This window comes from Dyella subtropica (assembly GCF_026283965.1).
In the GTDB taxonomy this organism is placed as follows: domain Bacteria; phylum Pseudomonadota; class Gammaproteobacteria; order Xanthomonadales; family Rhodanobacteraceae; genus Dyella_D; species Dyella_D subtropica.
The window spans coordinates 173,015-230,464 of sequence record NZ_JAPDPD010000001.1; the positions used below are offsets into that span (position 1 = coordinate 173,015).

Genomic DNA, 57,450 nt, shown 5'->3' on the forward strand with positions numbered 1-57,450 from the left:
CAGGCCAATCTCTTCATAAAGCAGGTCGGCTGCCTCGGCCAGCCTGTCGTCAGCGCTACCGGAGCCGAACAACCTAGCCAGAAGGGAAAGCGCCACCTCAGCGCGCACGCCGGCTCGGTCGCTACGAAATACCAGCGCCACGGCGTCGCGCCCAGCGTGGCGCACCTGGCGCGCACTTGCCTCGCCGCTGTCGAAGCCCTGCTGGGAGCGTCGCTGGCAGGCGTGCCAACGGCGCGAATCATCGGCCATGACCTCTTCGACAGGCGCCCCCTGGAAAGCAAGCAGTTCGGTCAATGGCAGACCAAGCAGACGGTCACCCGGCAGGCCGCTGCGCCGAACCAGGGCTGGACTCAGCTCAAGAATCCGCCCCCGCGCCGCATCAACGATCAGCCACTCGCTCTCCATTTCGTCGAAAGCAAAACGGTAATCGCCGACCTCGTTCGTCACCGCCGCGGCAGACAGCGGCCCTGTCGGCGCCCCCATCCGCTGCAAGCGATGCCAGCGCGCGATCAATTCGCTCTCGATCTGCGACGCGTACAGCCAATCCGAGACACCCGCGGGAAGCTGTGCCGGCCTCAACGAAGCGTCCCCGGACAACACCGCGATCAGTGGCGCCTCGGCACACGCAGGCAGGCGTCGCAGCTGCTCCACCAAAGCCTGCGCGTCACGCGCATCGCCTTCCAGCACGACAACCACCAAGGCCAGCGCCGGTCGCCCTTCCAGCAAAATTCCCGCGTGAGTCGTGTCCCGCGCGGAATAGACGGACACATGGCCGTCCTTATCCAGTGCGTCGAAAACGGCACGCCGCATGTCGCGCTGCGCCGCTACCACCATGATGCCTGCTTGCATGGGCATAGCCGTTCAGAGCACCCAACGGCCATCGCGCAGGCGCGGCCGTTGCGCCGGCTTGACCAGGCAGCTCATGCGCACGATGACATCGCCAAGACCATCGATCAGCGTCTGGGGTGCGTCGAGCAGGACGACCCTGCGCACATGCCCTGTCGGTGTCCGCGCCAACTGGCGCAACAGGGCGACGTCTGGTGCAGCCAAAGGCTGCGGCAACCTTCGCAGCATATACACGCCGAAATGATTGCTCTGCTGAATAAAACGAAGAACGTTGCCGAGCCGCTGGCTACCCATCGTGTCGGCGTGTTCCTCTCTCAAGTTGCCAAGCCCTTCCTCAGGACTCCACAGATACACCGTCTGCCCGGTACGCCTGACCAGCGCCCGGAACTGGCTGATCAATGCGTCGCCGTCAGCATCCTCCAGGGAGACCAGGCAGCTGCGCGCGCCCAGGATGCGCTCGAGGGTCTCGGCGCCTGGCTGGACGGGGGTGGCGACAATGGAGTTGTTCATTTCGAGCTTAAATTACGCGCTCCCGCGACGTTCGCCTAGCGCTTTGCACAGGGTCGGCGGAATCCCTTGCCTATTTCTTGCGTCAGCGCACAAGCCGCCGTTTCACAGGATTTTATGGGGCTCCAACCGTCTCGCAATCATCGCTACGGGAGGGTATGGTGCGAGGCTTTCCAAGCTGGACCAGACCACCATGTTCGAAGGATTGCGCTTCAACCATTGGAAGACGAACCTGGACGACAGCGGCATCGTCACCCTGTCGCTCGACCGGGCCAACAGCAGCGTCAACGCACTCTCCCGCGAAGTGTTGGACGAACTGGGTCAGATCGTGGAGCGACTGGCGATCGAAAAGCCGGCCGGCGTGCTGATCCACTCCGCCAAACCCGGCGGTTTAGCGGTTGGCGCCGACATCAAGGAATTCGTGGAGTACGCCAAGCAAGGCACGGTGCTGGAGAACATCGAAAACGGCCAGCGCGTATTCGAATCCCTGGCCCGCCTGCCGTGCCCGACCGTGGCTGCCGTGCATGGCGCCTGCATGGGCGGCGGCACCGAGCTGATCCTGGCCTGCCGCCAGCGCATCGCCGCGGATGACGACAAGACCAAGATTGGCCTGCCCGAAGTGATGCTCGGCATCCACCCCGGCTGGGGCGGCACCGCCCGCCTGCCGCGCCTGATCGGTGCGCCGGAGGCTTTGCCCGTGATGCTCACCGGCAAGGCTCTGTCGGCCAAACGGGCACTGGGACTGGGCGTGGTCGACCGCCTGGCGCCGCCCGACGAATTGCTGGCCGAGGCGCGCGCCTTGCTGCGCCGCCCCCATGCGCGCCCGTTCGCCCAGCGCGCCCGCGCCTGGGCCACCAACACCTGGCTGGCACGCCAGATCCTGGCACCGATGGTAATCAAGCAAACCGCTGCCAAGGTACGCAAAGAGCACTACCCCGCACCGTTCGCCCTCATCAATGTATGGCAGCGTGGCGGCTCCAGCATCCAGCAGCGCCTGAAGCTGGAAGCCCGCTCGGTGGCGAAGCTGGCCGAGACCAGCACGGCGCACAACCTGATCCGCATCTTCCTTTTACAGGAGCGCCTCAAAGGGCAAGGCAGCGGTGCGGAACACGGCATCGAGCACGTCCATGTTGTCGGTGCTGGCGTCATGGGTGGCGATATCGCCGCCTGGGCCGCTTTCAAGGGCTTCCAGGTGACCTTGCAGGATCGCGAGATGAAGTTCATCCAGCCGGCACTGGATCGTGCGCGCCAGCTCTATGAAAAGAAACTCAAGACGCCGGAAAAAGCCGAGGCAGTGATGCGTCGCCTGCGCGCCGACGTCGAAGGCAAGGGTGTGGCTTCCGCCGACCTTGCGATCGAGGCGATCTTCGAGAACGCCGAGGCGAAAAGGTCGCTGTATGCCAGCATCGAGCCCCAATTCCAGGCTGACGAACTGCTGGCCACCAATACCTCGAGCATTCCGCTCGATGAATTGCGGCAGGGCTTGAAGGCTCCGCAGCGCTTCCTGGGCCTGCACTTCTTCAACCCTGTAGCGCAGATGCCGCTAGTGGAAGTGGTTCGCCATGATGGGCTAGACCCAGCCGCGGAGAAGCGCGCGCTGGCGTTCTGCAAGGCCCTCGGCAAGCTGCCAGTGGCGGTGAAAGGCACGCCGGGCTTCCTGGTCAACCGCATCCTGATGCCTTACTTGCTTGAGGCCATGCGTCTTTACAGCGAGGGCGTTCCGGGTCCGGTGCTGGACAAGGAAGCGAAGAAGTTCGGCATGCCGATGGGACCGATCGAACTGGCCGACACCGTCGGCCTTGATGTCTGCGCCTCCGTCGGCAAGGAGCTGGCTCCCTTCCTCGGCCTGGAATTGCCGCCAGGCCTGGACGACAAACTCACCGCCGGCAAGCGCGGCAAGAAGGATGGCCAGGGCCTCTATGTATGGCAGGAAGGCAAGCCGCAGAAACCGGAAGTGGATCCGGACTATGTGGTGCCCGCCGACCTGCAGGACCGCATGATCCTTCCGATGGTCAACGAGGCGGTCGCTTGTCTCGCCGATGGTGTGGTGGACGATGCCGACCTGCTCGATGCCGGCGTGATCTTCGGCACGGGTTTCGCGCCTTTCCGCGGCGGTCCGATCCAATACCTGCGCAGTGAAGGCGCAGGCGTGATCAAGGGCAAGCTTGAGCGGCTGGCCCAGCGCTACGGCGAGCGCTTCGCGCCAAAGAACGGCTGGGATCTTCCGGACCTCAGTCAGCCCGATGCCTAAACAAACAGAGGGCGGCGCCTACTGGCGTCGCCCTCTGAGATAAACCGTTCCGGCATGTCGTGGTGACGACGCTGATTACCACATCAGGTCATCAGGCACGCCGTCTTCTCCTACGCCACCGTCATTCGGATCGGCCAGCAACGCGAGCTGATGGGCATCAATGTCCCGCACCTGCTCGGCGAGTGCGCGAGTGACGACGAGGTAGCGTCCGCCCTGCTGCACCACACCCAGATCGCCGGCGTTGAGCGCGGCCAACTGAGTATCGTCCACGTGCACGCGACGAATCTTGCCGCCGTACTCGAAGTGCCGCACCTGCTCCGCATCGGCCTTGTTCAAGGCCTGCCCTTGTAGCAGTTGCTGAATCTTCTGCTTCTGCTCGCGCTTGATACGCGCCTGCTCGGCGGCCGCCTGCTCGGCACGCTTGCGTTCGTTGGCTTCGGTTTGCGCGCGGATGGCATAGGCTTTGGCGAGATCGATTTCGCCACTGCTCTTGCCTTGCTGCGGGTTGCGCTGCCCCTGCGGCTTGTTGTTGCCATGCCGCGGCGCACCGCTATTTTTGTTCGCCGGCTTGCCGCTTTGCGGCGGCGCCTGGCGCTTTTCTTCGCGAACCTGTTTGACAATGCCACTCTTGAGCAGCTGATCGCGCAGGGAATCGGCCATATTCAAAAACCTGTCGTACGGTGGTGTGAATCAATAATGCGGCGGCGGCGGTTCGCTGTGCGGGTCGTGCGACTGCCCGCCCCGTAGCGATGCCAGTTCCTGGCGCAGATCGCGGACCATCTGCTCTAGCGCCAGGATACGCTGCGCTTGTTCGGTCTCAGTGGTAGCCAGCCCGTTCACCGTATCGTCGATGAAGGTGAGCTTGACTTCCAGCTCGGCGAGACGTTGCTCTAACGACGAAGCGGACACGTTACTGCCTCAGACTGCGGCCACGGCCAACGCCGTAGTACGCCAGACCCGCTTCTTCGACCGCAACGGGATCATAAAGGTTACGGCCATCGAAGATTGCCGGGCTGGTCAGCGCGCCGCGGATACGCGCGAAATCGGGGCTTCGAAACGCCTTCCACTCGGTCACGATCGCCAACACATCTGCACCTTCAAGCGCACGGTAAGCGCCTTCGCAGAGCGCGAGGTCCGCACGCTCGCCATAGAGGCGATGCGTCTCTTCACGCGCTTCCGGATCGTACGCACGCACCGATGCACCCGCCTCCCACAGCGCCTCCATCAGACGTCGACTGGAAGCCTCGCGCATATCGTCAGTATTCGGCTTGAAGGCCAGACCCCACAAGGCAATGGTCTTGCCCTTGAGCTGGCCATCGAAATGGCGCGAAATCAACTCGAACAGCTTGGTCTTTTGGTCATGGTTGACCGCCTCGACGGCGCCCAGCAGACGCGCTTCGTAGCCCACGCCACGCGCCGTGCGCTCCAACGCCTGCACATCCTTCGGGAAACATGAGCCGCCATAGCCAGCGCCCGGATAGATGAAGTGGTAGCCAATGCGCGGATCCGAACCGATGCCCTGGCGCACCAACTCCACGTCGGCGCCGACGCGCTCAGCGATGTTGGCGATCTCGTTCATGAAGCTGATCTTCGTCGCCAGCATCGCGTTGGCCGCGTACTTGGTCAGCTCGGCGGAGCGTTCGTCCATCACGACGGTGCGGTCATGATTGCGATTGAACGGTGCATACAGCTTGCGCAGCACATTCACCGCACGCTCGCTGGAGCTGCCGATGACAATGCGATCGGGGCGCAGACAGTCTTCCACCGCATCGCCTTCTTTCAGGAATTCGGGGTTCGACACCACATCGAACTCCACACTTGCACCCCGCACCGCCAGCTCGGCAGCGATCGCTTGGCGTACCCGATCTGCCGTGCCCACCGGCACGGTGGATTTGTTCACCACCACGGCATAGCGGTCCAGATGCTGGCCGATCGTACGGGCCACATTCAATACGTATTTCAAATCGGCACTGCCGTCCTCATCCGGAGGCGTGCCGACGGCGATGAAAATCACTTGCCCGTGCGCGATTGCCGGCGCCGCGTCCGTCGTGAAATCCAACTGGCCGCAGGCGTGGTTGCGCTTGACGATGGGCTCCAGACCCGGCTCGTAGATCGGAATCTCACCGCGTGTCAGGCGATCGACCTTGGCCTCGTCGATATCGACGCAGACCACGTGGTTGCCCATCTCGGCCAGACAGGCGCCGGTGACCAAACCCACATAGCCGGTGCCGAATAGGGTGACTTTCATTGTCGCGGAGATTCCGGGGGAGCAGAGGCCGGTGATTCTAACAGGCAAGGTCTAGCAGGCCAGCCCGCGCCACCCGAGATATGAGGCCTCCAAAAGCAACGGGGCGCGAATCGCTTCGCGCCCCGTTGTTGTTTCCATGAAACGACTGATGCTTACTTCGCGCCGCCGCCCTGCTCGCCAGCCGGCGTCGGGCCGGTCTTGACCAGGGTCACGTCGAAGATGATCGTGGCATTCGGCGGGAAGCCGTTCTGCGGCTGCGCGCCGTAGGCGATGTTCGACGGGATGAACAGCTTGTAGTGGCCACCCACCTGCATCAGCTGCAGACCCTCGCGGAAGCCCGGGATCACGCCGCTGAGCGGAATCGTTGCCGGACCCGGGTTGCCCTCATGCTTGGACGAATCGTCGAACACTTCGCCACTGACGAAGGAACCGACGTAGTTGACCTGCACGGTGTCGTTCGGACCCGGACGAGCACCCGTACCCTGGCTGATCACCTGGTACTGCAGACCCGAGGCCGTAGCCTTCACGCCCGGAGCGGTCTTGTTCTTGGCGATGAAAGCGTCGCCCTCGGTCTTGTTCTTGCCAGCGACCTTCTCGTACTCGGCCTTGGCCTTGGTCTGCAGATTGGCGACGAAGGCGTCACGCACCTGCTTGGCTTCGGCTTCGCTCATGGTCGGCTTCTGACCGGACAGTGCGGACTGGACAGCACGACCTACCGTGGCCGGGTCCACTTCCTCGCGCACGAGCGGGGGCAGCTGGCTGGCCAGGTCCCAACCCACCACGTAGCTGGCCTTGGTCTTATCGACCGCGCCGGCAGCGGGGGCGGCGGCAGGCTTGGCAGCCTGGGCATGCACGCCGGCGGTGAGGCCCAGCGCAACCGCCAGAGCGGCAGCCGTCAGCGTGGGACGCGAAAATTGCTTCATTGTGAAACTCCCTCGTGTTTGGATGTCTCGGTGCTCACCGGACGGGCCTCCCCGATGGAGGCAGTCCCCGCATTGTGCGGCGCCTTCCCGGTCTTAGCAACGAGCGGGGGCTATGACCATCAGTCCGGATAAAGGTTCACGTCGCAAAATGAAGTCGTGGCATTTTGCGAAATACCTAAAAATGCCCCCCACCGGGGCGCCCATCCCTTTCGAGCGTGTCTTTCAGGGCTGCCTGCAATCGGGCATGGACCTGCACCAGCACACGCCACAACAGCCAAGTCAGCAGTACCCCTACCAGCAGCAAAACCAGTGCCACCTCACGTGGCGGCAGGATGGTGGAGGCCAGGGCGGCCACCAACAAGCCGAGCACCCACATCGTCGCCAGCGGGATGATGCGCGCCAGCACGGCCCGGATCCTCACGTTATGGGCCCCACCTACCCGCTCCGGAATACTCAACTCGGCCAGCAGCATGCCTAGCGCGGACGCCTTGCGGTAGGCCGCCACGATCATCGGCAGCGACAGCAATGCCGCGACGGACCAGGCCAGGGTGCGCGCCACCTGCGGGTGATCAGCGAACCTATCCCAGTGGAAGAAGCCACGGCGGTACAGGTAGGCCATGACCAGGAACACCGCCACGACCAGCATCATGTTGATGATCACGTGCCAGACCAGCCGCCGGATCATCTTCATCACCATCGCCCCCTGCCCGCCCAGGCTGAGGTTGCCCATCCAATCGGTATAGGCCGTGAACATGCCGGTGATGCCGGTGGGCAATCGCCGTGCCAACACACCCGCCAGCGGGTCGGCGCCGCGGATGAGGTAAGGCGTAAGAAACGTTGTGATCGCCGACACTGCCACCGCCACCGGATACAGGAAGCTGCTGGTCACCTTCAGACTCAGCCCCAGCGAAGCGATCACGAAGGAGAACTCGCCGATCTGCGCCAGACCCATGCCGACTTGCAGCGATGTGCGCCCATCATTGCCAGCCACGAACGTGCCGAAGCTGCAGGTAATCACCTTGCCCAGCACCACCACAATGGTCACCACGGTGATCGGCAAGGCGTACTGCGTCAGCAGCGCGGGATCGATCAGCATGCCGATCGCCACGAAGAACACCGCGCTGAACATGTCGCGCACTGGCCCGATGATGCGCTCGACCCGAGCGACACTGTCGGATTCGCCCACGATCGCGCCGATCAGGAACGCACCCAATGCGATGCTGTACCCCATCTCGGTTACCAACAGGCAGAAGCCAAAACACAGGCCCAGCACCGCGACTAGCAACACATCGTCGCGACTGACCCGTGCGATGTAGTCGACCACACGCGGTATCAGCAGCAGCCCCACCACCAACGACACCGCCAAGAACAATGTCAGCCGGCCGATCGCCTCCATCGCCTGCCCTGCCGCGAGATCGCCCGTGCTGGCAATACCTGTGAGCAAGGCCATCAACACAATGGCCAGCACGTCCTCGATGATCAGGATGCCGAACATCAGCTGGGCGAAACGTTCGCGCTTGAGGCTTAGATCATCCAGCGCCTTCATGATGATCGTGGTCGAGGACATCGACAGCATCGCGCCAAGGAACAGCGCATCCATCGAACTCCACCCGAAAAAGCGTCCGATTTCGTAGCCGATCCACAGCATCAGCACGATTTCGCACAAGGCCGCCACCAGCGCCGCGCCTCCCACTTCGCGCAGCTTTTTCAGGCTGAATTCCAGGCCGAGGGCAAACAGCAGCAGGATCATTCCCAGCTCGGAAAGCGTGCGAATCGTACCTTCATCGTGGATGAACACCACGGGAAACGTATAGGGCCCCACCAGCACGCCGGCGATGATGTAACCCAGCACCACCGGCTGCCGAAGCCGCTGAAATATCACCGTCGTCAGGCCTGCGACCAGCATGACCGCGGCGAGGTCCTGGATGAACTGCAAAGCGTGCATGAAGGCTTCCGTTGCGGCCCCATGCAAGACTAGCAGCCGCCCGCCCATGCCGAAGTCGCGACTGCAGCCCTTATTTCGTCATCGGACGTAAACTTTTTTTGAAAAATTTTTCTCGGACGCTTGACGAAATCCCGGACGCTATTTATTCTTTCGGGCTCCACAGCAGTACAGCAGTGGGGCCATAGCTCAGCTGGGAGAGCGCCTGCATGGCATGCAGGAGGTCGGCGGTTCGATCCCGCCTGGCTCCACCAAACTTAAATGTCCCCATCGTCTAGAGGCCTAGGACATCACCCTTTCACGGTGGCGACCGGGGTTCGAATCCCCGTGGGGACGCCAAGTTTAGTCGCTTGGCAGCTGTTGGAGTACAAAACGCGGAGCGGTAGTTCAGTCGGTTAGAATGCTGGCCTGTCACGCCGGAGGTCGCGGGTTCGAGTCCCGTCCGCTCCGCCATTAATACGAGAAGCCCGCCTAGCGCGGGTTTTTTGTTGCCCATGATTTGACGCGTGCACTTCGCTGTAGAAACGCACCCTGTGCGCGAACACGCCCCAATGTAAATCTCTGAGCCTTCGCCCACAGGATGGGCTCCTACAGCGACTCACCGTTATGCAGCGATGCCGAGGAGTGCTTCGATGCTGGCTCCAGCGTCCCGATGGAATGCCCCTGCTCCGCCAGATACTCCAGCCATCGCGATAGAAACCCATTCATGCGCAACCGATGCTGCAACACCGTGTTCGCTGGCGGAAATGGCCCCAGCACCTGCCACAGATGTCGGCCCGGATGGCAATGCAGCGCCTCGGCCACGTGGGCGTCGGTGTACATGCGCAGCTGCGCCGAGGGCGACGGATGCCCGGTATGCGCATCCACGAAATCGTAGGTGAGCTCCAGCTCCAACGTGTACGGATGACGCTCCTGCACCTGCAATCGCACATCCAGCCCATCGTCCACGCTCGAAACATAGAACCCCGGCGCCAGTTGCTGTGGTGCGAACAGGCGCACCAACCGGTGGTAGTTCTCCGCATACAACCCCATCAGGAAGCCGAAGCGGCCTGGCAGCAATGCGTTGCGACTGTCCAGCACGGCACTCATTAGTGGCGGAAACTCCTCTGGCGACTCAGAACATGGTCCGCTCGATACCGAAGCGGTCGAATATCTTGCTGGCGATTTCCTCGATCGACACGTGCGTGGTGTTGAGGTTGGGTATGCCCTCACGACGCATCAGCTTGTCGGCCTGCGCCAGCTCCCACCGGCACTGCTGCAACGTGGCATAGCGACTGCCGGCCCGCCGCTGCTCACGAATCTGCGCCAACCGCTGCGGGTCGATGGTGAGACCGAACAGGCGGTCGCGATAGGGCCGCAGGCGCGCCGGCAGCTCCAGCTTGTCGAGGTCGTCGTCGGTCAGGGGGTAATTGGCGGCGCTAACACCGTAATGCAAGGCCATGTAAAGGCAAGTTGGCGTCTTGCCCGAGCGCGATACGCCAACCAGGATCAGATCGGCCTGGGCGTAGTCCACGTCGATGCCGTCGTCATGCGACAACGCATAGTTGGTCGCATTGATGCGCGCCTCGTACTTATCGAAATCGACCAGGCCGTGCGAACGATTCACCGCACCGGACCGCTTGGCCCCCAACTCATCTTCCAGTGGCCCGATGAACGGCGCGAACACATCCAACATCAGCGCCCCGCTCGCGGCCACGATCTCGCACAAATCCCGCGAGGCCATGGTGTTGACCACGATCGGTCGCTCACCGCTCTGTGCATAGCGGGTCTTGATGCGCAGCGCTGCCGCCTCGGCCTTGTGGGCGTCGTCGATGAAAGGGAGGCGGTGTTTGTCGAACTGGACGCCTTCGAACTGGGCGAGGATGCTGTTGCCGATCGTTTCCGCGGTAATACCAGTGGAGTCGGAGATGTAGAAAACGGTTCGCCGCATACCTGTTCCAGATGCCCTGATGAATACCGGGCCTCACCTTAGCGCATGCATGAAGGCCTGTCTTTGCCTGCCCCTAACCTAACTGGTAGGCAATTGGCGCGCGATTGGGAGCCAATGGTCTTCTTGTGCTGCGCACCATCGGCATCGGACAATACCAGTTCTTTGCGGCCGGCTTTTGACAAGCCAGCCCCTCCTACCGCATCACCCTTTAGAGCTCTTGAGGAGACTCCCTTGAACGATCTGGTGCTTTGGCTCGACTCGCTGCGCATGACTGACCTGGGCAAGGTCGGCGGCAAGAATGCGTCGCTTGGCGAGATGATCGGCAACCTGGCCAAGCTCGGAGTCTCCGTGCCCGGCGGCTTCGCCACCACCGCCGACGCGTTCCAGCAGTATCTGGACAAGAGCGGCGTCGCCCAGCGCATCCAGGCGCGCCTGGCTGATTTGAATGTGGATGATGTGGACGCGCTGACCACCGCCGGCAAGGAAATCCGCGAGTGGGTCACCGAGACCCCGCTGCCGACCGAGCTGGACCAGGCCATCCGCGACGCCTACATCAAACTATGCAAAGACGCCGGGGCCGAGAACATCGCCGTCGCCGTACGCTCCTCCGCCACTGCCGAGGACCTGCCGGACGCTTCGTTCGCCGGCCAGCAGGAAACCTTCCTCAACGTGGTTGGCATCGACGACGTGCTGCACAAGGTGAAGGAAGTCTTCGCTTCGCTGTACAACGACCGCGCCATTGCCTATCGCGTGCACCAGGGCTTCAAGCACGAGGATGTGTTCCTGTCCGCCGGCGTACAGCTGATGGTGCGTTCGGACGTGGGCGCCTCCGGCGTGCTGTTCACGCTCGACACCGAATCCGGCTTCCGCGATGTGGTGTTCGTCACCGGTTCCTACGGCCTCGGCGAGATGGTCGTGCAGGGTGCGGTGAATCCCGATGAGTTCTACGTGTTCAAGCCCACGCTCAAGCAGGGCAAGCCGGCGGTGCTCCGCCGCAATCTGGGCGCCAAGCAGTTGCGCATGGTTTATTCCAGCACCCCCGGCGAGCGCGTAAAAACCGAGGACACCCCGGCTGAACTGCGCAACCGTTTCTGCATCAACGATGCCGATGTGGAAGAACTGTCCCGTCAGGCGCTGATCATCGAGCAGCACTACGGTCGCCCGATGGACGTCGAGTGGGCGAAGGACGGCAACACCGGCAAGCTCTACATCGTGCAAGCACGCCCCGAGACGGTGAAGTCGCGCGCCCACGCCACCCAGCTGGAGCGCTTCCACCTCAACGAGAAGGGTCCGGTGCTGGCCGAAGGCCGCGCCATCGGCCAGAAGATCGGCGCCGGCAAGGCGCGCGTGATCCGCTCGCTGGCCGACATGAACAAGGTGCAGCCCGGCGACGTGCTGATCGCCGACATGACCGATCCCGACTGGGAGCCGGTGATGAAGCGCGCCTCGGCGATCGTCACCAATCGCGGTGGCCGCACCTGCCACGCCGCGATCATCGCGCGTGAGCTGGGCGTGCCCGCCGTGGTGGGCACCGGCAACGCGCTGGACAAAATTCCGGACGGCACCGACGTCACCGTGTCCTGCGCGGAAGGTGACACCGGCACCATCTACCAGGGCGTGCTGAAGTTCGACCGCGTCACCGCGGATCTGGGCGACATGCCCGAAGCGCCGCTGAAGATCATGATGAATGTAGCCAACCCCGAGCGCGCGTTCGATTTCGGCATGCTGCCGAATGCCGGCATCGGCCTTGCTCGCCTGGAAATGATCATCGCCAGCCACATCGGCGTGCATCCCAAGGCACTGCTGGAATACAGCAAGCAAGACGCCGAGACCAAGGCCAAGATCGACGAGCGCATTGCCGGCTACGCCGACCCGGTGAGCTTCTATGTCGATCGCCTGGCCGAAGGCATCGCCACCATCGCCGCCTCGGTGTATCCGAAGCCCGTCATCGTGCGCCTGTCCGACTTCAAGTCGAACGAGTACGCCAACCTGCTTGGCGGCTCGCGCTACGAGCCGCATGAAGAGAACCCGATGATCGGCTATCGCGGCGCCAGCCGTTATGTCGACGCCGGCTTCGCCGAGTCGTTCGCGCTGGAGTGCCGGGCCGTCAAGCACGTGCGCGAAGTGATGGGCCTCAGCAACGTGTGGGTGATGATTCCGTTCGTGCGCACCCTGGATGAAGGCCGCAAGGTCATTGAAGTGCTGGGCAAGAACGGCCTCAAGCAGCGCGAGCACGATCTCAAGGTCATCATGATGTGCGAGGTGCCTTCCAACGCCTTGCTCGCCGCCGAATTCCTGGACATCTTCGACGGCTTCTCCATCGGCTCCAACGACCTCACCCAGCTCACCCTGGGCCTGGACCGCGACTCCAGCATCGTCGCCAACTTGTTCGACGAGCGCGACCCGGCGGTGAAGAAGCTGCTGGCCATGGCCATCCAGACCGCCCGTGAGAAGGGCAAGTACATCGGCATCTGCGGTCAGGGCCCATCCGACCACCCGGATCTGGCCGAGTGGCTGATGGACCAGGGCATCGAGTCGGTGTCGCTGAACCCGGATACCGTGGTCGATACCTGGCTGCGTCTGGCGAAGAAGAAAGCGGCCTAAGCCATCCGAGAGAGCACAACGAAGGGCGGTGGCAACACCGCCCTTTTTCTTTGCCCCACCCACAGTGGAACTTGCCTCGACCGGCAAAGTCCGTAGTGATCGAGCCGGGCATGGATCTCCCTGCCCGCCGTGCCGAGGGTAAGGGCGATGCGCGCATTTCAGAGCTCCCTGTTGAGGAACAAAGGTTTCATCACCTTCATGCTCTGCATGCTGGTGTTCCGCAGTGCCGTCGCGGACTGGAATGTGGTGCCTACAGGTTCGATGCAGCCGACTATCCGCATAGGTGATCGCATCGTGGTGGACAAGGTGGCTTATGACGTGCGGCTACCTTCTACCCATGTCTCACTGATGCATCTGGCTGACCCGCAACGCGGGGACATCGTGGTGCTTGATTCGCAGGCAGCGGATGAGCGACTGGTCAAGCGCGTCATTGGTGTGCCCGGCGATATCGTGGCTCTGCGCAACAACCGGCTCTCCGTGAACGGACGGGATGCCAACTATCGGCCGACCAGCGTGAGCGGCATTCGCGACGATGTGGCCGACCCAGCCGACTATGCGGTGGAGAGTTATGACGGCATGCGTCATTTGATTCGGCTGTCGGAGTTTCGGCCCAGTGCAGGGCGTGACTTTGGGCCGGTGGTGGTTCCTGCAGGGAAATACTTGTTGCTGGGTGATAACCGGGATAACAGTGCGGATTCACGGTATTTCGGGTTCTTTCCGAGGAACGAAATCACCGGGAGGGCGACGCGAGTGGCGGTGTCGTTGGATCCGGGGGATCACTATTTACCTAGGGCTGGGCGGTATGGGGTGAGGTTGGATTGAGGGCCAGGCGGGCCCCACGCCTTCGATGGAAGCGCGTGTTACGTGAAGGGTGGGATTGTTCGGCCCATCCCTGGGCCTCACCCTTCCGCGCGGCGCGCTCCAGGGCCAGCCTGCGGCTGTCCTTGTCGCTCCCGGCGAATTTGTCGAACCTAGTGGGTTCGTCCACACCACCCTCTCCGCCAGATACGCAAAACGCCCCACTAGGGGGCGTTTTGCGTATCTGGCGGAGAGGGTGGGATTCGAACCCACGGTACGCTTACACGTACGCCTGATTTCGAGTCAGGTACATTCGACCACTCTGCCACCTCTCCAAAGGGGTCACACGGTGGTCCGCGCGAGCCGGCAATCATACGCGGGGTGGTTCGTCGTGACAACTCCCTGGACATGGGGCATGCTGGGCTTACACGTTTCTCTCAGCAGCTCATGATCGAATTCGGACACGGTACCCACGTCGGCCTGCGCCGTACGCGCAATGAAGACACCTATTACGCCGACGCGGGGCTGGGCCTGTTCCTGGTCGCCGACGGCATGGGCGGGCACCAGCATGGCGAGGTGGCCTCGGCCTTGGTCCGTGACGCGGTGGCGGATTTGGTGACGCGCGGGCATAGCCTGATTGATGCGGTGCGCGGTGCGGATGAGCGGCTGATGGCACAGGCCAAGGGCTGCCAGGATGCCTTGCCTATGGGCACGACGATCGCGGCGCTGCGGCTGAGTACGAATAGCTATGAGGTGGCCTGGGTTGGCGATAGTCGCATCTACCTGTGGCAGAACGGGCTGAAGCAAATCAGCCACGATCACTCGTTGGTGCAGGAGCTGGTTGCGGCGGGCGCGCTGGATCCGGCGCGGGCTGCACGCCATCCGCAGCGCAATGTGATTACCCAGGCGCTGGGCATTACCGCCCTCGACCAATTGCACATCGGCATGGCGCGCGGCGAGCTGGAGCCGGGCATGTGTTTCCTGCTGTGCAGTGACGGACTCACGGAGGAAGTGAGCGATGCGGGCATCGCACGCATCGTGGAACGTCGCGATCTGGCCGTGCAGGAATGCGTCGATCATCTGTTGCTCGCCGCGCTCGATGGCGGCGGCAGCGATAACGTGACGGCAATTTTGGCCCGCGCTAACTGACACGGGCCGTCGCGACGCTTAAGGATGCTCTGATCTATTCCGCGCACCCGTCACCGCCCTGTATGCGCGCAGCGGTTTGTCGCAGCGGCGAAGGCAGACTGGCTGTCTGTCGAGACGCTGGGGCGAAGCGCTGCGCGCATACAGGGCGGCCCCCACGTGTTGAATTCAATGATGGGGTGACGTCCAGAAGGCCCGCAGGCTGCGCCGCGCGGCTTGAACAGACGGCCACCACGCAACACACCCTGCGGGCCTTCTGGACGTCATGCCGGGTACGTGGAATAGATCAGAGCATCCTTAATGCCTCGTGTTTTCTTCCTTGCGCCAAACGCTGGCGCCGCCGGCGCTCTTATCTAGCGCATCAAGACGACGTTCGTGCGCCATCAGCTCATTCGCGTCGGCACGCAGCACGCGTGGACGTCGATCCAGCACAACCGGCATGACCACCTTGGCGGCACCCTGCTCCGGCGAGCTTTCGAAACCCAGGTCCAGCACCACCTGGCCCGAGGTCATCGCCAGGTAGACCTCGGCCAGCAGCTGAGCGTCGATCAAACCGCCGTGCAGGTCGCGCGCCGAGTTGTCCACGCCAAGGCGTTTGCATAGCGCGTCCAGGCTGTTGCGCTGCCCGGGATACCGTTCTCGCGCCATCACCAGCGTATCGAGCACACTGCAGTGATCGGCGATGCGCCCGTAATGCTCACCGGCGCGCGCGAGCTCGGCATCGAGGAAGCCCACGTCGAAGGCGGCGTTGTGGATGATCAGCTCGGCTCCGTCGATGAAAGCGAGAAACTCTTCCACGACGTCGTTGAAATGCGGCTTGTCGAGCAGGAACTCGTCTTCGATGCCAGTGACCTGCTTCGCCCCCTCATCGATCAGACGATCCGGATTGAGGTAGGTCTGGTAATGCCTGCCGGTCGGCCGCCGCTCGAACATCTCGACACAGGCGATTTCGATCAGGCGATGGCCCTGGCGCACCTCCAGACCCGTGGTTTCGGTATCGAGGACGATCTGCCTCATCGTCTGCTCCTGTACTGCTCGGCCTGCTCACGTGCGGCTTCATCGACGCGCTCGTTTTCGGCATGGCCATTGTGGCCCTTCACCCACTGCCAGCTCAGCTGGTGAGGAGCGGTGGCCTCTGAAAGACGCTGCCACAGATCCTGATTCTTCACCGGTTTCTTGTCGGCGGTTTTCCAGCCGTTGGCGCGCCATTTGGGCACCCACTGCTCGATGCCTTGCATGACGTATTTCGAGTCGGTGGTGAGGGTGACCTTGCATGGACGCGTTAGCGCTTCGAGTGCGGCAATGGCGGCCATCAACTCCATGCGGTTGTTGGTGGTGTCCGGTTCGCCACCGGCCAGCATGCGCTCCGTGCCCTTGGCACGCAGCAGCGCGGCCCAGCCGCCCGGCCCGGGATTGCCGAGGCATGCGCCATCGGTAAAAGCTTGTACGTCAGTCATCGTTGCCTGCAGTTATTCATTGTCACAGCATCAAGAGGAGGCATTACGCCTCGCTCCCGGTGCCAGGTTTACATTTACCGGTGCTGGCACCAGCTTGGGCTTCAGTCGTGTCGGTATCGCCATGCGCCGACGCTTGCGAGCGATAAGCACATAACCACCGCCGAGGGCGCTGATGCCCCGGGTATGCGCACCGCCATTCGGCCATACATGGCCGACGCGATGAATGCGTTCGACGTCCAGCTCGCCGGCGCGCACCCATCGTTCCAGCGTCAGCGGCGACTTCAGCGCCGGCATCGAACCGCCACGGGTATACCAATACAGCCAGGGCAACCACCCGCTCAAGGGGTGCATGCCGGTGAGCGCGAGCACACCGCCGGGGGCCAGCACACGACAGGCTTCCTGCAGTAACGCCTGCGGCGCGGGCGCCACTTCCACAGCATGCCGTAACAGCACCAGGCCGAAAGCATCGTCGACAAAAGGCAACGCCTCGTCTGACCGTGCGCGAATGTCGCCGTGATAGCGGTTGGCGACCAGGCGCATGCGCGCCCAATTGCCCAGCAACGGCAATACCGGAGGATGGTCATGCGACAGCGCGGACACCAGCAGCGCATGCGTACCCGCGCAGCGCTGGAGGTCCGGCAGCAAGGCAGCCGCTTCCTCAGCCAACAGGTGGCGAAGATGCGCGCTGGCGTAGATGTCTTTGTCGCGCTGCGGCATGCGTGGGCGGCCCAACAGTCAAGACGAGAGTGTAATAGCTGGCACCCGCAATAGCGCCGTGGCTCTCATGGTTGGGTCCAACCAGGACACAAGACTGAACGCGTAACCGGCCTGTTAACACCTCGCTAACGAGTCAGCTTCACTGCCGCTTTATAGTCCCACGCCTCGCGCAAGCCGGAAGCCTGCGCCAGTCGATACGAATCCGCAGAGGAGTACCCCTTGCACGTCGTACCGTTACCGGCGCTTGCCGACAACTATATCTGGCTGCTGCACGACGACGATGGCAACGCGATCGTGGTCGATCCCGGCGAAGCGGCACCGGTCGAAGCTGCGCTATCCGAACGGAAGCTACGGCTTCGGGCCATCCTGCTCACTCACCACCACAACGATCACATCGGTGGCGTGGGCGCCTTGCTGGCTCGTCATCCTGCGGCGGTTTACGCGCCGCGTGACGAGCGCATCGACTACGTTGCCCAGCGCGTGGGAGACGGCGACGAAGTATCGATCGATGGGCTACGTGCGCGCTTTCGGGTGATCGAGATTCCCGGCCACACGCTCAGCCACATTGCCTACGTTGGCGAAGGTGTACTGCTCTGCGGAGACACGCTTTTCAGCATGGGCTGTGGCCGCCTGTTCGAAGGCACGCCACAGCAAATGCTGACCTCACTGGATCGGCTCGCATCTCTGCCAGGCAACACCAAAGTCTGCTGTGGGCATGAATACACGGCCGCCAATGGCCGCTTCGCGCTGACTATCGAGCCGCACAACCCCGCGCTTGCCGAGCGCATCGAGCAGGTACAGACGCTACGCGACCAGCAGCAACCCAGCCTGCCCGTGACGCTGGCCACCGAACTGGCCTCCAACCCCTTCCTGCGTGTCGATACCGACGAAGTCACGGAGTGGTGCCGTCGTCATGGTGCGGCGACCGATCGCGTTACACGCTTTGCCACCCTTCGCGCTGCCAAGGACGTATTCCGCGGATGAAACGCCCTTCCCTTCGCCCCCTGCCTATCGTGCTCTCCACGCTACTGGCCGCTTGCGCCAGTGCGCCATCCCAGCTGCCTCGAACGTCGGCATCGGCAGGTAATCTCAAGCCGCCACATCCGACGATCAGTGATGTGACACACAATGTCGGCGGCGCGGCCACCCCGCTGGAGACGTCCAACGTCTGGGAGCAACTGCGTAGCAGTTTCGCTATGGCCGATTGCGATGCCGACCCAGCGATTCTCGACTGGGCGAGACGCTACACGCAAAGCCCGCAGCGCTTTGAGGCGCAGATGCGTGAAGTGATGCCTCGCCTGATTTATGTCCAACAGATCGCAGCGAAACATGGTGTGGCCGGCGAGTTCGCGTTGCTGCCGTGGGTGGAAAGCCGTTATCGGCCGATGCCTGGCAGCAAAGGCAGTCCCGCCGGGATGTGGCAAATCATGCAGGCGACCGCCAACGCACTAGGCATGCGCGTCGACAAAAACTACGACGGACGTCTGGATGTCCCTGCCGCCACCGACGCCATGATGGCTCTGTTGAAGCGCTATCACGACGACCTGGGGGACTGGCGATTGGCGGACTACGCCTACAACGCCGGCGAGTTTGCCATTCGCAGATTGATCGACCAGCACGGCGCACCCGCTGCCGAACCGATCATTCCGAAAATGCCTGTCAAGCGCATCACGCGAGAACATCTGACCAAGCTGCTGGCCATTTCCTGCGTCGTGCGCGAGCCGGGCCGCTTCAAGGTCAACTTGCCGCTGCTCCCCGCGGAACAGCACCTGGTTTCGGTAGACGTCGACCAATCGATGCCCATCGCGCAGGCCGCCAATCATGCCGGCATGTCGGTCGATGAGCTGAAGGACCTCAACGCAGGATTCCGCAACGGCTTTATCGATAAGCGCGCAGCTTCCTATCTGTTGATGCCACGTAACCACGCCGAGCAATTCCGCAACGCGCCACTGCAAACCGGTAACGACACGGCCAGCACCTACGCCGCGGGTCTATCACCGCTCATGGAGAACGGCGACGGCCCATCGCCTGTGGCGGGCGACGATTCCGCACCGTCCCCGGGCAACAAGACGCACACCGTCAAGTCAGGCGAAACGCTTTGGATTATCGCCCGCCGCTATTCGCTCAACGTGGACCAGCTCAAGCGCTGGAACCACCTGCAGGATGCGAAGCTGCGCCTTGGCCAGATATTGAAGATCAGCGCGCCGGGTTGATTGGGCACTACCTCTTGTGGGCGCGAATAGCCGAATCATGCGTCTTCCGCGCCTGCTAAACTCGTGCGGCTGCACCGATACGGCGCGCCGCCGCCCTGGGAGGACACATGGGATTTCTGCACGGCAAGCGCGCCCTGATCGTCGGCATCGCCAGCCAACGCTCCATCGCCTGGGGCATCGCCAATGCAATGCATCGTGAAGGCGCGCAACTCGCCTTCACCTACCAGAACGATCGACTGAAAGACCGTGTCGATGAAGCCGCCAACGCCTTCGGCTCCAATATCGTGCTGCCCTGCGATGTCGCGGAGGATGCCCAGATCGACCGCATGTTCAGCGAATTGGGCAAGCACTGGGACGGCTTCGACATCCTCGTTCACTCGGTCGGCTTTGCGCCACGCGAAGCACTGCAGGGCCAATACCTGGACAACCTGACGCGCGAAAGCTTCGCCATCGCGCATGATATTTCCAGCTATAGCCTTGCCGCCCTGGCCAAGGCCGCGCGCCCGCTAATGGCTGGCCGCGGCGGCGCCATCCTTACGCTCACCTATCTGGGCGCGGAGCGTGCGTTGTCGAACTACAACGTGATGGGCCTGGCCAAGGCGAGCCTGGAAGCGAACGTGCGCTACCTGGCTTTCAACCTGGGCCCGGAAGGCACCCGCGTCAATGCCATCTCCGCAGGCCCCATCAAGACGCTAGCTGCGGCCGGCATCTCAAACTTTCGCAAGATGCTGGACCATGTGGATGAAAATGCGCCGCTGCGCCGTAGCGTCACCATCGACGAAGTGGGTAATGTCGGGGCCTTCCTTTGCTCAGACTTGGCCTCGGGCGTAACCGGCGAGATCACCTACGTGGATGCCGGCTACAACATTCTGGGCATGACCGGCATCTAACCTCGGTCGCTTGTTGCAAGTAAAAAGGGAGGCCATGGGCCGCCCTTTTCGTGAGACCGAACACGTAAGAGCTATCGACGCTCTTACATACGGTCCTTGGCGATCTTGATTTCAGTCTTCGCCTTCAGCGCGTCGATGAATTCCTGCGTCGCCGTGCCACCATAAGCCCGCACCATCTGCTGACGCAGCCCGTCGCGCAGCTCTGCGGGTAGCTTGGAAAGGTCGGCGTCCTGCACCTTGTCCACGGCGAGCAGTGCGTAGGAGCCATCCTGTTCTAACACACTGGCGAACTGCGACTTGCCTGCCGCCGGATGCGGCAGGGTGAAAGCTTCGCTGATCAGTTCCGGTGCGATCTCGCGCTGACTGCGAGTAACTTCGTTGGAGCTCCTCATAGGAGCGCCTGTCGACGCTGCCACCGCAGCCATGTCCTCACCCTTCTGTAGACGGGCCAACAGAGCGTCGGCCTTCGCCTTGGCTGCCGCTGCCACGCGCTCGTCGAGAATCTTCTGGCGCACCACGTCGCGTACTTCGGCCAGCGGACGGACCGCTGCCGGCACGTGCTTGTCGACATGGATAATCGCGGAATGATCCGGCCCCAGCTCGATCAGGCTGGAGTTATTGCCCTGGGCCAGCACGTCATCTCCAAACGCTGCCTGCACCAATTTGGGATTCGCGGCGACGCCGGCACCGCCCTGACGCGAGAACAGTTCCGTGCTCTTAATCGGTAGACCCAGCGCCTGTGCGGCAGGCTCAAGCGACGATGGGTTTTGGTAGGCACTGTCGGTGAGCTTGCCGGCCAGCTCGTTGAATTTGCGATCGCGATCGCCGCTCAGGGCATCTTTCGCCAGCTGCGCGCGCACTTCTTCGAACGGCTTGGCCTGTCCGCTGCGCACATCGCGCAGCCACAACACGTGATAGCCCTCATCCGATAGCACCGGCTTGGATATCTGTCCCTTCTGCAAGGAGAACAGCGCATCGTCGAAAGCCGCGTTCGCCACACCTTTTTCCAGCCAGCCCAGGTCGCCGCCCGAGCGCTTGGAGCCCAGGTCGTCCGAAGACTGCTCGGCCAGCTTCGCGAAGCCATCCGGCTTCGCCTGGGCAGCGATCTGCTCAGCCTTGGCGAGCGCAGCCTTCTGCTGCTCTGGCGTGGCGTTCTTGGGCACGTTGATCAAGATATGCGAAACCAGGCGCTGCTCCGGCTGCACGAAGCGCTGCTTCTGTTCGTCATAGCGCTTCTTGAGATCCTCGTCGCTGGGTTGCACATCCAACTTGAGGTCGTCGCCTTTCACCTCGATGTATTTCACCGAGACCTGCTCGGGGTTCATGAAATCGGCCTGATGCGACTTGTAGTAAGCGTCGATCTGCGCATCGTCGACATTGCTGTCGGTCAGCGCCGGGCGCGGCACGCTGAAATAGCGCAGGTCACGGCGCTGCATGCTGAGATTGAGGTATCGATCCAGGTCGGCGTCGGTGATGATCGTGCTCGCGCTGATCGCCCCCGGAATCTGAGCGATGCCCAGCTCGTTGCGTAGCTCGGCCTCAAACTGGTTCGAGGTCTTGCCCTGGCCGGCCAGCCAGGCGCGATACATGGCCGGATCGAATTTGCCGTTGACCTGCACGCCCGGGATACCGGCGATGGTGTCGCGCAATGCCAGGTCGGATACGCGCATGCCGAGGTCCGTCGACGCCTGCGTGAGCAGTTGCTGGTCGATCATCGCGTCCAGCACGCGCTGCTTGGTCTCGGGCTTCTCGAACACGCTGGGATCGAAGCGATCGCCCTGCTCTGCGCTCATCTGCTGGCGCAGCTGGTTCAGACGGTTCTGGAAGTCCTGCTGGGTGATCTCATGCTTGCCGACCTTCGCTACGAACGTCTCGACGTGCGACATGAAGTACGACTCGATGCCGAAGAACGAAATAGCAAAGACGCAGATGCCCAGAATGACAATGGACGGCCATCCGTGAAGCTTGGTACGTAGTGTCTGCAACATGAAAATCTTCCCGATGAGGGTTGATCGACGCGCGGTTGCGCGGTGCATAAATGACAAGGGCGCCACACGGGCGCCCTTGCGAACTGTGGCGGAGCGGACGGGACTCGAACCCGCGACCTCCGGCGTGACAGGCCAGCATTCTAACCGACTGAACTACCGCTCCGCATTTTTCTGGTGGGTGCTGTAGGGATCGAACCTACGACCCTCGCCTTGTAAGGGCGACGCTCTACCGCTGAGCTAAGCACCCAAAACCAAGCGTAGAGCCGCTTAGTTTAGGGCATCCTTCAAGGTCTTGCCAGCCTTAAAAGCCGGAACCTTCGAAGCCTTGATCTTGATCGTCTCGTTGGTGCGCGGATTGCGGCCGGTACGAGCAGCGCGCTTGCGCACGGTGAAGGTGCCAAAGCCCACCACCGACACATCGTCACCCTTCTTCAGCGCCTTCTGCACGGTCTCGAAGAAAGCCTCGAGCGCGCGGCCAGCGTCAGCCTTGGTGAGTTCGGCCTTCTCGGCAATGGCATTGATCAGATCGGTTTTATTCATTGAGACACTCCCTTAAACGATTATGCGGCCCGCGTGGTCAGTCTGGGACGAGACGACGCCGACTTGGATGATTGGCTACCGATAGGCGGCGCCCCGCGACCCCGCATCGCTGCGCTTCCAACATCGCGCGAGGATTGCGGTGCCGCCTTTATACCAGTGCCCTATGGGGTCCGCAATACAAGCAATACCAAGGCTTTCAGGGTATTCGAAGGTTTCGAAACAGCACTTGCGTTACGCGATATGAAGCACTACGCAGCGCGTGCTTGGATACGATCCAAATGAAAAAAGTGGCATGCCGACACGGCATGCCACCCTTGATTGGACCCGCTTGATTAGAGCCGCCTCGAGATCGAATCAGTGAGGCCGCGCGGGGGCCTCGTCGGACGACTCTTCCTCGATCGGAGCATCAACGCCCTTCGTCGCCTCACCCTCCTTCACCTGCAAGGGCTGCAGCGGACGCTCGAGTGCAATGTCCAGCACCTCATCGATCCAGCGCACCGGGTGAATGTCCAGCGAACCGGTGATATTGGCCGGGATGTCCGCCAAATCCTTCTTGTTGTCTTCCGGGATGATCACCGTGGTGATGCCGCCACGATGCGCCGCGAGCAGCTTCTCCTTGAGACCACCGATCGGCAGCACGCGACCGCGCAACGTTATCTCGCCGGTCATCGCCACCTCGGATCGCACTGGCACCTTGGTCAGAGCCGACACCAGCGCCGTACACATGGCGATGCCTGCACTTGGGCCATCTTTCGGCGTGGCACCTTCCGGCACATGGACATGCAGGTCGAGCTTCTGGTGGAAGTCGGGGTCGATACCTAGACGTTCGGCACGGGCACGGACCACCGACAGTGCAGCCTGGATCGACTCCTTCATCACATCGCCCAGCTGACCGGTGTTCACCAGTCGCCCCTTGCCCGCCACCACCGAGGCCTCGATGCTGAGCAAGTCGCCGCCGACCTGGGTCCAAGCCAGACCGGTCACCAGGCCCACTTCATTCTGAAGCTCTTTACGTCCGAAATCGAAGCGGCGAACCCCAAGGTAATGCTCGAGGTTGGACGAATCGATCTTGGCATGCAGGGGCGAAGACTTGATCTTGGATTTGGCCGTCTTTACGGCCGAAGCCTTGGCCTTGCTTTTCTTCACCTCGCCGAGGGTCAGCTCCTTCACTACCTTGCGGCAGATCTTGGACAACTCACGCTCCAGATTGCGCACGCCGGATTCGCGCGTGTAATAGCGCACGATGTCGCGTACGGCATCCTCTGACACACTCAACTCTTCCGGCTTCAGGCCATTGGCCTTGAGCTGCTTGGACAGCAGGTATTTCTGCGCGATCGCCAGCTTCTCATCCTCGGTGTAACCCGGGATGCGAATGACCTCCATGCGATCCAGCAGCGGACCTGGAATGTTGAGCGAGTTGGCGGTGGCGATCCACATCACCTCGGACAGGTCAAAATCGACCTCCAGGTAGTGATCGTTGAACGCGTGATTCTGTTCGGGGTCCAGCACTTCCAGCAGCGCTGAAGACGGATCGCCACGGAAATCCATCGACATCTTGTCGATCTCGTCCAGCACGAACAGCGGGTTCTTGGTCCCGATCTTGTTCATGTTCTGCACGATCCGGCCTGGCATCGAACCAATATAGGTGCGGCGATGGCCACGAATCTCGGCCTCGTCCCGCACACCGCCCAGGCTCATGCGCACAAATTTGCGGTTGGTCGTCTTGGCGATCGACTGCCCCAGCGAGGTCTTGCCCACGCCAGGCGGACCAACCAAGCAAAGGATGGGACCCTTCATGGTGTTCACGCGTTGCTGCACGGCCAGGTATTCAAGGATGCGCTCCTTGACCTTTTCCAGGCCGAAATGATCGGCATCGAGCACTTCCTGGGCCATCTGCAGATCCTTGCGGACCTTGCTGCGCTTCTTCCAGGGCACGCCCACCAGCCAGTCAAGGTAGTTGCGCACCACCGTGGCTTCGGCCGACATCGGCGACATCTGGCGCAGCTTGCTGAATTCCTGGCGTGCCTTGGCGAGCACGGCCTTGGGCATCCCGGCCGATTCGATCTTCTTCTGCAGCTCCTCGATTTCGTTCGGCCCCTCCTCGCCCTCGCCGAGCTCCTTTTGGATGGCCTTCATCTGCTCGTTGAGGTAGTACTCGCGCTGACTCTTTTCCATCTGCGACTTCACGCGGCCGCGGATGCGCTTTTCCACCTGCTGCAGATCCATCTCGCCGTCGACCAGGCCGATCAGCAATTCAAGACGCTGCCCCACATCGGCCGTTTCCAGCACTTTCTGCTTATCGGCCATGCGCACGGAAAGGTGCGCGGCGATGGAATCTGCCACACGGGATGGGTCGTCGATGCCAGACAGGGTGGCGAGCACCTCCGGCGGCAACTTGCGGCTCTGCTTCACCAGCTGCTCGAACAGCGAGATCAGCGTGCGCGAGACCACATCGAGCTCTCGTTCCTTGGTGCTGTACACGGGCTCGATGATGCGGGACGTGGCCATTAGCATGCCGCCGTCTTCCTGGTACTTCTCCACGGAAACGCGCGCCTGCCCTTCCACCAGCACCTTCACCGTGCCATCGGGGAGTTTCAGCAGTTGCAATACGCCCGCCAGCGTGCCGATTTCATGCAGATCGGCCACCGCGGGATCGTCGATATCCGGACTTTTCTGCGCCACCAGCAGAATCTGGCGCTCGCCTTCCATGGCGCGCTCAAGCGCGCGCATCGACTTGTCACGGCCAACGAAGAGCGGGATGACCATGTGGGGATAAACCACCACGTCGCGCAGCGGAAGTACCGGCAGGGCTTCCAGCACGGCGCCCGTGGCAACGGGAAGGGGGGCATTTTTTGCCATCTAAAAGGTCCCTCGGGGGAGTAATGCGACTACGCCCCGACACTGCGCCGGAGGCATCTTTCCGTCAAGTGGAGGTTGTCGACCGCCCAGTCAAGCCCAGGCGGGGCAACGAAAAGAAAAACGGCCCCGACGAATACGCCGGAGCCGTTCCATTCACGCGGGAGATAGGATCAAGCGGCGTCGCCGCCCTCGCCCGCCACGCGTTGCTGCAGATTGCCGCGGTAGATCAGGTAGGGCTCGGCCTGGCCATTGATCACTGCGTCATCCACGACCACCTTGCTCACGTGCTCCAGCGAGGGTAGCTCGTACATGGTGTCCAGCAACACCTGCTCGAGGATGGTGCGCAGGCCGCGGGCGCCGGTCTTGCGCTTGAGCGCCTTGCGGGCAATCGCCTGCAGGGCCTCCGGGCGGAATTCCAACTCCACGCCTTCCATCTCGAACAGCTTCTTGAACTGCTTGGTGACGGCATTCCTCGGCTCGGTGAGGATCTTCACCAAGGCGGGCTCGTCCAGCTCGTCCAGGGTGGCGACCACCGGCAAACGGCCGACAAACTCCGGAATCAGGCCAAAGCGCACCAGATCCGCCGGCTCCACCTCCGCCAGCACCTTGCCCAGATTCTCCGTACGCTCCTTACTGCGAACTTCAGCCGAGAAGCCAATGCCCGTGGTCTCGGAGCGCTGTTGGATCACCTTCTCCAGGCCGGCAAATGCGCCACCGCAGATGAACAAGATGTTCTTGGTGTCGACCTGCAGGAATTCCTGCTGCGGATGCTTGCGACCGCCCTGCGGCGGCACCGAGGCCAGTGTGCCCTCGATCAACTTCAGCAGTGCCTGCTGCACGCCTTCGCCGGACACGTCGCGGGTGATCGACGGGTTCTCGCTCTTGCGCGAGATCTTGTCGATTTCGTCGATGTAGACGATGCCCGACTGCGCCTTGTCGACGTCGTAGTCACACTTCTGCAGCAGCTTCTGGATGATGTTCTCGACATCCTCGCCCACGTAACCGGCTTCGGTCAGCGTGGTGGCATCGGCAATGGTGAACGGCACATTGAGCAAGCGCGCCAGCGTTTCGGCCAGCAACGTCTTGCCCGAACCGGTCGGGCCGATCAGGAGGATATTGGACTTGCCCAGCTCGACGTCGTCGCTCTTCTGGCGAGACTCCATGCGCTTGTAGTGGTTGTACACCGCCACGGCCAGCGCTTTCTTGGCGCGGGTCTGGCCGACCACGTACTGGTCGAGCGTCTCCATGATCTCGCGCGGCTTGGGCAGTTGGCTGCGCCCGGAGGCGGCCTTCTCTTCCAGCTCTTCGCGGATGATGTCGTTGCAAAGCTCTACGCATTCGTCGCAGATGAACACGGACGGACCCGCGATCAGCTTGCGCACTTCGTGCTGGCTCTTGCCGCAGAAGGAGCAGTAGAGAATCTTGCCGCTGTCGTTGGAACGGCCCTGCCGCTCGTCAGTCATGCTTTAACCCTGCTGTAAATCGGTTGCGAGTCGAGAATAGCACAGGGTTCCGCGTCCGATTCCAGACGCAGAACCCGGCTTTCAAGCTCTATAACGGCCGCAAATCAGGCCGACTTGACCGTCTCGCCGGCGCGCCGGTCGAGGACCGAGTCGATCAGACCGTACTCGCGGGCGGCCTCGGCACTCATAAAACGGTCGCGTTCCATGTCCCGCTCGATCTTGTCCAGCGGTTGGCCGGTATGTTGCACATAGATGTCGTTCAGGCGGCGACGCAGGTACAGAATTTCCTGCGCCTGGATCTCGATGTCGGTCGCCTGACCACGGGCACCGCCCGACGGCTGATGGATCATCACGCGCGAATTGGGCAGCGAGTACCGCTTGCCCTTGGCGCCAGCCATCAGCAACAACGAGGCCGCACTGCAGGCCTGGCCGATGCACATGGTGCTGACGTCGGGCTTGACGAACTGCATGGTGTCGTAGATCGCCAGCCCGGCGGTGACGGCACCGCCAGGGCTGTTGATGTACAGATGGATGTCCTTGTCCGGATTCTCGGATTCAAGGAACAGCATCTGCGCGACCAGCAGGTTGGCAACCTGATCGTTGACCTCGCCGACGAGGAAGATCACACGCTCCTTCAGCAGGCGCGAGTAGATGTCGTACGAGCGCTCGCCGCGAGCGGTCTGCTCGACAACGATGGGTACCAGGTTGAGGTTCTGGATTGGATCCATGGCCATGCTTGTCGCTCTCCGGTTGATGGGCCTGATCTTATAGGGCTCAGGCGCTGACCGGGCGCATCACGTCGTCGAAGCTCAGGTTCTCGTCGGTGGTCTTGGCGTGTTCCGCCACCCACACGGCCACCTGGTCTTCCATCACGCGGTTCTGCAGCCCGGACATCAGTTGGGGGTCGCCGTTGTAGAGTTCAATGACCTTTTCCGGCTCCTCGTAGGTCGAGGCGATCGCCGCTAGCTGTTCGGCGACGCGGGTGCGGTCCAGCTTCAACTCCTGCTTGCGGGCGATCTCACCCATCAGCAGGCCGGCAATGACGCGCTTGCGGGCGACCGGCGTAGCCGCTTCGATCAGCTGCGGCGGCGGCTGCTGGCCACGCGGCACGCTGCCGGCGGCGAGGTTCTGGGCCTCCGACTGCACCATCACATTCGGCACGTCCAGCGACGGATGGGCGTCGGCCAGCTTCTCGGCCACTTCGGACTTCAGACGCGCCATCAGCGTGGCCTTCAATTCGCGCTCGAGGTTGGCGCGCACTTCCTTGCGGAAGTTTTCCAGGTTGCCGTCGGTGATGCCGAACAGCTTGGCGAACTCGCCGTCGACGGCGGGGAGCTTAGGCTCCTGCACCTTCACGATCTTGAAGCTGACCTTGGCGTTCTGGCCGGCCAGCTTGTCGTTGCGGAAATCCGCCGGGAAGACGATCTCGCTTTCGAAGGTCTCGTCGGTCTTGCGACCCGTCAGCGCCTCGTCCAGCGCCTTGAACAGAGTGCCCGAGCCCAGCACGCTACCGGCGCGCTCCAGACCTTCGGTCGGGAAGCGGTAATCACCGGCTTCGGCCGAGTACTCGAACATCACAAAGTCGCCCTCAGCGGAAGCGCGCTCCACCGGGTCGAAGCTACGGCGCTGGGCGCGCAGGGTCTCGATCATCTTTTCGATATCGGCGTCGGTCACTTCCGCCACCGGGCGCTTGATATCCAACGCGGCCACGTCGACGTCCGGGAACTCCGGCATGATCTCGAAGGTAGCGGTATAGGTGATTTCGCCGTTTTCCGGACGACCGGTGGTATCCACTGCCGGATTGGCGATCGGGCGCAGCTTCTCCTGCTCCACCGCCTCGCGCAGCGTGGTGCCGATGAGGTCGGACAACACCTCGCCACGGACCTGCGCGCCAAAACGCTGCTGGATCACCGTGGTGGGCACCTTGCCCGGACGGAAGCCTTTCAGGCGCACCGTGCGGCCCATTTCCGCGATACGCGCAGTCACCTGCGTCTCGAAGCGCTCTGCGGGGAATTTCACCGTGAGCTTGCGCTCGAGCTTGCCGACGTTTTCAACCGAAACCTGCATGACGTCTCCTGGAGTACCTGAAAGTGCGCCCGTCACAGGCGCTCGGCGGCCCCCGGCCGCCTGCAAAAACAAAGGGATGGTGCGAAAGGCGGGACTCGAACCCGCACGGGATTAACCGCCAGAACCTAAATCTGGTGCGTCTACCAATTCCGCCACTTTCGCATCAGCGCAACCGTGAGGAGATGCCCACAAGCCACGGATTTCAAAGAAGATTGTCGCGAACAAAAAGCCCGCAAGCCACTCCCGCCCCGTATCCGAGCACCTCGCCCTAAGTCGATGATTCCCTTACACGAAAGCGGGCCATTTTACGGTTGCGCATGGCGGCAACACAAGGGAATCCGCGGAGCGCACCGCCGTCAAGCGAAGACATTGAATGTAGAGTGTTTCCGAGCGGCGGCAATCTAAAGCTCACGCAAAACGCGAAACCCGACACGGCCGCTACGCACGCCACCCTCTGCCCCCTGGCGATAGGCGGAACGCACCTGCTCCGGCGAACTGCCCCAGGAACCGCCGCGCACGACGCGCACCGAACAACCCGGATTGACCCAGGCACTGCCATCCAGCGGCGCGCGAATGTAGTTGTCGTGCCAGCAGTCCTGGACCCAAGCGGACACATTGCCGTTGATGTCGTACAAACCATACGGATTCGCCTCGAAGCTCATCACCGGCGCCGGCCCCCAATAACCGTCCCGATAATTGGCGAACGCGTTGCTCCAGCGCCGCCCGCTCTGCGAGCGGTCCCCGCTGCCGGTGAGGTTCTCCACCTTGCGGGTCGGCGTGCCATTGCCCCACCAGTAGCGGGTGGTCGTGCCCCCGCGCAAGGCGTATTCGAACTCCGCCTCGCTGGGCAGGCGATAACGCTTGCCGGTGCGCTGACTGAGCCAGTCGGCATAAGCCTTGGCGTCGTTCCACGACACGTTGACCACCGGTAGTTTGTCTTCGCTCGTCGAGCGGCCGGCGTAATCGCTCTGCCAACTGGCTTCAGGATCGTCGCGCATGGCGCCACTGCGCTCGTCGTAGACGCTGGCGCCGCCCAGTTTGATCGAATCTGGCTGATAACCGCTGGCGCGAACGAAGTCGCGAAACTGCCCGATGGTGATATCGGCGCGCGACATGGCAAATCCCTTGGCGATCGTCACCTGATGCTGCGGCATCTCAGCGTCGTTGCGCCCCGGCTCGTCGTCGGGCGCGCCCATGGTAAAGCTGCCCGTAGGGATCACCACCATGGCCGGCGTCTGCCCCGGCAGATCAACGTAACGGTCGTTGAAGACCTGGCCGGGCTTATAGCTCGAATAAAGCCTCGCGTTGGTCAGGCGCTCCTGAAAATCGCTGAGGCCCGGAACATCCTCGCTGATGTCCTTGGCCTGCCCCGCCAACTGTTGAGCCAACGCCAGATTGCCCGCATCGAGCGCAGAGCGCGCCTGCGCCAATACGCCCGTGGCTTTTTGATGACGGATGCCATCGACACGGCCCTGCACGTCCTGCAACGGCTGCGAGCCCGGGAGAATGGTGCCGGCCTCCGTCAACGCGTCGCTCGCACCCTTGAAATCATTCTGCGCCACGGCGGCCAACGCGCGATCAAGCACCGCGCGCTGCACCTGGGAAATGCCCTGACCAGCTATCGCGTTATCGGCGTCAAGTTGCTGCACCTGCCGATACAACTCCAGCGCATTCCCGCCCTTGGGTTGATCGACCTTGCCTTGCTGCAGCAGGTTTGCCGCCTTGGCCAGCATCGGACGCACCTGGGCCAGTGTTTTCATCTTGGTTTCCAGCTGAGCTACTTCCTCCTGGCTACCGGGCAGGGGCTTGAGTTCATTGAGCAACTCCATGGCCGCATCGGCATCGCCCACAGCAATGTCCTGGCCAATCTCGGCCACCAGTCGCGCACGCACCTCATACATGCCTTGCGCAGCGCGTCGGCTATCCGGCTTCAGTTGGAGCGCCTCGGTGTAGAGCGCAGCCGCACCCTCCTTATCGCCTACGAGTTGGCCGCCGCGCAGCGCCTTGCCGGCTCGATCAAGCAGTGCTTCCACTTCAGGCGTATCAGCGCTCAGTTGCTCAGGCAGATGCGTATTCTTGTTGCCGGTGCGGGCCACGATCACATCGGTCGGCGCCAACGTAAGCGGCGGACCCGCGTCGACCTCGGCTTGCGAGGAAAGCGGTGCCGGTAGGCGCGCGCCACTCGATGCGGCCGACACCGGCCCCAGATTCATACCGCGCTGGGTAGACACCCGGGTCGGATCGACATGAAACACGCGCGGAAAGAAGTGATAGACCAGCGCCATGCTGAGCACGATCACGCCAACCGCCCCGCCCATGGTGCGCTGACGTCGTACGGTTTCCTTGCTTGGCATGGTTGGGCGTCCTTGGGCGGCCTGCTATGGTGCTCCGCTAAACATAGGCACAAACCCCTGACAGGACAATGAGCGACATCACCTGACAGGCATCCCAAGGAAGCTTGAATGCAACTCCCCCCCACACCGGCGGCGGACTGGATCACCAGCCGCGATGCACTCGAGCAGTGGCTCACTGCACTGCCCGCCGATGCTGCGCTCGATCTCGATACCGAGTTCATGCGCCGAAACACCTTCTATCCACAACTGGCCCTACTCCAACTCGGCTGGCACGAGCGCTACGCGCTGGTCGATCCACTCGCGTTCGAAATTGGCGACGCCTTGCGCCCGCTGCTCGGCCAGAGCGACGCCATCACCGTGATGCATAGCGCCAGCGAAGATCTCGAAGCGCTCGCCCCCCTGCTGCCGGGCGGCCCGCGCCAGCTGTTCGACACGCAGATCGCCGCCGCTTTCGTCGGCATGGGCCTGGGCATCAGCTATCGCGCCCTGGTTGCCGAACTGGTCGGTACCGAACTCGACAAGGGCGAAACCCGCTCTGATTGGATGCAGCGTCCACTCACCGACTCCCAGCGCGCCTACGCCACCCTGGACGTGGTCTACCTCAAGCCAGTGCATGAGCAACTGACCGAGCGCCTGATCCAACGCGACCGCACCGCATGGCATGCGGAAGACTGCGAACGCCTCAAGCGACGCTCCTGCTTCCGCGAAGGCGATCCGCAACCGCAGGAAGGCTTCCGCGGCGCCGCCGACTGGCAACCAGCACAACAAGCACGGCTGCGCCGCATCCTGCTATGGCGCGACCGCGCCGCCCGCCAACTCGACAAGCCGCGACCATGGTTGCTGGAAGACGCCCTGGTGATGAACCTGGCCCAGCAACCACCGCTCAGCGCATCGGATCTGGAGCAGCGAAGCCGCGGTCAGCGCGCCCTGCGCTCGCCACAGCGTGCCGAACTACTCGATCTGCTTGCCACGCCGATCACCGACGATGACATCGCCGCCACCACCGCCATCCCCGGCATGCCACAGGGCGACGCCAAGAAAGCCCTGGCCGCCATGAAAGATCAGGTGGACGCGCTCGCTATCGAACTCGACCTGCCACCCGGCCTGCTATGCCCGCGCAAAGTGCTGGAGGAATACGTCGTCACCCAGCGCTGGCCCGAATTCCTCGAAGGCTGGCGTCGCGAGCCACTGCATGGGCGCCTCAACCGACTGTTGCCGGGCTGATTCACGACATAGCCAGGGGCTTGGCGGATACCGGACCCCGCTGCTAACATTCTCCGCTCGCGTGGGGCGGTAGCTCAGCTGGGAGAGCGCTGCGTTCGCAATGCAGAGGTCGGGAGTTCGATCCTCCTCCGCTCCACCACTTCATCCAGCCAAAACAGCGCTTCGTGCCTCACGAAGCGCTGTTTTGCTTTTGGGGGATGCTCTCTTCCCTTCGCTCATTTCGCAGCGAATATCCACTCAACGACCTCCCGCCGGACAGCCCTGATCAGGCGCCAGCAAACACCCAGCGACAATAACCCCGAGCCGCCTAGACATCGCCACGGCGCTGTAACCTGCCCCCCGCACCCTGCAGGCATTCCCGTCGAGGACTGCCTGCGTGCGTTCCACCTCCCTGTCTTCCAGCCATCGTCCGCATCCGATGATGGTCAATCTGCTGGCTGGCAGTGCCGCCTTCCTGGCCTATGCGTCGATGTATGCGTTCCGCAAGCCGTTCACCGCGGCGGCGTTCGAGGGTATGCATTTTGCGGGCGTGGATTACAAAGTCTGGCTGGTGATCGCCCAGGTGCTGGGTTACATGCTCAGCAAGGTACGCGGCATCACCTGGATCGCGGAAATGCAGCGTCACAGCCGTGCCCGCGCGCTGGCGGGATTGATCGGCTTCGCTTGGCTCGCGCTGTTTGGCTTTGCCGTGTTACCGGCGCCGTGGAACATCGCCTGCCTGTTCCTCAACGGCTTGCCGCTCGGCATGGTCTGGGGCGTGATCTTCGGTTACCTGGAAGGACGCCGCGGCACCGAGATGATGGCGGCCTTCATGTGCGCCAGCTTCATCGTCGGCTCGGGCGTGGTGAAGTCGGTCGGCATGTGGCTGATGGTGAGCCATGGCGTGAGCGAGTTCTGGATGCCGTTCGCCACCGGCATGCTATTCATCCCGCTGCTGTGCCTGGCGGTATGGATGCTGGAACGCCTGCCCGCACCCGACGCCGCGGATATCGCCGAACGCCATACCCGCGTGCCTATGGATGCCAACACTCGCCGCGCCTTTCTTGCCCGCTTTCTTCCCGGCGTGGCGTTGATCGTGATCGCCTATGTGTCACTCACCATGGCACGCGATTTTCGCGACAACTTCGCCGCTGAAATCTGGGCGGACCTGGGACGCGGCGGCAATGCCTCGGTGTTCACCGCCACCGAAGTACCGATTGCGATCGCGGTGCTGCTGATCACCGCCTGCACCATGCTCGTGCGCGACAACTTCAAAGCGCTGATGCTCAACCACCTGCTGATCTTCACCGGCTTCGCCACCGCCTTACTGGCGACCTGGCTCTACCATCGCGGCCTGCTGCAGCCGCTGGGCTGGATCGGCGGCAGCGGCTTCGGTCTTTACCTGGCCTATGTGCCGTACAACTCCACGTTCTTCGAGCGCATGCTGGCCACCTTCCGCGTCACCGGCAATGTGGGCTTTGTGATGTATATCGCCGATGCCAGTGGCTACATGGGCAGCGTCGCTGTGATTCTCGCCAAGCAGTTCGGCGGCATGCATTTGTCCTGGGCGACGTTCTATGCAGATACCGTGGTGACGCTCTCCAGCCTCGGCATGCTCGTTACGCTGACCTCGGCCATGTACTTCCGCGCCAAAGCCCGACGCGCCCGTATGCCCATGGGTCTGCCCACACCGGCCTAAAGTATCCATTCCTTGTAGGAGCCCACCCTGTGGGCGACAGCCCTGCGTTAGCAGGGCCATTGCTGAACAGAGCGCGGCCCTTCCGGGCCGTTTCACTCGGGCCATCCATGGCCCTCACCCTACGGGCGGCTAGCGCCGTGCAAACCGGCAGTCCTGCCGGTTTGTCGCGCACAGGGTGCGCTCCTACGGTGAAGGCTCGTGCAAGCCTTGGCTATGATGCAGCTCCCCCAGTCAGGAGTGTGCCGTGCCCCGTCTCTCCGCTCTCTGCTGTGCTCTATTCGGCCTGATGGCCGTTGCTCCAGCCATGGCAAGTGATTCGCCCGCCGGCATTCATCACCTCAATCCGGCGGGCCTGTCCAAACCGACGGGCTATACCCACGTCGTCGAAGTACCGAACACTGGCCGCACCCTGTATCTCTCCGGACAGATCGCTCTGGATGCCCAGGGAAAACTGATAGGCGCCGGCGATTTCGCCAAACAGGCGGATCAAGTTTTCGCGAATATCAAGACGGCGCTGGAAGCGTCAGGCGCCAGCTTCGACAACGTAGTGAAGTTGAATATGTACGTCACCGACATGTCGCAACTACAGGCCTTGCGCACAGCCCGCGACAAATACATCAACACGCGGCACCCGCCGGCGAGCACGCTGGTGGAGGTGAGCAAGCTCGCCAGGGAAGGTTTGCTGCTGGAAATCGAAGCTGTGGCGGTAGTGCCGCAGTAGCAGCGCCTCAAAGAACCTCTCTTTGCTCGTCCATGACGAGCTCGGTGCCACTGGCAACACCACTTCAATGGCGTTGCCGGATCGCATCCAGCAATGTAGCGCCGGCCTCCGCGAGGCTGCCGTCGTTGCGGATCACCAGCGCGTTCGGTGGCACCTGATAAGCGTCGCTGCGTACGAGGCGTGCGGCGATATCCGCCTCGCTTTCGCGTCCGCGTGCGGCAAGACGCTTGGCCATACACTCCTGACTGGCCGTAATCAGCACCGGCTGCATATCCGGAAAGCGCTCGCATGCCTGCTCGTAAATACCGCGCGAACCATTGACCAGCACATCGGCGCCGCGCGCCATCCACTGCTCGACCTCGCGCCCAATACCGTAGTGCAGCCCGTGCGCCTGCCAGGTCAACACGAACAAGCCTCGCTCGGCGCGCAACTGGAACTCAGCCTCGCTCAGCGCCACGTGGTTCTCGCCTCCCGCATGCGCCGGCCGTGTGATGTAGCGATGCGCGCACAACACGCCATGTGAGATGCCGTGCTCGCGCACCCAGCTCAACACGCTGTCCTTGCCAGCACCCGAGGGGCCCATCACGTAGTACAGCCGACCGATGCTCATGCCACCGGCTCCGTGCGCAGCGATATCCGTTCGACCACAGTGAACGGCGCCCCTGGCGCAGCCTCCTGGCAGATGGCCAGGGCATCCATCTTGGCAGGCCCCAGCTTCGCGACGAGTGGTGCCAGCCAGTCGCGCATGCTGCGCTCTTCAGCTGCCGTGGCGGGCGCGGAAAGCGTCATATGAAAGCGGTAGCGGTCAAGCACGTAGGGATATCCGTAGCGATGGAGCAACGTCAGTTCGGCGGCATCGAGCCCCTTGGCGCGACGCTGGAGCGCTCCGTCCGGCAAGGGCGCACATAGCGATTCCAAGGCGTGCAGACAGGCGGCGGCGAGCGCATCCACCGCGGCGCTGTCGCTATGCGGGCGCAAGGCAAGGAAGCCAGCCAGTCGATCGAGTTGCAGCGGCAGCGCAAAGGCATTCATGGTGCTGGCGATGTTGAAAACGGCCGCGCGCAGATCCGCATAGACCACACCAGCCGACAGCGCAAACGGCGCGCGCATCGTGGCGTGCCAGCCGTAACGGCGGACATCGGAGAGCAGTTCGTCCATACGCCTGGGCGAAATCGCCGGAACGGCCTCGGCCGCCCCTGTCAGCCAGCTATCGCCAAAACGCCCCAGCTCGCTGTCTTCGGCCGGGCAGTAGTAAATCGCGTAGCGCATCACTCGTCCGCCATCAGCACCAGTTGCACCCAGTCGCCGGAGAAACTCGACACACCGTACTGCACCGGCATGCCGCGCGTATCGGCATTGATCGACAGCACATGCAGCACTGGCCGATTCGGCGGCTGCTTCATCAGGCGCGCCGTTTCCGCATCGGGTAGGCGCGCCGAGACGCGGGTGTGCTTGCGCACGTAGTCGCTCACACCGAACTCGGCCAGCGTGCGCGTGACGGACAGCATGCGCCGGTACACCGACGGCAGACCCGGAAAGCGCGCCGCCGGAAAATAAGCGGAGCTGCGTTCGACGACATGCCCATCCGCATGGCTCAAGGTATCGATGCGGAAGACATGCTCGTGCCGCCCCAACCCCAAGGCTTCCGCCACGGGCGCAGGCGCCACTTCGCGCGCATCGCCGAGGAATTCGATATCGGCCTCGATGTTGAGGTTGCGCATGTTCTGAGTGAATCGCGTGCGGCGACTGATCGCATAATCCAGCGTGTGCTCCTGCACAAAGGTGCCGCGCCCCTGTTCCGTGCGCACCAGGTTGCGCTGTTCCAGCGCCGCGATGGCACGACGCACGGTGTGGCGGTTCACATCGAATCGCTCCGCCAGCTCCTGCGCGGAGGGCAGCTGCTCGCCCTGGCGCACGCGCCCCTTGAGGATGTCATCGGCGAGGATCTCGCCGATCTGGCTCCACAACGCCACACCTCGCCCTCGTTCGACCTCACCCATACCACTCGCCTCGCTTGTCTATTCACCGTCACGGCAGCGGCACGTTGGCCTGCTGGAATGTTTCGCAACGAAGCCAGCCGTGCTGCGCTCCGCCCTGTCTAGATAACTAGACATTTGTGACAAACCCGGGAATAGACATGGACACCTCTCCACACCTGGCGCGCCCGCAATGGATGTCGTTGCTGGCACAAGCCGAACCGGCCGAACTGGCCGCCGCCATGGCGCCGCTCGCGCCGCCCGCCGATGCGACTTGGCTGCGTCCGCCGCAAACCGGCCTGTACATGCTGCGCGGCCGCATTGGCGGCACCGGCCCACAATTCAATCTGGGCGAAGTCAGCGTCACCCGCTGCAGCGTGCAGATCGACGGCCGCATCGGCCATGCCTGGGTACGCGGCGGCGACACGCGGCACGCTGAGCTGGCGGCCTGCGCCGACGCATGGCTGCAGGACAGCGACAAGCACACCCAGCTGAGTGCGCAGGTACTGGAGCCTTTGCGCCAGTCGCTGCAGGCCCGTCGCGAAGCGGCCAGCCGCAAGGCCGCGGCGAGTAAGGTGGAATTCTTCACCGTGGTGCGAGGCGAATGATGCTTGCCGCTTTCGACCACCCCGTTTTCGACAGCCAGCGCAACTTCCGCGAACTGCTGCAGGCCATGGCGCGCCCGGCCATGCCGCGCACCTTGCCCGTGCTGCCGCCCGCCCCCGCGCCGGCCACGCCCGCTGCCATGGCCGTGCTGCTGACGCTTTGCGATACGAGCACCACCGTGTGGTTGCAGCAGCCCCATGACGCACTGGCGCAGCATCTGCGCTTCCATACCGGCGCGCGTCTGGTACAGGAACCGGCCGAAGCCGACTTCGCACTCATCAGCGACCCACAAACGATGCCACCGCTGACCGCGTTTGCCCTGGGCGATTCGCGCTATCCGGATCGGTCGGCCAGCCTGGTGCTGCAAGTGGAGGGCTTCCATCCCGGCACCGGCTACCGCTTCGCCGGCCCCGGCATCCGCGACACCGAGCGTGTGCGCATCGACGGTCTGCCGGAGCGCTTCTGGACGGAACGCGCCGCGCTGGCGCCGCGGTTTCCGCTGGGCATCGATCTGTACTTCGTCGCCGCGCAGAACGTTCTCGCGCTGCCGCGCACGACCCGCAAGCTGGAGGATTGAATGTACGTTGCCGTGAAAGGCGGCGAGCGGGCCATCGCCCGTTCGCTGGAACTGCTCGCCGAAGCGCGCCGTGGCGACACCGCCGTGCCGGAACTGGAACTGGTGCAGATTCGCCAGCAACTGCGCCTGGGCGTAGCGCGGGTGATGCAGGAAGGTTCGCTGTATGACGAAGAGCTGGCGGCGCTGGCGATCCGCCAGGCCGCGGGCGACCTGCAGGAAGCGATCTTCCTGCTGCGCGCCTACCGCACCACCCTGCCGCGCTTCGGTTACACCGAGCCGCTGACGACTCAGGCGATGCGTGTGCGTCGCCGCGTCTCCGGCACGTTCAAGGACATCCCAGGCGGGCAAGTGCTAGGCCCCACTTATGACTACACGCAGCGCCTGCTGGAGTTCGGTCCCTCCATACAAAACGAAACCGTGGAAGCCGACGAACCTCTTGCTGCTTCGATGCCCCGCGTCCTCGACCTGCTCGACGCCGAGGCACTAATCGAACGCATCGATCCCGGCAGCGATCCGGAGCCCACCGACCTCACCCGCGATCCGCTGATGTTCCCCGCCGACCGCGCCACACGCCTGCAAAATCTCGCGCGCGGCGACGAAGGCTTCCTGCTCGGCATGGCCTATTCCACTCAGCGCGGCTACGCGGAGAGCCATCCGTTCGCGGGCGAGATCCGCATGGGCGAGGTCGATGTGCTGATCTGCCCGGAAGAACTGGGCTTCACCATCGAGATCGGCGAAATCACCCTCACCGAGTGCCAGATGATCAACCAGTTCCATGGCGGCAACGGCGTGCCGCCGCAGTTCACGCGCGGCTATGGCCTGACCATGGGCGAAGGCGAACGCAAGGCGATGGCGATGGCCCTGGTCGATCGGTCGCTGCGTTGCGACGAGCTGGGCGAAGCCGCCTACGCCCCGGCACAGAACCAGGAGTTCGTGCTGTCGCATTCGGACAACGTGGAGGCCTCCGGCTTCGTGCAGCACCTGAAGCTGCCGCACTACGTGGATTTCCAGGCCGAGCTGTCACTGCTGCGCACGCTCAGTGCCCAGCAACGGAAAGCCAGCGCCGGGCAGGAGGCCTTGTCGTGAGCAGCACCTACAACAGCAACGCCTATAACTTCGGCTTCCTCGACGAAAACACCAAGCGCATGCTGCGCCGCGCCCTACTGAAAGCCGTGGCGATCCCCGGCTACCAGGTGCCGTTCGGCAGCCGCGAAATGCCCTTGCCCTACGGCTGGGGCACCGGCGGCATCCAGGTTACCGCCGCCCTGCTGGGTCCGAACGACGTGCTCAAAGTGATCGACCAGGGCGCCGACGACACCACCAATGCCGTCAACATCCGCCGCTTCTTTGGCCGCGTGGCCGGGGTGGCGACCACCGAACGCACCGCCGACGCCAGCGTCATCCAGACCCGCCATCGCATTCCTGAAACACCGCTACGGGAAGATCAACTGCTGGTGTTCCAGGTGCCCGAGCCCGAACCGCTGCGCACGCTGGAACCTCGCGAGGCGGAGACGCGGACGATGCATGCGCTCGCCGACTATGGATTGATGCACGTGAAGTTGTACGAAGACATTGCCCAATACGGCCACATCGCCACCAGTTACGACTACCCCGTGATGGTGGACGGCCGCTTTCTCACCTCGCCCTCACCTATTCCGAAGTTCGACAACCCCAAGCTCGACCGCTCACCCGCACTGATGCTGTTCGGCGCTGGCCGCGAGAAGCGCCTGTACGCCATCCCGCCGTATACGCGCGTGGAAAGCCTGGCCTTCGACGATCACCCGTTCGAGATCCAGCGCTGGGAACACCGTTGCGCCATCTGCAACGCAGGCGACAGCTACCTCGATGAAGTCGTGGTGGACGATCGCGGCACGCGCATGTTCGTCTGCTCCGACACCGACTATTGCAGCCAGCGCAGCGATAACGCGGCGACCGAGGAGGCCGCATGAGCGCCCTGCTGCAAGTGCGTGGACTGAGCCATCACTACGGCCGGCGCATCGGCTGCGAAAACGTGAGCTTCGATCTGCATCCCGGCGAGCTGCTATGCATCGTGGGTGAATCCGGCTCAGGCAAATCCACGCTGCTCAATACCGTGGCGGCACAGCTCACACCGACGGCCGGCGCCGTCCACTATCACCAGAAAAACGGCGACTGGCTCGATCTCGGCGCGCTGAGCGAAGCCGATCGGCGCCGCCTGGCGCGCGAGGAATGGGGTTTCGTCACGCAGAACCCGCGCGACGGTCTGCGCCTGAATGTCAGCGCCGGTGCCAACGTGGCGGAGCGGCTGATGGCCCTGGGCCAACGCGACTATGGCCGCCTACGCGACATCGCGCGCGGCTGGCTGGAGCGGGTGGAGATCGACCCTGCCCGCATCGACGACGCGCCGACCGGTTTCTCCGGCGGCATGCAGCAACGCCTGCAGATCGCCCGCACGCTGGTGACGCAGCCGCGCCTGGTCTTTATGGACGAGCCCACCGCCGGCCTCGACGTCTCCGTGCAGGCGCGCATCCTGGACCTGCTGCGTCGGCTGGTGAACGAGCTGGGACTGGCCGCGATCATGGTCACCCACGATCTCGCCGTGGCGCGGCTGCTCGCCGCACGCACCATCGTGATGCAGGGCGGGCATGTGGTGGAAAGCGGCCTGACCGACCAGATCCTCGACGACCCACAGCACGCCTACACCCAACTACTCGTTTCCTCGGTGCTCACCACATGACCGCTGCCATCGCCTCACCGGCCATGCTCGAACTCCGCGGGCTGGCCAAGTCCTTCGAACTCCACCAGCAACGCGATACGCGGCTGGACGTACTCGACGACATCGACCTCACCTTGCATGCCGGCGAATGCGTCGTGCTGTCCGGCCCCTCCGGCGCCGGCAAGAGCACGCTGCTGCGGGTGATCTACGCCAACTACCGCACCAGCCGCGGTGCGGTGCGCGTGCGCCACGACGGCAACTGGCTCGATTTGGCCGAGGCCACGCCGCATCAGGTGCTGGACGTGCGCCGACGCACCCTCGGCTACGTCAGCCAGTTCCTGCGTGTGATTCCCCGCGTGCCGGCGCTGGATATCGTGGCCGAACCGCTGATCGGTGCAGGTGTTTCCGTCGAAGATGCCCGACAACAAGCGAGCGCGCTGTTGCACCGCCTTAATGTGCCGGAGCGACTGTGGCCACTGCCGCCGGGCACGTTCTCCGGCGGCGAGCAGCAGCGCGTGAATATCGCGCGCGGATTGATCGTGCCGCGCCCCCTGCTATTGCTTGACGAACCCACCGCCTCGCTCGACGCCGGGAATCGTCAGGTGGTTGCCCAATTGCTGGAGGAAGCTCGCAACGCGGGTTCCGCCGTGCTCGGCATTTTCCACGACGAAGACATGCGCGACCGCGTTGCCACCCGTCTTTTCCCGATGCGCCCGATGGCGCTGGCCTGATCCTTACTTGATTGACGAACCCATGAACGACCTCGTCCTTACCAACGCCAACATCGTGCTCGACGACCGCGTGCTGCACGGCACCCTGATCGCCCGCAACGGTTTCATCCGCCTCATCGACGAAGGCTCGACCCAAGCCCCGGGCGCCATCGATTGCGACGGCGATTACGTCGTCCCCGGCCTGATCGAGCTGCACACCGATAACCTGGAAAAACACCTGATGCCGCGTGCCGGCGTGCTGTGGCCTTCGCTGCCGGCCGTGCTCACACATGACGCACAAGTGGTCGCCGCTGGCATCACGACGGTGTTCGATGCGTTGTCGGTCGGCGATCTCGAAGAAGAAAGCGTGCGCATCGAAACCCTGCGCAGCACCTACGATGCAATCCTCGCCGGCCAGGACAGCGGCGCGCTGCGTGCCGATCACTGGATCCATCTGCGTTGCGAACTGGCCTACCCGCGCCTGATCGAAACGCTGGAACCGCTGATGCGCCACAGCAGCGTGCGCCTTTTGTCGCTGATGGATCACACCCCGGGCCAGCGCCAGTACCGCGACATCCAGCAATACCGCAAGTACTACAGCAAGAACCACACGAGCTGGACCGAAGACGAATTCGCCAACATGATCAAGCAGCGGGCCGAGCAGCAGGCGACCTATAGCGCACGCCACGAACAGGCCGTGCTCGACATGGCTAAGGGGCAGAACATGGTGCTCGCCAGCCACGACGACACCGACACCGCCCAGGTCGAACACGCACACCGCATCGGCGTCAGCATCTCGGAATTCCCCACCACGCAAGAAGCGGCCGACGCCGCCCGCAAGCTCGGCCTTACCACGGTGATGGGCGCGCCCAACGTGGTGCGCGGCGGGTCTCACTCCGGCAACATCGCCGCGCTGGCACTAGCCGCTTCCGATCGCCTCGACATGCTCTCCTCCGACTACGTGCCGGCCAGCCTGCTGCACGGCGCCTTCCTGCTGCACAGCCAAGCCGGCTGGTCGATGCCACGGGCGATGGCTACGGTGTCCTCCAATCCCGCACGCGCGCTTGGCTTCAAGGATCGCGGACAGCTCAAGGTCGGGCTGCGCGCCGACCTGGTGCGCATGGGTTCGGTGAATGGATTGCCGATTGTGCGGAATGTATGGGTTGGTGGTAATCGGTCGTTCTGAGGGTTGGTGGTATCGGTCGGCTGTATTTCGGGCCAAGAGCCTGTTCAAAATCTCTACGCAGGCATATATGCAGCGGTGCTGAGGGATTTGTTCTGTGTTCGCAGCAATCGATGCGTTATCGCGACCTGGCCGCTTATGCAGCGGGCATTCCGAACGCCTGCCGGCGCCCGGGTCACTTTCTCTTTGCTGACCCACGCACCCGCAGGAGCGGGTGCGAACAGCGCAGCTGGCCCGAAGGGCGGAGGGCATGGATGCCCGGAGTAAAGAGAAAGTAACCAAAGAGAAAGGGTCTGAGAGCGTGCGGCGCGCTTCGTAGCCAGGCCTCTTCCAGTGCCAGACGTTGGAAGCGCGGCGTTACCAAGAGGCTCGCCCTCTCGAAATCTCCCGCGCAAGACGGAGAGAGACGAAAGCTAAGCAAGGCGACACATCGGAAAACCATCCCGACGCCTGACACTGGAAAACGTGCAGCTACAGAGCCCACCGCCTGCTCTGAGGCCATTTCTCTTGGGTTACTTTCTCTTTGGGCCAGCAAAGAGAAAGTGACCCGACTCGCGGCAGCGAGGCGGAACGCCCGCTGCGTAGGCGGCCAGGTCGCGATAACCCAACATCAAAGCAAGAAACCAAAGGCCTACCTCCGCGCGCAGAGGGCGAGCCCCGTTCAATACAGAACCAGAGATTTTGAACAGGCTCTTAGCAAGTAAAAAAAGCCGGCAGCGAGGCTGCCGGCTTTCACTCTTCAGGTTGCTCCAATCCTTGTCGTTGCATGCGGATGGTGCGGCGGGTTCAGCGTCAATGCTTACTTGCGTATCCAGGCACTCTGCCAGGCATGGCCTACACCCGGTTCAAAGGCGTTGGCGCTGGAACTCCACTGCTTGCAGAAGCCCGACTCCGGGAAAGGCCTGCACTCGTAAACCTTGCCGTCCTTCGGCTGCAGCACCTTGGTGCCGGCGGTGTACTGACCGAGACCGGCCGGGAACACATGGTCGTAGTCGCCGCCGCCGGCGGGTTGCTCCACGATGAAGCGGTGCGCGGCCTGTGCCTTGGACTCGCCGTCGACGGTGGCGACCGCGGCGATGTCGTACGTGCCGGGGGCTGCGTCTTTCAGCGCGATCATGAAGTGCGGGCTGCTGTCGCCCTGTGCGCCTTCTTTGTAAGCGACTGGCGTGCCCTTGGCGTCGAACACCGTAGCGTTGATGGTGTAGCTCTCGTTGCCTTCAGCGATGGCGTTGAAGTGCAGGTTCACCTGGCCGTCGGCAATCGTGTAGCTGTCCTGCAGGCCGGTCAGGCGCAGCGTGGTGGGCATATCAGCGATGTGCTTGACCACTTCCACGCGAGTCACCTTGCTATCAGGGCGCACGTAGAAGTTGTTCTGGCCGTAGTTGGGCACCACTCGGCCCTCATCGTTGAGCACACCGGTGCTGAATCGAAGTGCATTGCTCATCCGGTTGAGCTGGGTGGCCAGCGCGTGTGGCCAAACGTTGGCCTGACCCAGTTCCTCGCTGTCGATCGTGAGCATGGTGCCCGGAGGCGTCTGGTCGCCCTGATTGGTGAACACGCGCACACCGACCTTATCGCCAGGAAGCAGCGGTTCCGGATGCATCGAACCGATGATGTTCCACTCCGGCGGGGTGCCGTTATCGATGTCGACGTCGATCACCTGGTAGAACGTCGCCGGCGTATCAGCCACCTTCCAGGTAGCCAGAATGACGTGGTAGCCGCTGTGATCGGCAGGAATGGTCACCTGGCGATCGGTCGAAGGGCCGGGCATTACGTTGCCGCCGTCGAAGTGGGCAATCGGCGTCAGTTCGAAGGAGTCGCGTGACAGGGGTTCGTTCGGGTTCCAACCGTTCTTGGTGATGTAGAACTCCTGGTAGGCAACCGGGTGTCGCGCCGTGTAAGTCCAAGTGAAGGTGTGTTGACCGGGAGCGATGCGGTTCTTGTGCCAGCGCGTAGCGGTCTGCTCGTTGATGCCCCCGTAGCTGCCGCCATTGCCGCCCGATGCGATCCAACCGTTAGCCGGGCCGCACTGGACGAAACTGCCGCTGCAGGCGGCCCCTGTACTCGGGTAGTGATAGGAGGAGTTCTGCGGGTGATACTCGATGCTCTGCGGCTCATACTGGTAGCTGCCGCAGTTGGTGTTCACGTTACCGCCGATGGCGGAGCACAGCACGGCGCGCGACTTCGGTGAGCTGATGTAGCCATGGGCTTCAGCTTTATTCGTGGGAAGCAGCGTCAGCGCAGCCGTCGAAGCAGCCAGCAAACCGAGCAGCAGGAATTTTTCGCGCCGCGCTCCGGCGACATATGAATCAATACGGGTTTTCATGTTTCCTCCAAGGTCGATGGTGAGTTTTCGAAACGCCGTGTGAAGTCGGCGAAATCCGCCCATGCTGTTTCGAACGCAACAAAGCGGTTGAGGCGCAGACCCGATACGTCGTTTAGCCACGTCGAAATACCGCTCAAAGAGATCGCCGTGCTGATCTGCTGGGGAAATCTTTGCTCAAGCAGCGCGCTACGGCGTGCAATCTAAATAAAACCTATAAAGTGTCCTGCCGGGATCACGAGCAAAGACCTCTCCCGAAACGCTTTCTCAAGTACTCACCCCTCCCCTGCGAGTCCCACGGGGACTTCCTTCGGTCGCAAGGAGGGAGCCCATAGCCCGCGTAGCTGAGATTTGACGCTCATCAGGTGCCGTCATGGGGTCAGGGCCTTCCGGTCTAGACAACCGCCCCTGCATGTCGCCTCCGCGAAGGCATCGCGCAATCACCGCTAAACGACCATGCAACCCGCGTCGGCTGGAATGCGATGCGTCGTCGACGCGTGCCTGCCTGCCGCAGACGCCAACCAACCATCCATCTTTAAGGCCCGATATGAAGCTGCCCCGTACTTCGCTTTGCCTTGCGCTGCTCGCTACCTTTCCGCTGCTTGTACACGCCACCGACGACACCAGCCTGTCTGCCGCCGCCGATGCCAGCGCGCCGGCCGCGAAGGATGCCAAGGTGCTGGAGACGATCTCGGTGGTCGGCCAGAACGCCACGCGCCAGGTGCAGCAGATCGATAAGACCCAGATCGACCAGGCCGTTCCGGGCACCAGCCCGATCCAGATGCTGCAGACCATGCCGGGCGTGCATTTCGTCTCCAACGATCCGTTCGGTACGGACGAGTGGTCCTCGCGCATCAGCCTGCGTGGCTTCAACCACACGCAGCTGGGCTACACGCTGGACGGCATCCCGATGGGCAATACCGATTACCACTCGGGTGACGGCCTCAGCGTGACGCGCGCATGGATCAGCGAAAACCTCTCCGAGCTGGAACTCTCGCAGGGCTCCGGCGCGCTGGGTACCGCCTCCACCAGCAACCTCGGCGGCACCGTGCAGCTGTACACCGACAACCCGAGCACCACGCCCGGCGTGCGCGTCAACGCCACCGGCGGTTCCTACGGCTTCAAGCGCGGCTACATCCGCGCCGATACCGGCAGCCTTGGCGGCTTCAGCGGCTATATCTCCGGTATGTATGTCGATGCGCCGAAATGGAAAGGCGACGACAGCCAGACCCAGAAGCAGCTCAATACGAAAGCCATGTACGAATGGACTGGCGGTCGCGTCACCGGCCTGCTCGACGTGGTGCGCCGTATCGAGCAGCCCTACCTCGACTTGTCGAAAGATACGCTCAAGCGCTGCGGCTACAACTTCGACTACCTCGCACCGGACTGGCAGCGCGCGGTGGATATCGCCAACGGCAAGTACAGCGGCTGCGTGCAGACGGCGGACGATACCTACTACAACGGCAATGGCATCCGTAACGACGAGATCGTGTCGGTGAAGGGCGAGTTCTTCCTCAACGACCGCCTTACGTTGAACCTGCAGCCGTACTACCACCATGATCTGGGCCAGGGCCACTGGTTCGCACCGGTCTCCGACCTGCCCTACACGCCCGCACCGGGTGATGCGCCGATCGCGCTGCGCCTGTCGCACTATCTGATGACGCGCGGCGGCATGGTCAATTCCATGTCCTACGACCTGGGCAGCCATCACCTCGAAGGCGGCTTTTGGTTCGAGGACAGCCAGTACACCATCGCGCGCAGCTTCCAACCGAACCCGTTGTCCGGCCCGATCGACCAGGACCGCACCTACGACACGTACTACCACGCCAAATTCCGCCAGCGCTTCAAGACGCTGACCCGCCAGTGGTACCTGCAGGACAGCTGGTCGCTGATGAACGATGCGCTGCGCATCGACTACGGCTTCAAGGGCCACAACGTCACCACCAATGCCGTTGCCCTGCTGCCGGGCCGCGCCAGCGGTGCACTGAAAGCCGAGAGCGATTTTCTGCCGCAGATCGGCGCCAACTACGAACTCGGCAATGGCTGGGAAACCTTTGCTTCGTTCTCGATGAACCAGAACGCATTCGAGCCGGGCGCCAACGGCGCGTGGTCGACCAACCAGGCGACCTTCGACAGCCTGCGCAACACCTTGCACCCGGAGCGTTCCAGCAACAGCGAACTGGGTGTGCGCTACGTCGACCACACCATCCAGTCCTCGCTGGCGCTGTACAACATCGACTTCAAGAACCGCCTGCTGGTGATCGTGCCTTGCGCCGGCGTGGTGAGCTGCCCCAACCAGATCGCCAACGTGGGCAAGGTCAACTCCAAGGGTGCCGAGTTCACCTTCGTGTGGCAGCCGACCGATTCGCTGCGCTGGTTCAACTCGGCCACTTATAACGACGCCAAGTACAAGGACAACTACGTCGACAACGGCGCGCTGATTCCGGCCAAGGGCAAGACCGTGGTGGATTCGCCCAAGCAGATGTTCGCCAGCGAGCTGTCATATAAGTTTGGCCAGATCTTGTCAGGCAACCTTCGGGCCACGCTCGGCACCAAGTACACCGGCGCCCGCTACTACACCTTCGTCAACGACCAACGCATCGCCGGCTTCTGGCTGTGGGACGCGGGCCTGTCGTGGGAGCGCAAGAATGTCGGCTTCGCCAAGAACCTCAAGGTGTCGTTGAACGTGAGCAATCTGTTCAACAAGAAATACATCGCCACCATCGACAGCAACGGCTTCACCACCAGCGACCCGACCGGCACGTTCCAGTCGCTGCTGACGGGTTCGCCACGACAGGGCTTCCTGTCAGTCGACATGGCGTTCTGATGGATGCGAGACCTGGCCGGCCTATCGCCGGCCAGGTCTTGTAGGAGCACACCCTGTGCGCGACAAACCGGCAGGACTGCCGGTTTGCACGGCGTTAGCCGCCCGAAGGGTGAGGGCCATGGATGGCCCGAGTGAATGGTGCCGACAGGCGCCCTACACTGGCGCAAAAAAAGCCCAGGCGCGGCATGCCTTGGTAGTGACGCGAAGAGGCGGCGCGTATGCTACGAACGGATCGTCTCGCCAGGGCAGATCTCCCGCATCTATGCAATGCGGAGACCGATTGAGCTTCCACAGCTAGCGTTTGGCGGCCTCGCCAATTTCCGCGATTGGCAATGCGTAAGCGATCAACGAATCGCCCATCTTGGTGCCCGACGAGCCATGCCCGCCCGCCATGATCACCACGTACTGGCGGCCGGTTTTGTCGGAGATATAGCTCATCGGTGTGGCTTGCCCTCCCGCCGGCAAACGCGACTCCCATAGCTTCTTGCCCGTGCGCACGTCGTAGGCGCGCAGGTAGTCGTCGAGCGTGGCGCCCATGAAAGCCACACCGCCGCCGGTCGTCATCAGTCCGCCAAGGCTGGGCACACCCAGCGGCAGTGAAATCGACAACGCTGCGTTGACAACTACCGCGCCGTTCTTGTGCATCCACACCTTCTTCATGGTTTTCAGATCGACCGCGGCCACGTAGCCCCACGGCGGCGCCTGACACGGCATACCGAGCGGCGACAGCAGCGGCGTCGACTCGACCGCGACCGGCGTGCCTGTCATCGGTTGCAAACCATGCTCGCTGCTGGCGCCACCTTTGTTGACGTTCTTGGCGTCATCCTGGCTACGGGTGTACAGCTCCGACACAAATGCCATGTAGCTGGGATTGCCAATGATCAGGTGCCGCGCTGGATCGATCGCCACGCCGCCCCAGTCGAACACGCCGTCATTGCCGGGGTACACCAGCGAGCCTTGCTCGGACGGCGGCGTGGAGATGCCGTCGTAGCGCAGCCGTTTGAACTTGATGCGGCACATCAGCTGGTCATAGGGATTGGTGCCCCACAGGTCGCTCTCGCGCAGGGAACGTTCCGGCTTGAAGCTGAGTTCCGAGAACGGCTGCGTCGGCGACGTGGGCTCGCCTTCGGCCGCGCCTTGCGGTACCGGCTGCTCCGGCGCCGGCACGATCAGCTTGCCGTCGCGACGATCGAGCACAAAGATGTCGCCGCGCTTGGCCGCAGCCACCAGCGCCGGCGTCTTGCCGTTCGGCGTGTCGATATCGACCAGGCTGGGCTGGCCGCCGATACCCATGTCCCACCGATCGTGGTGCACGGTCTGGTAAACCCAGCGCAATTTACCGGTGGCAACGTCGAGCGCAACGATGGCGCTGTTGAAGCGATCGCCTTCGGGATGGCGATAGCGGCCGCGCCTGTCCGGCGCCTGGTTACCCATCGGGATATAGACCAGCCCCAGCTTCTCGTCGACGCTGGACACGCTCGAGGCATGGGGCGAGTTGAGCTTGTACGTTTGCCCCGATGGCTGCGGCGCGGTTTCGTCGGGGTTGGCCGCATCCCAGTTCCACAAGAGCTGCCCGGTGGTGATGTCGTAGCCGCGGATCACGCCGGGCGGTTCGCCGTTGGAATCGTTGTCGGTGACACTAGCCGAGACGATCAACACGTTGCGCGTCACCACCGGCGGCGACGTCGAATGGAGGAAGCCGCGCTGGGCCGTCGACATCCCTTGGTACAGGCCGATGACACCGTGGTCGCCAAAATCCGTACAGGGCTGGCCGTTGTCGGCGTTGATCGCGACAAGGGTGGCATCGGCCGTCGGTGCGAAGATGCGGCGTGGGCAGCTGTCGAAATGAATCGCTTCAGCCGCCACGGCGCCCTTCGGTGTCGGCTTGGCCGGTTCAGGCACGGCGTTCGCCGCCGAACCATCGCCGGCAGCCTGTGCCGCGTAAGCGCCGGAATCATGATAGGCCACGCCGCGACAAATCATGTGCTGATAGGTCTTGGCATCGCGATGGATCTTGGGATCGAAACGCCACAGCTCTTTGCCGGTATCCGGATCGAGCGCGATCACAATGTGGTGCGGTGTGCAGAGGTACAGCATGCCGTTCGCCTTCAACGGCGTGACCTCATTGGCGATCTCGGTCGGATCGCCGGGCCCTTTCAGATCGCCAGTATGGAAGGTCCAGGCCATCTGCAATTGCGCGACATTGGCCGGCGTGATCTGCGTGGCCGGCGCATAACGATCGCCGTAGCCGGAACGCCCGTACGCGATCCAATCGTTCGGCGACGTGCCGGCGCCATCGGCCGGCTCGGCCGCCGTCATGCTGGCCGCAGGTACCTCGCCAGCCAGCGTGTAGTAGTCGGTGAAACAGGCCACCACGCCCACGACGACCGTGACGCCAACCGCCACCCACAGCGGCAACCTGCGATCCGCCCAGCGCAACGCTGGCCGCGACTCCACCGTCAGCCATCGCGATACCCAGGGCAGCAACAGCCACACACCGAGAGCAAACCAAAGTGCGATACGCGGCACCAGCTGCCACCCGTCGAAACGCACCTCGAACAGAGACCACAACACCGTCCCCAGCAACACCAGCGCATACAACCCAAGCGCAAGTCGGCGCTGCCGCCAGGTCAGCCAACCAGTGAAGGTTACAGCCAGACCCACCACCAGGTAATAAGGCGAACCACCAAGCCACAGTAACCAGGCACCGCCGACGGCGAGGGCCGAGCCAAGAAGGACGAATAATCCAGCGGTGATCCTGAGCAATACAGCCGGCCGCGACGTCGTGGTCATAGCTCCCTCGTTGAATGCACGCCATGCGTAACCCAGCGCTATGCATGGTTGTCGAGAGATTGTCGGCGTTTCGTGACGCCTGCCGCCATGCGCATAGTCCGAAACGGCCGCGGGCCGGCATAGCCGGCCCGCGGAAACCTGCGAATGGTGCCCCCGATACGATTCGAACGTACGACCTTCCCCTTAGGAGGGGGACGCTCTATCCAACTGAGCTACGGGGGCGGATCGCCTCATGCACCGATGCGGCACAAACAACGAGGCCGCGAAAGTATAGGCGATGCACCGTGGCGACGCGAAACCCAAGTCCCCGCACGTGCCACTCATGACACCGGCGTCACCTTGGTGTGCTGGGAATACCACGCATGCCAATGCCCCTGGCGGTAATAGAAAACATCCACCGAGGTTTCCTGCGCCCCGTGATGGGTTACCACAGCCGTATCGCCCTTGAGACTGATAGTCGACGTCGGCGGCAGCGGACTGATCGGCGTATTCGGATGCTCGGCAGCGAAGCGACTCGCCGCAGCGATGATCTCCCCCTTCGGACGAGACACTCCATTCGTGCTCACCGAAACGTAGGCCGGGTCGAGCAAGTCGTCCAGCGCCTTGGCATCACCCGTAACGAACGCCCTACTCCAGATATTCTCCACATCGCGCACCCCCACCTCACTCGGCCCGCTTCCCGCAGCACTCGCCGCCAGCGACCACACACAACACACGCCCACGACCCACCCGGCAAAGACAACACGTTTCATCACCCACCCCATGGCTCGACTGCCCGGACGACGATCACGGCAGCGAACGCTCCGGACCGGCCGCATAAAACGACCCAGGGGATGGATCGAAGTTCAGCGTATAGGGCGGAAGTACTGGGATGCCCCCGGTCAGCGCGCAGTGCTTTTACTCCTGATCTCCGGGGCCCCGGTGCGGCGGTGAGGGCTGGACGATCAGGCCCCGAAGGGCGCGCAGGCGCCGCGTTCGTGCGAGCACCCGCCCCCTTCAACCCTCTCCCTGGATGGGAGAGAGAGCAAAGGCGGGGAGCAGGCGCTTACGGGCCCTCCTGCTAGAATTCCCCTCTTTCATCCATTAGCGCCACACGGCGCCAAGGCTCAGGAGCACGCATGTCCCACGATATCCTCAAGGCGCTCGGTCTCGGCAACGACCACTCGGGCTCGTATCTCGGCCAGGGCGAATGGTCCAAGACCACCGATGCCGGCGCATTGCAGCCGGTGAACCCGGCCACCGGCGAGGTGATCGGCACCGTGCATGCCTCCAGCGCCGCCGACTACGAAACCATCGTCAAGCGCGCCCAGGAAGCCTTCAAAGTGTGGCGCGTCACCCCCGCCCCGCAGCGCGGCGAAGCCGTGCGCCTGTGCGGCGAAGCGCTGCGCAAGCATAAGGACGCCCTGGGTTCGCTGGTCGCGCTGGAGATGGGCAAGATCAAGCCCGAAGGTGACGGCGAAGTGCAGGAGATGATCGACATCGCCGACTTCGCGGTGGGCCAGAGCCGCATGCTTTATGGCTACACCATGCACTCGGAGCGCCCGGGCCATCGCATGTATGAGCAGTACCAGCCGCTGGGCCTGGTCGGCATCATCAGCGCGTTCAACTTCCCGGTGGCGGTGTGGGCGTGGAATGCCTTCCTGGCCACCATCTGCGGCGATATCTGCATCTGGAAGCCGTCGCCGAAGACGCCGCTGTCGGCTATCGCGACCCTGAAGATCTGCAACCAGGCGCTGAAGGACGGTGGCTTCCCGGATCTGTTCTTCCTGTTCAACGACGCCGGCACCGACCTGTCGCAGGCCTTCGTCGACGACAAGCGCATTCCGCTGATCAGCTTCACCGGCTCCACCAAGGTCGGCCGCATGGTCGGCGAGCGTGTGGCGCAGCGCATGGGCCGCTCGCTGCTGGAACTGGGCGGCAACAACGCCATCGTGGTGGACGAGACGGCGGACCTGAAGCTGGCGATCCCGGCCATCGTGTTCGGTGCCGTCGGTACGGCCGGCCAGCGCTGCACCACCACGCGCCGCCTGTTTGTGCACGAGGCGATTGCCGCCGAGGTCACCGACAAGCTGATCACCGCGTACAAGCAGGTGGAAGGCAAGATCGGCGATCCGACCCTGGCCACCACGCTGATGGGCCCGCTCAACAGCAAAGAGGCTGTGAATGCCTATCTGGCCGCGGTTGACAAGGCCAAGGCCAGCGGCGGCACGGTGCGCACCGGCGGTGCGGCGCTCAACGACCGCAAGGGCCATTTCGTGTTGCCCACCATCGTCACCGGCCTGAAGAACGGTGATGAGGTGGTGCAGACCGAAACCTTCGCGCCGATTCTCTACGTCATGACGTTCAAGACGCTCGATGAAGCCATCGAGCTGCAGAACGCGGTGCCCCAGGGCCTGTCCTCGGCCATCTTCACGCAGAATCTAAAGTCGGCGGAGCAGTATCTGTCGTCAGCCGGTTCGGACTGTGGCATCGCCAACGTCAATATCGGCACCTCGGGCGCCGAGATCGGCGGTGCGTTTGGTGGCGAGAAGGAAACCGGCGGTGGTCGCGAATCAGGCTCGGATGCGTGGAAGGTCTATATGCGTCGCCAGACCAACACCATCAATTATTCGAACGCCCTGCCGCTGGCGCAGGGCATCAAGTTCGACCTGTAAGTGCATCACGGGGCGCCTGGTCTTCAAGACCGGGCGCCCCAAGTGGTCCCCTACCGATAACCGGCTACTCCGTGATGCACGCCAAGCTAACTGTGCGTCGACGGCCGCCCATCGCTGACGGGATGAATGCCATGAACGATCTGCAAGCTACTGAGCGTTTCAGCAACCGCGTCGAGGACTATGTCCGCTACCGGCCTGACTACCCGCATGCGTTGCTGCGATGGCTGCAAAGCGAGCACGGCGTGACCCCGCGCTGGCTGGTCGCCGACATTGGCGCAGGCACCGGCATCTCCAGCAAATTGTTTCTGGATGCGGACTACCACGTGATCGCGGTGGAGCCGAATGTCGCGATGCGCACCGCCGCCGAACACTGGCTGGGCCGCGACAAGAACTTCCGTTCGCTCGCTGGCCGCGCCGATGCCACCGGCCTCGCCGCGCACAGCGTGGATCTGATCTCGGTGGCGCAGGCCTTTCACTGGTTCGACGAGGAAACCACGCGCCGCGAATTCCATCGCATCCTGCGACCTCAAGGGCTCGTCGCGGTCTACTGGAACAGCCGCCGGCTCACCGGCACGCGGTTCCTGGAAGGCTACGAGGCCCTTCTGAAGAACTACGGCACCGACTACACCAGCGTGGCCGAGCGCTATGCCGACGAGCTGCGCATGCGCCAGTGGTTCGGCGAAGGCTATCGCGGGACCGCCAGCTTCGAGCATCGGCAGTTGCTGGATTTCGACGGCCTGCGCGGCCGCCTGATGTCCTCGTCCTATGCGCCCGTCGCCGGCGATCCCATGCATCAGCCGATGTTGCAGGCGCTGCGCGAACTGTTCGACGCCTGCACCGAACACGGCAAGGTAAGTCTTGACTACGACACCCGCGTTTACGTGGGCCATCCGGGCTAAAAATGTACAAATACATCCGACCCTTAATGTTCGCGCTCGACGCGGAAACGGCGCACCGCGCGACCATGTACGGCCTGGACGTAGCTCATCGCAGCAACTTCCTGCACCTGGCCGCCAAGCCGCCGGCCGAGTTACCGACCACAGCCTTCGGCATCCGCTTTCCCAATCCGGTCGGCCTGGCCGCCGGCTTGGACAAAAACGCTGATCACCTCGATGCGCTGGGCGCGCTCGGCTTCGGCTTCGTCGAAGTCGGCACCACCACGCCGCGCCCGCAACCCGGCAACGACAAGCCGCGCATGTTCCGCCTGCCGAATCATGAAGCGGTGATCAATCGACTGGGCTTCAACAATGCCGGCGTCGATGCCTTGGTGCGCAACGTGCAGCAATCCAGCTATCGCGGCGTACTCGGCATCAACATCGGCAAGAACAAGGACACACCGAACGAGAAAGCGGTGGACGATTACCTATTCTGCCTGGAGCGCGTCTATCCGCACGCCAGCTACATCACGGTGAACATCTCCTCGCCCAACACGCAGGGGCTGCGCGACCTGCAGGAAGAAGCCACCTTGCGCCGCTTTATCGAAACCTTGCGCGAAGCGCAGGAGCGAATCGGTTCGCAAAGCGGTGCGCGCAAACCGATGCTGCTGAAAATCGCGCCCGACCTCACCGAAACCGAACTCGACGCCATCGCCGAAGTGCTGCTGGCCGCCAAAGTGGACGGCGTGATCTGCACCAACACCACCATCGACCACGCTGCCGTGGCGAGCGATCCACACGGCAACGAAACCGGCGGCCTTTCCGGCAAGCCGCTATTCGTACGTTCCACCGCTGTATTGCGCGGCATGCGCAAACGCCTGGGCGATCACCTGGGCATCGTCGGCGTGGGCGGCATCCTCGATGGCAGCGATGCCGCCGATAAGATCGAAGCGGGTGCCGCGCTGGTACAGCTGTACACCGGCATGGTCTATCGCGGCCCACAACTGATCGCCGAATGCGTGGACGAGATTCGCCGCCAACGCGAGGACACCCATGCTGGCTGATCGCATCGACATGCCAGCGGAGCGAACGGAGATGGGTGGCTATACGCTGTTCGAGAATGCCTCGCTCGCCGCCCGCAACACCTTGCGCGTGGACGCGCGCGCCAAGCTGCTCGCCGAAGTGCGCGAGGCCGCCAAACTTCCCGAGTTGCTCGAGTTTCCCGCCGTACGTAACGGCAAGCTCCTAGTGTTGGGCGAAGGCAGCAATATCCTTTTTACCGGCGACTTCGACGGCACCGTGGTAGCCATGGCTACCCGCGGCGTGCACGTCGAACAGGACGGCGACGTGGCGCGCATCGCCGTCGCCGCTGGCGAACGCTGGGACGACTTTGTGCGCTGGACGCTGGGCCAAGGGTTCGCCGGCCTGGAAAACCTCATCCTGATTCCCGGCACGGTCGGCGCCGCGCCCATCCAGAATATCGGCGCCTATGGCACCGAGGTCGCCGAGTTCATCGAAAGCGTGGAGGCTTGGGACACGCTGGAGCAGCGCGTCGCCATACTCGATCGCGCAGCCTGCGCTTTTGCCTATCGTGACTCCGTGTTCAAGCACCAGCCTGGACGTTACATCGTCACTGCCGTGCGCTTTGCCCTGCCCCGCTCACGCGAACTTCGCCTGGATTACGCCGGCATTCGCGAGGAACTCGCGCGCATGGGCGTCGACAAGCCCGCGCCTTTCCACGTAGCGGAAGCCGTGGTGCATCTGCGCACCAGGAAACTCCCCGACCCCGCCGTGATCGGCAACGCCGGCAGCTTTTTCAAGAATCCCATCGTCGATGCGTCCGTGGGCGAAGCGCTGAAGGATGCGCATCCCGAACTGGCCGCCTGGCCAGGCAGCGACGGTCGCTGGAAGCTCTCCGCTGCATGGCTGATCGAAGCTTCGGGCTTCAAGGGGCAGCGCGAAGGCGATGCCGGCATTTCCAACCGGCATGCATTGGTGCTGGTCAATCATGGGCATGCCACCGGGCCGCAGCTTTGGGCGTTCGCTCAGCGGGTGATTGAGGGCGTGCAGGCGAAGTTTGGTGTGCGGTTGGAGCCCGAGCCCGTTGTCATCACAGCGGGCTGAGCCCTTGTAGGAGCGCACAGGGTGCGCTCCTACACAAGCAGCTCAAGCCGTGCGGCGCGGTCGCTCCAAATTCGGCAGAAACACCGTAATCATGCCCAGCAGCGGCAGGTACGCACACAGTTGGTAGACGTAGTCGATGCCATGCGCATCGGCGAGACGCCCGAGCACGGCAGCGCCGATGCCCCCCATGCCAAAGGCGAGACCGAAGAACAGCCCGGAGATCATGCCGACACGCCCCGGAATCAATTCCTGCGCGTAGACCAGGATCGCCGAGAAGGCCGAAGACAAGATCAAGCCGATCACCACCGTGAGCACGCCGGTCCACATCAGATTGACATGCGGCAGCAGCAAGGTGAACGGCGCGGCGCCGAGGATGGACACCCAGATCACCCACTTGCGCCCGATGCGATCGCCTACCGGCCCACCCACCAACGAGCCGGCGGCCACGGCGAACAGGAACACCGATAAGTGCGTCTGCGCGTTCTGCACCGACACGCCGAACTTGTGAATCAAATAGAAGGTGTAATAGCTGCTGATACTCGCCAGGTAGAAATACTTGGAGAAGATCAGCAACCCCAGGACTAATAGCGAACCCATCACCTGCCCGCGTGTCAGCGACACTTGCAACGCATGATGTGCCTTGGCCTTGCCGCGAACCGCATGATGCTCGCGATACCAGTGACTCACTTGCAACAACACCACGATGGCAAGCAGCGCTGCCAGCGAGAACCACGCCACACT

At 63.0% G+C, this 57,450-nt stretch carries 48 protein-coding genes and 9 tRNA genes (2 of these 57 only partly in view); 26 read left to right on the forward strand and 31 right to left on the reverse strand.

Annotated elements, in window-relative coordinates; genetic code table 11:
• Together OUZ45_RS00680 and OUZ45_RS00685 are read right to left on the reverse strand one after the other, a co-directional pair.
• A protein-coding gene (locus tag OUZ45_RS00680) for a putative bifunctional diguanylate cyclase/phosphodiesterase (RefSeq protein WP_266167947.1) crosses the window boundary here: on the reverse strand, positions 1–849 show its 5' portion. 1,704 nt of this gene lie to the left of the window's left edge; the window shows 849 of its 2,553 coding nt (coding positions 1–849); its start codon is at positions 847–849; its stop codon lies off the left edge, out of view.
• A 12-nt stretch (positions 850–861) separates the two neighbouring features.
• Entirely contained in the window at positions 862–1,356 is a 495-nt protein-coding gene (locus OUZ45_RS00685) for a hypothetical protein (RefSeq protein WP_266167948.1), read from the reverse strand.
• Positions 1,357–1,546: 190 nt separating this feature from the next.
• Here OUZ45_RS00685 and OUZ45_RS00690 point away from each other — a divergent pair, with 190 nt between their 5' ends.
• Positions 1,547–3,604: a 3-hydroxyacyl-CoA dehydrogenase NAD-binding domain-containing protein gene (locus OUZ45_RS00690; protein ID WP_266167949.1), complete on the forward strand. Its 2,058-nt coding sequence runs from the start codon at positions 1,547–1,549 to the stop codon at positions 3,602–3,604.
• A gap of 75 nt (positions 3,605–3,679) precedes the next feature.
• On the opposite strand, the gene OUZ45_RS00695 is transcribed toward OUZ45_RS00690, so the two are convergent.
• The 5 genes from OUZ45_RS00695 to OUZ45_RS00715 form a co-directional block, all read right to left on the reverse strand.
• Positions 3,680–4,264, reverse strand: a complete 585-nt coding sequence (locus OUZ45_RS00695) for a DUF2058 family protein (protein ID WP_266167950.1) — start codon at positions 4,262–4,264, stop codon at positions 3,680–3,682.
• A gap of 30 nt (positions 4,265–4,294) precedes the next feature.
• Positions 4,295–4,513: a SlyX family protein gene (locus OUZ45_RS00700; RefSeq protein ID WP_266167951.1), complete on the reverse strand. Its 219-nt coding sequence runs from the start codon at positions 4,511–4,513 to the stop codon at positions 4,295–4,297.
• 1 nt (position 4,514) lies between these two features.
• The gene (locus OUZ45_RS00705) at positions 4,515–5,852 is read right to left on the reverse strand and encodes a UDP-glucose dehydrogenase family protein (protein ID WP_266167953.1); all 1,338 of its coding nucleotides are present in this window, start codon (positions 5,850–5,852) and stop codon (positions 4,515–4,517) included.
• 152 nt (positions 5,853–6,004) lie between these two features.
• Positions 6,005–6,775, reverse strand: coding sequence for an FKBP-type peptidyl-prolyl cis-trans isomerase (locus OUZ45_RS00710; RefSeq protein ID WP_266167954.1), 771 nt, complete (start codon positions 6,773–6,775; stop codon positions 6,005–6,007).
• Between the two features lie 175 nt (positions 6,776–6,950).
• Positions 6,951–8,720, reverse strand: coding sequence for a cation:proton antiporter (locus OUZ45_RS00715; protein ID WP_266167956.1), 1,770 nt, complete (start codon positions 8,718–8,720; stop codon positions 6,951–6,953).
• A 175-nt stretch (positions 8,721–8,895) separates the two neighbouring features.
• On the opposite strand from OUZ45_RS00715, the gene OUZ45_RS00720 reads away from it, so the two are divergent.
• From OUZ45_RS00720 to OUZ45_RS00730, 3 genes are all read left to right on the forward strand, one after another.
• A tRNA-Ala gene (locus tag OUZ45_RS00720) sits at positions 8,896–8,971 on the forward strand.
• Between the two features lie 9 nt (positions 8,972–8,980).
• Positions 8,981–9,056: transfer RNA gene (locus OUZ45_RS00725), tRNA-Glu, on the forward strand.
• Between the two features lie 37 nt (positions 9,057–9,093).
• A tRNA-Asp gene (locus OUZ45_RS00730) sits at positions 9,094–9,170 on the forward strand.
• A gap of 135 nt (positions 9,171–9,305) precedes the next feature.
• Here the strand turns inward: OUZ45_RS00730 and OUZ45_RS00735 are convergent.
• Entirely contained in the window at positions 9,306–9,806 is a 501-nt protein-coding gene (locus OUZ45_RS00735) for a DUF1249 domain-containing protein (protein WP_266167958.1), read from the reverse strand.
• Between the two features lie 25 nt (positions 9,807–9,831).
• Positions 9,832–10,647, reverse strand: a complete 816-nt coding sequence (gene ppsR / locus OUZ45_RS00740) for a posphoenolpyruvate synthetase regulatory kinase/phosphorylase PpsR (RefSeq protein ID WP_266167959.1) — start codon at positions 10,645–10,647, stop codon at positions 9,832–9,834.
• Between the two features lie 231 nt (positions 10,648–10,878).
• Between ppsR and ppsA the strand changes: the two genes are divergently transcribed.
• Both ppsA and lepB read left to right on the forward strand, forming a co-directional pair.
• Positions 10,879–13,251 (forward strand): phosphoenolpyruvate synthase, encoded by a 2,373-nt coding sequence (ppsA, locus tag OUZ45_RS00745; RefSeq protein ID WP_266167960.1) that lies wholly within the window; start codon positions 10,879–10,881, stop codon positions 13,249–13,251.
• 147 nt (positions 13,252–13,398) lie between these two features.
• Positions 13,399–14,073 carry a signal peptidase I gene (gene lepB / locus OUZ45_RS00750; protein WP_266167961.1) on the forward strand — a complete coding sequence of 225 codons (675 nt, stop codon included), beginning with the start codon at positions 13,399–13,401 and terminating at the stop codon, positions 14,071–14,073.
• Positions 14,074–14,294: 221 nt separating this feature from the next.
• On the opposite strand, the gene OUZ45_RS00755 is transcribed toward lepB, so the two are convergent.
• Positions 14,295–14,384: transfer RNA gene (locus OUZ45_RS00755), tRNA-Ser, on the reverse strand.
• Positions 14,385–14,496: 112 nt separating this feature from the next.
• Here OUZ45_RS00755 and OUZ45_RS00760 point away from each other — a divergent pair.
• A complete protein-coding gene (locus OUZ45_RS00760; RefSeq protein WP_266167962.1) occupies positions 14,497–15,198 on the forward strand; it encodes a PP2C family protein-serine/threonine phosphatase in 702 nt (233 codons plus the stop codon).
• A gap of 294 nt (positions 15,199–15,492) precedes the next feature.
• On the opposite strand, the gene dnaQ is transcribed toward OUZ45_RS00760, so the two are convergent.
• The 3 genes from dnaQ to OUZ45_RS00775 are packed head-to-tail and all read right to left on the reverse strand — an operon-like array spanning position 15,493 to position 17,369.
• A complete protein-coding gene (gene dnaQ, locus OUZ45_RS00765) occupies positions 15,493–16,212 on the reverse strand; it encodes a DNA polymerase III subunit epsilon (RefSeq protein WP_266167963.1) in 720 nt (239 codons plus the stop codon).
• The gene (gene rnhA, locus OUZ45_RS00770) at positions 16,209–16,652 is read right to left on the reverse strand and encodes a ribonuclease HI (RefSeq protein WP_266167964.1); all 444 of its coding nucleotides are present in this window, start codon (positions 16,650–16,652) and stop codon (positions 16,209–16,211) included. The genes dnaQ and rnhA overlap by 4 nt, the downstream gene beginning before the upstream one ends.
• Before the next feature lie 30 nt (positions 16,653–16,682).
• Positions 16,683–17,369, reverse strand: a complete 687-nt coding sequence (locus OUZ45_RS00775) for a class I SAM-dependent methyltransferase (protein WP_266167965.1) — start codon at positions 17,367–17,369, stop codon at positions 16,683–16,685.
• A 219-nt stretch (positions 17,370–17,588) separates the two neighbouring features.
• Here OUZ45_RS00775 and gloB point away from each other — a divergent pair, with 219 nt between their 5' ends.
• The 3 genes from gloB (at position 17,589) to OUZ45_RS00790 (ending at position 20,472) form a co-directional block, all read left to right on the forward strand.
• Entirely contained in the window at positions 17,589–18,353 is a 765-nt protein-coding gene (gloB, locus tag OUZ45_RS00780; RefSeq protein WP_266167967.1) for a hydroxyacylglutathione hydrolase, read from the forward strand.
• Entirely contained in the window at positions 18,350–19,582 is a 1,233-nt protein-coding gene (locus tag OUZ45_RS00785) for a transglycosylase SLT domain-containing protein (protein WP_323137498.1), read from the forward strand. The genes gloB and OUZ45_RS00785 overlap by 4 nt, the downstream gene beginning before the upstream one ends.
• 107 nt (positions 19,583–19,689) lie before the next feature.
• Positions 19,690–20,472 carry an enoyl-ACP reductase FabI gene (locus OUZ45_RS00790; protein ID WP_266167969.1) on the forward strand — a complete coding sequence of 261 codons (783 nt, stop codon included), beginning with the start codon at positions 19,690–19,692 and terminating at the stop codon, positions 20,470–20,472.
• An 83-nt stretch (positions 20,473–20,555) separates the two neighbouring features.
• On the opposite strand, the gene OUZ45_RS00795 is transcribed toward OUZ45_RS00790, so the two are convergent.
• The 10 genes from OUZ45_RS00795 to OUZ45_RS00840 all read right to left on the reverse strand — a co-directional run bounded on the left by OUZ45_RS00795 (position 20,556) and on the right by OUZ45_RS00840 (position 31,743).
• Positions 20,556–22,460 (reverse strand): SurA N-terminal domain-containing protein, encoded by a 1,905-nt coding sequence (locus OUZ45_RS00795; protein WP_266167970.1) that lies wholly within the window; start codon positions 22,458–22,460, stop codon positions 20,556–20,558.
• Between the two features lie 86 nt (positions 22,461–22,546).
• A tRNA-Asp gene (locus tag OUZ45_RS00800) sits at positions 22,547–22,623 on the reverse strand.
• A gap of 9 nt (positions 22,624–22,632) precedes the next feature.
• Positions 22,633–22,707 (reverse strand) — tRNA-Val (locus OUZ45_RS00805).
• Between the two features lie 20 nt (positions 22,708–22,727).
• Positions 22,728–23,000, reverse strand: coding sequence for an HU family DNA-binding protein (locus tag OUZ45_RS00810; protein ID WP_019465590.1), 273 nt, complete (start codon positions 22,998–23,000; stop codon positions 22,728–22,730).
• A gap of 354 nt (positions 23,001–23,354) precedes the next feature.
• On the reverse strand, positions 23,355–25,859 hold the full coding sequence (gene lon, locus OUZ45_RS00815) for an endopeptidase La (protein WP_266167971.1): 2,505 nt from the start codon (positions 25,857–25,859) through the stop codon (positions 23,355–23,357).
• 170 nt (positions 25,860–26,029) lie between these two features.
• Positions 26,030–27,322: an ATP-dependent Clp protease ATP-binding subunit ClpX gene (clpX, locus tag OUZ45_RS00820; protein ID WP_266167972.1), complete on the reverse strand. Its 1,293-nt coding sequence runs from the start codon at positions 27,320–27,322 to the stop codon at positions 26,030–26,032.
• Positions 27,323–27,426: 104 nt separating this feature from the next.
• Positions 27,427–28,056, reverse strand: a complete 630-nt coding sequence (gene clpP, locus OUZ45_RS00825) for an ATP-dependent Clp endopeptidase proteolytic subunit ClpP (protein ID WP_266167973.1) — start codon at positions 28,054–28,056, stop codon at positions 27,427–27,429.
• A 40-nt stretch (positions 28,057–28,096) separates the two neighbouring features.
• A complete protein-coding gene (gene tig / locus OUZ45_RS00830) occupies positions 28,097–29,389 on the reverse strand; it encodes a trigger factor (protein WP_266167975.1) in 1,293 nt (430 codons plus the stop codon).
• Between the two features lie 77 nt (positions 29,390–29,466).
• A tRNA-Leu gene (locus OUZ45_RS00835) sits at positions 29,467–29,551 on the reverse strand.
• 239 nt (positions 29,552–29,790) lie between these two features.
• Positions 29,791–31,743 (reverse strand): formylglycine-generating enzyme family protein, encoded by a 1,953-nt coding sequence (locus OUZ45_RS00840; protein WP_266167976.1) that lies wholly within the window; start codon positions 31,741–31,743, stop codon positions 29,791–29,793.
• A 108-nt stretch (positions 31,744–31,851) separates the two neighbouring features.
• Between OUZ45_RS00840 and OUZ45_RS00845 the strand changes: the two genes are divergently transcribed.
• The 4 genes from OUZ45_RS00845 to OUZ45_RS00860 all read left to right on the forward strand — a co-directional run bounded on the left by OUZ45_RS00845 (position 31,852) and on the right by OUZ45_RS00860 (position 35,366).
• Positions 31,852–32,967, forward strand: a complete 1,116-nt coding sequence (locus tag OUZ45_RS00845) for a ribonuclease D (protein ID WP_266167977.1) — start codon at positions 31,852–31,854, stop codon at positions 32,965–32,967.
• Positions 32,968–33,030: 63 nt separating this feature from the next.
• Positions 33,031–33,106 (forward strand) — tRNA-Ala (locus OUZ45_RS00850).
• A gap of 237 nt (positions 33,107–33,343) precedes the next feature.
• Positions 33,344–34,645, forward strand: a complete 1,302-nt coding sequence (locus OUZ45_RS00855) for a DUF5690 family protein (protein ID WP_266167979.1) — start codon at positions 33,344–33,346, stop codon at positions 34,643–34,645.
• Between the two features lie 244 nt (positions 34,646–34,889).
• Positions 34,890–35,366, forward strand: coding sequence for a RidA family protein (locus tag OUZ45_RS00860; RefSeq protein WP_266167980.1), 477 nt, complete (start codon positions 34,890–34,892; stop codon positions 35,364–35,366).
• Between the two features lie 64 nt (positions 35,367–35,430).
• Here the strand turns inward: OUZ45_RS00860 and phnN are convergent, their stop codons facing one another.
• The 3 genes from phnN to phnF are packed head-to-tail and all read right to left on the reverse strand — an operon-like array spanning position 35,431 to position 37,366.
• On the reverse strand, positions 35,431–35,976 hold the full coding sequence (gene phnN, locus OUZ45_RS00865) for a phosphonate metabolism protein/1,5-bisphosphokinase (PRPP-forming) PhnN (RefSeq protein WP_266167981.1): 546 nt from the start codon (positions 35,974–35,976) through the stop codon (positions 35,431–35,433).
• Positions 35,973–36,635, reverse strand: a complete 663-nt coding sequence (locus OUZ45_RS00870; RefSeq protein ID WP_266167983.1) for a DUF1045 domain-containing protein — start codon at positions 36,633–36,635, stop codon at positions 35,973–35,975. Before OUZ45_RS00870 ends, phnN begins: the two co-directional genes overlap by 4 nt.
• Positions 36,635–37,366 carry a phosphonate metabolism transcriptional regulator PhnF gene (gene phnF, locus OUZ45_RS00875; protein ID WP_266167985.1) on the reverse strand — a complete coding sequence of 244 codons (732 nt, stop codon included), beginning with the start codon at positions 37,364–37,366 and terminating at the stop codon, positions 36,635–36,637. The genes OUZ45_RS00870 and phnF overlap by 1 nt, the downstream gene beginning before the upstream one ends.
• A 137-nt stretch (positions 37,367–37,503) precedes the next feature.
• Between phnF and phnG the strand changes: the two genes are divergently transcribed.
• From phnG to OUZ45_RS00910, 7 genes are read left to right on the forward strand one after another with little or no spacing between them, the layout of a single operon-like run.
• Positions 37,504–37,950, forward strand: coding sequence for a phosphonate C-P lyase system protein PhnG (gene phnG / locus OUZ45_RS00880; protein ID WP_266167986.1), 447 nt, complete (start codon positions 37,504–37,506; stop codon positions 37,948–37,950).
• A complete protein-coding gene (gene phnH, locus OUZ45_RS00885; protein WP_266167987.1) occupies positions 37,947–38,525 on the forward strand; it encodes a phosphonate C-P lyase system protein PhnH in 579 nt (192 codons plus the stop codon). The genes phnG and phnH overlap by 4 nt, the downstream gene beginning before the upstream one ends.
• Positions 38,526–39,611, forward strand: coding sequence for a carbon-phosphorus lyase complex subunit (locus OUZ45_RS00890; RefSeq protein ID WP_266167988.1), 1,086 nt, complete (start codon positions 38,526–38,528; stop codon positions 39,609–39,611).
• Positions 39,608–40,474, forward strand: a complete 867-nt coding sequence (locus tag OUZ45_RS00895; RefSeq protein WP_266167989.1) for an alpha-D-ribose 1-methylphosphonate 5-phosphate C-P-lyase PhnJ — start codon at positions 39,608–39,610, stop codon at positions 40,472–40,474. The genes OUZ45_RS00890 and OUZ45_RS00895 overlap by 4 nt, the downstream gene beginning before the upstream one ends.
• Entirely contained in the window at positions 40,471–41,241 is a 771-nt protein-coding gene (gene phnK, locus OUZ45_RS00900) for a phosphonate C-P lyase system protein PhnK (protein WP_266167990.1), read from the forward strand. Before OUZ45_RS00895 ends, phnK begins: the two co-directional genes overlap by 4 nt.
• Complete coding sequence (gene phnL, locus OUZ45_RS00905; protein ID WP_266167991.1) at positions 41,238–41,951, forward strand: phosphonate C-P lyase system protein PhnL; 714 nt, start codon at positions 41,238–41,240, stop codon at positions 41,949–41,951. Before phnK ends, phnL begins: the two co-directional genes overlap by 4 nt.
• A gap of 22 nt (positions 41,952–41,973) precedes the next feature.
• On the forward strand, positions 41,974–43,116 hold the full coding sequence (locus OUZ45_RS00910) for an alpha-D-ribose 1-methylphosphonate 5-triphosphate diphosphatase (protein WP_266167992.1): 1,143 nt from the start codon (positions 41,974–41,976) through the stop codon (positions 43,114–43,116).
• A 796-nt stretch (positions 43,117–43,912) separates the two neighbouring features.
• Here OUZ45_RS00910 and gbpA read toward each other — a convergent pair.
• A complete protein-coding gene (gene gbpA / locus OUZ45_RS00915) occupies positions 43,913–45,439 on the reverse strand; it encodes an N-acetylglucosamine-binding protein GbpA (RefSeq protein ID WP_266167993.1) in 1,527 nt (508 codons plus the stop codon).
• 544 nt (positions 45,440–45,983) lie between these two features.
• On the opposite strand from gbpA, the gene OUZ45_RS00920 reads away from it, so the two are divergent.
• Positions 45,984–48,263: a TonB-dependent receptor gene (locus tag OUZ45_RS00920; RefSeq protein WP_266167994.1), complete on the forward strand. Its 2,280-nt coding sequence runs from the start codon at positions 45,984–45,986 to the stop codon at positions 48,261–48,263.
• Between the two features lie 294 nt (positions 48,264–48,557).
• Here OUZ45_RS00920 and OUZ45_RS00925 read toward each other — a convergent pair whose 3' ends face one another.
• From OUZ45_RS00925 to OUZ45_RS00935, 3 genes are all read right to left on the reverse strand, one after another.
• Complete coding sequence (locus OUZ45_RS00925) at positions 48,558–51,056, reverse strand: membrane-bound PQQ-dependent dehydrogenase, glucose/quinate/shikimate family (protein ID WP_266167995.1); 2,499 nt, start codon at positions 51,054–51,056, stop codon at positions 48,558–48,560.
• A gap of 145 nt (positions 51,057–51,201) precedes the next feature.
• Positions 51,202–51,278 (reverse strand) — tRNA-Arg (locus tag OUZ45_RS00930).
• Positions 51,279–51,376: 98 nt separating this feature from the next.
• Positions 51,377–51,808, reverse strand: coding sequence for a nuclear transport factor 2 family protein (locus tag OUZ45_RS00935; protein ID WP_266167996.1), 432 nt, complete (start codon positions 51,806–51,808; stop codon positions 51,377–51,379).
• A gap of 366 nt (positions 51,809–52,174) precedes the next feature.
• Between OUZ45_RS00935 and amaB the strand changes: the two genes are divergently transcribed.
• The 4 genes from amaB to murB all read left to right on the forward strand — a co-directional run bounded on the left by amaB (position 52,175) and on the right by murB (position 56,709).
• Complete coding sequence (amaB, locus tag OUZ45_RS00940) at positions 52,175–53,710, forward strand: L-piperidine-6-carboxylate dehydrogenase (RefSeq protein WP_266167997.1); 1,536 nt, start codon at positions 52,175–52,177, stop codon at positions 53,708–53,710.
• Between the two features lie 131 nt (positions 53,711–53,841).
• Positions 53,842–54,609 carry a class I SAM-dependent methyltransferase gene (locus OUZ45_RS00945; protein ID WP_266167998.1) on the forward strand — a complete coding sequence of 256 codons (768 nt, stop codon included), beginning with the start codon at positions 53,842–53,844 and terminating at the stop codon, positions 54,607–54,609.
• A gap of 2 nt (positions 54,610–54,611) precedes the next feature.
• On the forward strand, positions 54,612–55,649 hold the full coding sequence (locus OUZ45_RS00950; protein ID WP_266167999.1) for a quinone-dependent dihydroorotate dehydrogenase: 1,038 nt from the start codon (positions 54,612–54,614) through the stop codon (positions 55,647–55,649).
• 31 nt (positions 55,650–55,680) lie between these two features.
• Positions 55,681–56,709: a UDP-N-acetylmuramate dehydrogenase gene (gene murB, locus OUZ45_RS00955; RefSeq protein WP_266168334.1), complete on the forward strand. Its 1,029-nt coding sequence runs from the start codon at positions 55,681–55,683 to the stop codon at positions 56,707–56,709.
• 42 nt (positions 56,710–56,751) lie between these two features.
• On the opposite strand, the gene OUZ45_RS00960 is transcribed toward murB, so the two are convergent.
• Positions 56,752–57,450: the 3' portion of an MFS transporter gene (locus tag OUZ45_RS00960; protein ID WP_266168000.1), read on the reverse strand. It continues 534 nt past the right edge of the window; 699 of the gene's 1,233 nt are visible here — the last part of the coding sequence; the start codon falls outside the window, past its right edge; its stop codon occupies positions 56,752–56,754.

Excerpts from the sequence above, each read along its gene's own strand:
- OUZ45_RS00685 (WP_266167948.1), bottom strand. The coding sequence starts at position 1,356 with ATGAACAACTCCATTGTCGCCACCCCCGTCCAGCCAGGCGCCGAGACC.
- OUZ45_RS00690 (WP_266167949.1), top strand. The coding sequence starts at position 1,547 with ATGTTCGAAGGATTGCGCTTCAACCATTGGAAGACGAACCTGGACGAC.
- OUZ45_RS00695 (WP_266167950.1), bottom strand. The coding sequence starts at position 4,264 with ATGGCCGATTCCCTGCGCGATCAGCTGCTCAAGAGTGGCATTGTCAAA.
- OUZ45_RS00705 (WP_266167953.1), bottom strand. The coding sequence starts at position 5,852 with ATGAAAGTCACCCTATTCGGCACCGGCTATGTGGGTTTGGTCACCGGC.
- OUZ45_RS00710 (WP_266167954.1), bottom strand. The coding sequence starts at position 6,775 with ATGAAGCAATTTTCGCGTCCCACGCTGACGGCTGCCGCTCTGGCGGTT.
- OUZ45_RS00715 (WP_266167956.1), bottom strand. The coding sequence starts at position 8,720 with ATGCACGCTTTGCAGTTCATCCAGGACCTCGCCGCGGTCATGCTGGTC.
- OUZ45_RS00735 (WP_266167958.1), bottom strand. The coding sequence starts at position 9,806 with ATGAGTGCCGTGCTGGACAGTCGCAACGCATTGCTGCCAGGCCGCTTC.
- ppsR (WP_266167959.1), bottom strand. The coding sequence starts at position 10,647 with ATGCGGCGAACCGTTTTCTACATCTCCGACTCCACTGGTATTACCGCG.
- lepB (WP_266167961.1), top strand. The coding sequence starts at position 13,399 with ATGCGCGCATTTCAGAGCTCCCTGTTGAGGAACAAAGGTTTCATCACC.
- OUZ45_RS00760 (WP_266167962.1), top strand. The coding sequence starts at position 14,497 with ATGATCGAATTCGGACACGGTACCCACGTCGGCCTGCGCCGTACGCGC.
- dnaQ (WP_266167963.1), bottom strand. The coding sequence starts at position 16,212 with ATGAGGCAGATCGTCCTCGATACCGAAACCACGGGTCTGGAGGTGCGC.
- rnhA (WP_266167964.1), bottom strand. The coding sequence starts at position 16,652 with ATGACTGACGTACAAGCTTTTACCGATGGCGCATGCCTCGGCAATCCC.
- OUZ45_RS00775 (WP_266167965.1), bottom strand. The coding sequence starts at position 17,369 with ATGCCGCAGCGCGACAAAGACATCTACGCCAGCGCGCATCTTCGCCAC.
- OUZ45_RS00785 (WP_323137498.1), top strand. The coding sequence starts at position 18,350 with ATGAAACGCCCTTCCCTTCGCCCCCTGCCTATCGTGCTCTCCACGCTA.
- OUZ45_RS00790 (WP_266167969.1), top strand. The coding sequence starts at position 19,690 with ATGGGATTTCTGCACGGCAAGCGCGCCCTGATCGTCGGCATCGCCAGC.
- OUZ45_RS00795 (WP_266167970.1), bottom strand. The coding sequence starts at position 22,460 with ATGTTGCAGACACTACGTACCAAGCTTCACGGATGGCCGTCCATTGTC.
- OUZ45_RS00810 (WP_019465590.1), bottom strand. The coding sequence starts at position 23,000 with ATGAATAAAACCGATCTGATCAATGCCATTGCCGAGAAGGCCGAACTC.
- lon (WP_266167971.1), bottom strand. The coding sequence starts at position 25,859 with ATGGCAAAAAATGCCCCCCTTCCCGTTGCCACGGGCGCCGTGCTGGAA.
- clpX (WP_266167972.1), bottom strand. The coding sequence starts at position 27,322 with ATGACTGACGAGCGGCAGGGCCGTTCCAACGACAGCGGCAAGATTCTC.
- clpP (WP_266167973.1), bottom strand. The coding sequence starts at position 28,056 with ATGGCCATGGATCCAATCCAGAACCTCAACCTGGTACCCATCGTTGTC.
- tig (WP_266167975.1), bottom strand. The coding sequence starts at position 29,389 with ATGCAGGTTTCGGTTGAAAACGTCGGCAAGCTCGAGCGCAAGCTCACG.
- OUZ45_RS00840 (WP_266167976.1), bottom strand. The coding sequence starts at position 31,743 with ATGCCAAGCAAGGAAACCGTACGACGTCAGCGCACCATGGGCGGGGCG.
- OUZ45_RS00845 (WP_266167977.1), top strand. The coding sequence starts at position 31,852 with ATGCAACTCCCCCCCACACCGGCGGCGGACTGGATCACCAGCCGCGAT.
- phnN (WP_266167981.1), bottom strand. The coding sequence starts at position 35,976 with ATGAGCATCGGTCGGCTGTACTACGTGATGGGCCCCTCGGGTGCTGGC.
- OUZ45_RS00870 (WP_266167983.1), bottom strand. The coding sequence starts at position 36,635 with ATGCGCTACGCGATTTACTACTGCCCGGCCGAAGACAGCGAGCTGGGG.
- phnF (WP_266167985.1), bottom strand. The coding sequence starts at position 37,366 with ATGGGTGAGGTCGAACGAGGGCGAGGTGTGGCGTTGTGGAGCCAGATC.
- phnG (WP_266167986.1), top strand. The coding sequence starts at position 37,504 with ATGGACACCTCTCCACACCTGGCGCGCCCGCAATGGATGTCGTTGCTG.
- phnH (WP_266167987.1), top strand. The coding sequence starts at position 37,947 with ATGATGCTTGCCGCTTTCGACCACCCCGTTTTCGACAGCCAGCGCAAC.
- OUZ45_RS00890 (WP_266167988.1), top strand. The coding sequence starts at position 38,526 with ATGTACGTTGCCGTGAAAGGCGGCGAGCGGGCCATCGCCCGTTCGCTG.
- phnK (WP_266167990.1), top strand. The coding sequence starts at position 40,471 with ATGAGCGCCCTGCTGCAAGTGCGTGGACTGAGCCATCACTACGGCCGG.
- phnL (WP_266167991.1), top strand. The coding sequence starts at position 41,238 with ATGACCGCTGCCATCGCCTCACCGGCCATGCTCGAACTCCGCGGGCTG.
- OUZ45_RS00910 (WP_266167992.1), top strand. The coding sequence starts at position 41,974 with ATGAACGACCTCGTCCTTACCAACGCCAACATCGTGCTCGACGACCGC.
- gbpA (WP_266167993.1), bottom strand. The coding sequence starts at position 45,439 with ATGAAAACCCGTATTGATTCATATGTCGCCGGAGCGCGGCGCGAAAAA.
- OUZ45_RS00920 (WP_266167994.1), top strand. The coding sequence starts at position 45,984 with ATGAAGCTGCCCCGTACTTCGCTTTGCCTTGCGCTGCTCGCTACCTTT.
- OUZ45_RS00925 (WP_266167995.1), bottom strand. The coding sequence starts at position 51,056 with ATGACCACGACGTCGCGGCCGGCTGTATTGCTCAGGATCACCGCTGGA.
- OUZ45_RS00935 (WP_266167996.1), bottom strand. The coding sequence starts at position 51,808 with ATGAAACGTGTTGTCTTTGCCGGGTGGGTCGTGGGCGTGTGTTGTGTG.
- amaB (WP_266167997.1), top strand. The coding sequence starts at position 52,175 with ATGTCCCACGATATCCTCAAGGCGCTCGGTCTCGGCAACGACCACTCG.
- OUZ45_RS00945 (WP_266167998.1), top strand. The coding sequence starts at position 53,842 with ATGAACGATCTGCAAGCTACTGAGCGTTTCAGCAACCGCGTCGAGGAC.
- OUZ45_RS00950 (WP_266167999.1), top strand. The coding sequence starts at position 54,612 with ATGTACAAATACATCCGACCCTTAATGTTCGCGCTCGACGCGGAAACG.
- murB (WP_266168334.1), top strand. The coding sequence starts at position 55,681 with ATGGGTGGCTATACGCTGTTCGAGAATGCCTCGCTCGCCGCCCGCAAC.